At 69.6% G+C, this 56738-nt stretch carries 52 protein-coding genes and 1 pseudogene (2 of these 53 only partly in view); 36 read left to right on the forward strand and 17 right to left on the reverse strand.

The annotated features are described in order from the left end of the window. Positions 1 to 116, reverse strand: the start of a protein-coding gene (locus ACZ7OI_RS29365) for a response regulator (protein WP_470267376.1). Its footprint begins 553 nt before the window's first position; 116 of the gene's 669 nt are visible here — the first part of the coding sequence; the start codon lies at positions 114 to 116; its stop codon lies off the left edge, out of view. Beyond that, positions 86 to 1222 carry a sensor histidine kinase gene (locus ACZ7OI_RS29370; protein ID WP_470267377.1) on the reverse strand — a complete coding sequence of 379 codons (1137 nt, stop codon included), beginning with the start codon at positions 1220 to 1222 and terminating at the stop codon, positions 86 to 88. The genes ACZ7OI_RS29365 and ACZ7OI_RS29370 overlap by 31 nt, the downstream gene beginning before the upstream one ends. Positions 1223 to 1312: 90 nt before the next feature. On the opposite strand from ACZ7OI_RS29370, the gene ACZ7OI_RS29375 reads away from it, so the two are divergent. Together ACZ7OI_RS29375 and ACZ7OI_RS29380 are read left to right on the forward strand one after the other, a co-directional pair. Continuing rightward, positions 1313 to 2164 carry a M23 family metallopeptidase gene (locus ACZ7OI_RS29375; RefSeq protein WP_470267378.1) on the forward strand — a complete coding sequence of 284 codons (852 nt, stop codon included), beginning with the start codon at positions 1313 to 1315 and terminating at the stop codon, positions 2162 to 2164. Between the two features lie 202 nt (positions 2165 to 2366). Then, positions 2367 to 3473, forward strand: a complete 1107-nt coding sequence (locus ACZ7OI_RS29380; RefSeq protein WP_470267379.1) for a DUF4192 domain-containing protein — start codon at positions 2367 to 2369, stop codon at positions 3471 to 3473. Between the two features lie 422 nt (positions 3474 to 3895). Here the strand turns inward: ACZ7OI_RS29380 and galE are convergent, their stop codons facing one another. The 3 genes from galE to ACZ7OI_RS29395 all read right to left on the reverse strand — a co-directional run bounded on the left by galE (position 3896) and on the right by ACZ7OI_RS29395 (position 6870). Further along, positions 3896 to 4876 (reverse strand): UDP-glucose 4-epimerase GalE, encoded by a 981-nt coding sequence (galE, locus tag ACZ7OI_RS29385; protein WP_470267380.1) that lies wholly within the window; start codon positions 4874 to 4876, stop codon positions 3896 to 3898. A 90-nt stretch (positions 4877 to 4966) separates the two neighbouring features. Next, positions 4967 to 6151, reverse strand: coding sequence for a galactokinase (gene galK, locus ACZ7OI_RS29390; protein WP_470267381.1), 1185 nt, complete (start codon positions 6149 to 6151; stop codon positions 4967 to 4969). Beyond that, complete coding sequence (locus ACZ7OI_RS29395; RefSeq protein ID WP_009075181.1) at positions 6148 to 6870, reverse strand: iron-dependent transcriptional repressor DtxR; 723 nt, start codon at positions 6868 to 6870, stop codon at positions 6148 to 6150. Before ACZ7OI_RS29395 ends, galK begins: the two co-directional genes overlap by 4 nt. 109 nt (positions 6871 to 6979) lie before the next feature. Between ACZ7OI_RS29395 and ACZ7OI_RS29400 the strand changes: the two genes are divergently transcribed. From ACZ7OI_RS29400 to ACZ7OI_RS29415, 4 genes and pseudogenes are all read left to right on the forward strand, one after another. Next, positions 6980 to 7819: a sulfurtransferase gene (locus tag ACZ7OI_RS29400; protein ID WP_470267382.1), complete on the forward strand. Its 840-nt coding sequence runs from the start codon at positions 6980 to 6982 to the stop codon at positions 7817 to 7819. Positions 7820 to 7891: 72 nt separating this feature from the next. Then, positions 7892 to 8716 carry a DJ-1/PfpI family protein gene (locus ACZ7OI_RS29405; protein WP_470267383.1) on the forward strand — a complete coding sequence of 275 codons (825 nt, stop codon included), beginning with the start codon at positions 7892 to 7894 and terminating at the stop codon, positions 8714 to 8716. Between the two features lie 237 nt (positions 8717 to 8953). Next, on the forward strand, positions 8954 to 10126 hold the full coding sequence (locus ACZ7OI_RS29410) for an acetoin utilization protein AcuC (RefSeq protein WP_470267384.1): 1173 nt from the start codon (positions 8954 to 8956) through the stop codon (positions 10124 to 10126). Positions 10127 to 10539: 413 nt separating this feature from the next. Continuing rightward, positions 10540 to 13209: pseudogene (locus tag ACZ7OI_RS29415) on the forward strand (bifunctional acetate--CoA ligase family protein/GNAT family N-acetyltransferase); the annotation flags it as partial. Here ACZ7OI_RS29415 and ACZ7OI_RS29420 read toward each other — a convergent pair. Both ACZ7OI_RS29420 and ACZ7OI_RS29425 read right to left on the reverse strand, forming a co-directional pair. Next, positions 13193 to 14221, reverse strand: a complete 1029-nt coding sequence (locus ACZ7OI_RS29420; RefSeq protein WP_470267385.1) for an acyl-CoA dehydrogenase family protein — start codon at positions 14219 to 14221, stop codon at positions 13193 to 13195. The pseudogene ACZ7OI_RS29415 and the gene ACZ7OI_RS29420 overlap by 17 nt on opposite strands. 12 nt (positions 14222 to 14233) lie before the next feature. Continuing rightward, positions 14234 to 15397, reverse strand: coding sequence for an acyl-CoA dehydrogenase family protein (locus tag ACZ7OI_RS29425; RefSeq protein WP_470267386.1), 1164 nt, complete (start codon positions 15395 to 15397; stop codon positions 14234 to 14236). Positions 15398 to 15500: 103 nt separating this feature from the next. Here ACZ7OI_RS29425 and ACZ7OI_RS29430 point away from each other — a divergent pair, with 103 nt between their 5' ends. The 13 genes from ACZ7OI_RS29430 (at position 15501) to ACZ7OI_RS29490 (ending at position 27322) form a co-directional block, all read left to right on the forward strand. After that, positions 15501 to 15686 (forward strand): ferredoxin, encoded by a 186-nt coding sequence (locus ACZ7OI_RS29430; RefSeq protein WP_116202111.1) that lies wholly within the window; start codon positions 15501 to 15503, stop codon positions 15684 to 15686. Positions 15687 to 15810: 124 nt separating this feature from the next. After that, the gene (locus ACZ7OI_RS29435; RefSeq protein WP_470267387.1) at positions 15811 to 16692 is read left to right on the forward strand and encodes a 3-oxoacyl-ACP reductase; all 882 of its coding nucleotides are present in this window, start codon (positions 15811 to 15813) and stop codon (positions 16690 to 16692) included. Between the two features lie 13 nt (positions 16693 to 16705). Continuing rightward, positions 16706 to 17470 (forward strand): glucose 1-dehydrogenase, encoded by a 765-nt coding sequence (locus tag ACZ7OI_RS29440; RefSeq protein ID WP_470267388.1) that lies wholly within the window; start codon positions 16706 to 16708, stop codon positions 17468 to 17470. Positions 17471 to 17594: 124 nt separating this feature from the next. Next, positions 17595 to 18386, forward strand: a complete 792-nt coding sequence (locus ACZ7OI_RS29445; protein ID WP_344267887.1) for an MlaE family ABC transporter permease — start codon at positions 17595 to 17597, stop codon at positions 18384 to 18386. A gap of 1 nt (position 18387) precedes the next feature. Continuing rightward, positions 18388 to 19248 (forward strand): MlaE family ABC transporter permease, encoded by an 861-nt coding sequence (locus tag ACZ7OI_RS29450; protein WP_009075203.1) that lies wholly within the window; start codon positions 18388 to 18390, stop codon positions 19246 to 19248. Further along, complete coding sequence (locus tag ACZ7OI_RS29455) at positions 19245 to 20600, forward strand: MCE family protein (protein WP_470267389.1); 1356 nt, start codon at positions 19245 to 19247, stop codon at positions 20598 to 20600. The genes ACZ7OI_RS29450 and ACZ7OI_RS29455 overlap by 4 nt, the downstream gene beginning before the upstream one ends. Then, the gene (locus ACZ7OI_RS29460; protein WP_470267390.1) at positions 20597 to 21634 is read left to right on the forward strand and encodes an MCE family protein; all 1038 of its coding nucleotides are present in this window, start codon (positions 20597 to 20599) and stop codon (positions 21632 to 21634) included. The genes ACZ7OI_RS29455 and ACZ7OI_RS29460 overlap by 4 nt, the downstream gene beginning before the upstream one ends. Continuing rightward, positions 21631 to 22662 carry an MlaD family protein gene (locus tag ACZ7OI_RS29465; protein WP_344267879.1) on the forward strand — a complete coding sequence of 344 codons (1032 nt, stop codon included), beginning with the start codon at positions 21631 to 21633 and terminating at the stop codon, positions 22660 to 22662. The genes ACZ7OI_RS29460 and ACZ7OI_RS29465 overlap by 4 nt, the downstream gene beginning before the upstream one ends. After that, positions 22659 to 23855, forward strand: coding sequence for an MCE family protein (locus ACZ7OI_RS29470; protein WP_470267391.1), 1197 nt, complete (start codon positions 22659 to 22661; stop codon positions 23853 to 23855). Before ACZ7OI_RS29465 ends, ACZ7OI_RS29470 begins: the two co-directional genes overlap by 4 nt. Next, positions 23852 to 25054, forward strand: a complete 1203-nt coding sequence (locus ACZ7OI_RS29475; RefSeq protein ID WP_470267392.1) for an MCE family protein — start codon at positions 23852 to 23854, stop codon at positions 25052 to 25054. The genes ACZ7OI_RS29470 and ACZ7OI_RS29475 overlap by 4 nt, the downstream gene beginning before the upstream one ends. Further along, on the forward strand, positions 25054 to 26295 hold the full coding sequence (locus tag ACZ7OI_RS29480; RefSeq protein ID WP_470267393.1) for an MCE family protein: 1242 nt from the start codon (positions 25054 to 25056) through the stop codon (positions 26293 to 26295). Before ACZ7OI_RS29475 ends, ACZ7OI_RS29480 begins: the two co-directional genes overlap by 1 nt. A gap of 53 nt (positions 26296 to 26348) precedes the next feature. After that, the gene (locus ACZ7OI_RS29485) at positions 26349 to 26837 is read left to right on the forward strand and encodes a hypothetical protein (protein ID WP_470267628.1); all 489 of its coding nucleotides are present in this window, start codon (positions 26349 to 26351) and stop codon (positions 26835 to 26837) included. Next, the gene (locus ACZ7OI_RS29490) at positions 26834 to 27322 is read left to right on the forward strand and encodes a hypothetical protein (RefSeq protein WP_470267394.1); all 489 of its coding nucleotides are present in this window, start codon (positions 26834 to 26836) and stop codon (positions 27320 to 27322) included. Before ACZ7OI_RS29485 ends, ACZ7OI_RS29490 begins: the two co-directional genes overlap by 4 nt. On the opposite strand, the gene ACZ7OI_RS29495 is transcribed toward ACZ7OI_RS29490, so the two are convergent. The 3 genes from ACZ7OI_RS29495 to ACZ7OI_RS29505 are packed head-to-tail and all read right to left on the reverse strand — an operon-like array spanning position 27300 to position 29937. Then, positions 27300 to 28241 (reverse strand): methylenetetrahydrofolate reductase, encoded by a 942-nt coding sequence (locus ACZ7OI_RS29495; RefSeq protein ID WP_470267395.1) that lies wholly within the window; start codon positions 28239 to 28241, stop codon positions 27300 to 27302. The two genes, ACZ7OI_RS29490 and ACZ7OI_RS29495, sit on opposite strands and share 23 nt — an antisense overlap. A 23-nt stretch (positions 28242 to 28264) precedes the next feature. Beyond that, the gene (locus tag ACZ7OI_RS29500; RefSeq protein ID WP_470267396.1) at positions 28265 to 29410 is read right to left on the reverse strand and encodes an SGNH/GDSL hydrolase family protein; all 1146 of its coding nucleotides are present in this window, start codon (positions 29408 to 29410) and stop codon (positions 28265 to 28267) included. 44 nt (positions 29411 to 29454) lie between these two features. Next, on the reverse strand, positions 29455 to 29937 hold the full coding sequence (locus ACZ7OI_RS29505) for a hypothetical protein (RefSeq protein ID WP_470267397.1): 483 nt from the start codon (positions 29935 to 29937) through the stop codon (positions 29455 to 29457). A gap of 71 nt (positions 29938 to 30008) precedes the next feature. On the opposite strand from ACZ7OI_RS29505, the gene ACZ7OI_RS29510 reads away from it, so the two are divergent. The 4 genes from ACZ7OI_RS29510 (at position 30009) to ACZ7OI_RS29525 (ending at position 38525) form a co-directional block, all read left to right on the forward strand. Then, a complete protein-coding gene (locus tag ACZ7OI_RS29510; RefSeq protein WP_470267398.1) occupies positions 30009 to 31247 on the forward strand; it encodes an aspartate aminotransferase type Ic in 1239 nt (412 codons plus the stop codon). Between the two features lie 276 nt (positions 31248 to 31523). Then, the gene (locus ACZ7OI_RS29515) at positions 31524 to 32618 is read left to right on the forward strand and encodes an FAD-dependent monooxygenase (RefSeq protein ID WP_470267399.1); all 1095 of its coding nucleotides are present in this window, start codon (positions 31524 to 31526) and stop codon (positions 32616 to 32618) included. Between the two features lie 27 nt (positions 32619 to 32645). Continuing rightward, positions 32646 to 33119, forward strand: coding sequence for a YbjQ family protein (locus ACZ7OI_RS29520; RefSeq protein WP_470267400.1), 474 nt, complete (start codon positions 32646 to 32648; stop codon positions 33117 to 33119). A 105-nt stretch (positions 33120 to 33224) separates the two neighbouring features. Beyond that, positions 33225 to 38525 (forward strand): RHS repeat-associated core domain-containing protein, encoded by a 5301-nt coding sequence (locus ACZ7OI_RS29525; protein ID WP_470267401.1) that lies wholly within the window; start codon positions 33225 to 33227, stop codon positions 38523 to 38525. 58 nt (positions 38526 to 38583) lie between these two features. Here ACZ7OI_RS29525 and ACZ7OI_RS29530 read toward each other — a convergent pair whose 3' ends face one another. Further along, positions 38584 to 40380 (reverse strand): AMP-dependent synthetase/ligase, encoded by a 1797-nt coding sequence (locus ACZ7OI_RS29530; protein ID WP_470267402.1) that lies wholly within the window; start codon positions 40378 to 40380, stop codon positions 38584 to 38586. A gap of 112 nt (positions 40381 to 40492) precedes the next feature. Between ACZ7OI_RS29530 and ACZ7OI_RS29535 the strand changes: the two genes are divergently transcribed. The 7 genes from ACZ7OI_RS29535 to ACZ7OI_RS29565 all read left to right on the forward strand — a co-directional run bounded on the left by ACZ7OI_RS29535 (position 40493) and on the right by ACZ7OI_RS29565 (position 46026). Then, positions 40493 to 40903: a polyketide cyclase / dehydrase and lipid transport gene (locus ACZ7OI_RS29535; RefSeq protein ID WP_470267403.1), complete on the forward strand. Its 411-nt coding sequence runs from the start codon at positions 40493 to 40495 to the stop codon at positions 40901 to 40903. A 9-nt stretch (positions 40904 to 40912) separates the two neighbouring features. Then, a complete protein-coding gene (locus ACZ7OI_RS29540; protein ID WP_470267404.1) occupies positions 40913 to 41707 on the forward strand; it encodes a metallophosphoesterase family protein in 795 nt (264 codons plus the stop codon). Between the two features lie 27 nt (positions 41708 to 41734). Next, positions 41735 to 42172: an SRPBCC family protein gene (locus tag ACZ7OI_RS29545; RefSeq protein ID WP_037809841.1), complete on the forward strand. Its 438-nt coding sequence runs from the start codon at positions 41735 to 41737 to the stop codon at positions 42170 to 42172. Beyond that, on the forward strand, positions 42173 to 43330 hold the full coding sequence (locus tag ACZ7OI_RS29550) for an ArsA family ATPase (protein WP_470267405.1): 1158 nt from the start codon (positions 42173 to 42175) through the stop codon (positions 43328 to 43330). It begins immediately after the preceding gene. Between the two features lie 83 nt (positions 43331 to 43413). Continuing rightward, the gene (locus ACZ7OI_RS29555; RefSeq protein ID WP_470267629.1) at positions 43414 to 43809 is read left to right on the forward strand and encodes a hypothetical protein; all 396 of its coding nucleotides are present in this window, start codon (positions 43414 to 43416) and stop codon (positions 43807 to 43809) included. Between the two features lie 15 nt (positions 43810 to 43824). Then, entirely contained in the window at positions 43825 to 44751 is a 927-nt protein-coding gene (locus ACZ7OI_RS29560) for an ROK family protein (RefSeq protein ID WP_470267630.1), read from the forward strand. A 405-nt stretch (positions 44752 to 45156) separates the two neighbouring features. Beyond that, positions 45157 to 46026 carry an NUDIX domain-containing protein gene (locus ACZ7OI_RS29565; protein WP_470267406.1) on the forward strand — a complete coding sequence of 290 codons (870 nt, stop codon included), beginning with the start codon at positions 45157 to 45159 and terminating at the stop codon, positions 46024 to 46026. 432 nt (positions 46027 to 46458) lie between these two features. Here the strand turns inward: ACZ7OI_RS29565 and ACZ7OI_RS29570 are convergent, their stop codons facing one another. Further along, positions 46459 to 47247, reverse strand: a complete 789-nt coding sequence (locus tag ACZ7OI_RS29570; protein WP_470267407.1) for an SDR family NAD(P)-dependent oxidoreductase — start codon at positions 47245 to 47247, stop codon at positions 46459 to 46461. A gap of 108 nt (positions 47248 to 47355) precedes the next feature. Here ACZ7OI_RS29570 and ACZ7OI_RS29575 point away from each other — a divergent pair, with 108 nt between their 5' ends. After that, positions 47356 to 47922: a TetR/AcrR family transcriptional regulator gene (locus tag ACZ7OI_RS29575; protein WP_470267408.1), complete on the forward strand. Its 567-nt coding sequence runs from the start codon at positions 47356 to 47358 to the stop codon at positions 47920 to 47922. Here the strand turns inward: ACZ7OI_RS29575 and ACZ7OI_RS29580 are convergent. The 4 genes from ACZ7OI_RS29580 to ACZ7OI_RS29595 are packed head-to-tail and all read right to left on the reverse strand — an operon-like array spanning position 47919 to position 50849. After that, positions 47919 to 48374 (reverse strand): YdeI/OmpD-associated family protein, encoded by a 456-nt coding sequence (locus tag ACZ7OI_RS29580; protein ID WP_470267409.1) that lies wholly within the window; start codon positions 48372 to 48374, stop codon positions 47919 to 47921. The genes ACZ7OI_RS29575 and ACZ7OI_RS29580 overlap by 4 nt on opposite strands. A gap of 18 nt (positions 48375 to 48392) precedes the next feature. Next, positions 48393 to 49532, reverse strand: coding sequence for a glutamate--cysteine ligase (locus ACZ7OI_RS29585; protein ID WP_470267410.1), 1140 nt, complete (start codon positions 49530 to 49532; stop codon positions 48393 to 48395). Between the two features lie 10 nt (positions 49533 to 49542). Continuing rightward, a complete protein-coding gene (locus ACZ7OI_RS29590) occupies positions 49543 to 50085 on the reverse strand; it encodes a hypothetical protein (protein ID WP_470267411.1) in 543 nt (180 codons plus the stop codon). Beyond that, positions 50082 to 50849, reverse strand: coding sequence for an alpha/beta hydrolase (locus tag ACZ7OI_RS29595; protein ID WP_470267412.1), 768 nt, complete (start codon positions 50847 to 50849; stop codon positions 50082 to 50084). Before ACZ7OI_RS29595 ends, ACZ7OI_RS29590 begins: the two co-directional genes overlap by 4 nt. A gap of 218 nt (positions 50850 to 51067) precedes the next feature. On the opposite strand from ACZ7OI_RS29595, the gene ACZ7OI_RS29600 reads away from it, so the two are divergent. Continuing rightward, a complete protein-coding gene (locus ACZ7OI_RS29600) occupies positions 51068 to 51829 on the forward strand; it encodes a lysophospholipid acyltransferase family protein (protein WP_470267413.1) in 762 nt (253 codons plus the stop codon). Between the two features lie 20 nt (positions 51830 to 51849). Further along, positions 51850 to 52338: a polyadenylate-specific 3'-exoribonuclease AS gene (locus tag ACZ7OI_RS29605; protein ID WP_470267414.1), complete on the forward strand. Its 489-nt coding sequence runs from the start codon at positions 51850 to 51852 to the stop codon at positions 52336 to 52338. Between the two features lie 563 nt (positions 52339 to 52901). Here ACZ7OI_RS29605 and ACZ7OI_RS29610 read toward each other — a convergent pair. Beyond that, a complete protein-coding gene (locus ACZ7OI_RS29610) occupies positions 52902 to 53990 on the reverse strand; it encodes a 3-deoxy-7-phosphoheptulonate synthase (protein ID WP_470267415.1) in 1089 nt (362 codons plus the stop codon). Positions 53991 to 54279: 289 nt separating this feature from the next. Between ACZ7OI_RS29610 and ACZ7OI_RS29615 the strand changes: the two genes are divergently transcribed. The 3 genes from ACZ7OI_RS29615 to ACZ7OI_RS29625 all read left to right on the forward strand — a co-directional run. After that, positions 54280 to 55305 (forward strand): 6-phosphofructokinase, encoded by a 1026-nt coding sequence (locus tag ACZ7OI_RS29615; protein ID WP_344267830.1) that lies wholly within the window; start codon positions 54280 to 54282, stop codon positions 55303 to 55305. Between the two features lie 82 nt (positions 55306 to 55387). Further along, a complete protein-coding gene (locus tag ACZ7OI_RS29620; RefSeq protein ID WP_470267416.1) occupies positions 55388 to 56662 on the forward strand; it encodes a S41 family peptidase in 1275 nt (424 codons plus the stop codon). A 9-nt stretch (positions 56663 to 56671) separates the two neighbouring features. Then, positions 56672 to 56738, forward strand: partial view of a VOC family protein gene (locus tag ACZ7OI_RS29625; RefSeq protein WP_470267417.1) — the 5' portion only. 368 nt of this gene lie beyond the right edge of the window; 67 of the gene's 435 nt are visible here — the first part of the coding sequence; it begins with the start codon at positions 56672 to 56674; the stop codon falls past the right edge of the window.

The following is a 56738-nucleotide window of genomic DNA, read 5'->3' on the forward strand; positions in this document are numbered from 1 at the left end:
ACCTCGACGCCCGGCAGCAGCCCGAGCAGCGTTACGAGCCCTTCGCGCACCACAGCCTGGTCGTCGGCCAGCACCACGCGCAGCGTCACGCCGGCACTGTCAGCTGAATCCGCCATCCGTCCTCCCCAGGGCCGCATTCGAGCTTCCCGTCCAACAGCGCGGCCCGTTCGCCCATGCCTCGCAAACCGTATCCCGGCGAGGGCGACTCCGGCGGACGGCGGCCCTGGTGGTCGATGATCGTTAAGTCGACTTCGTCGTTGTTGAAGGCCACCGTGACGTCTACGGCGGGACCGCCTGCGTGTTTGCGCGAGTTCGCGAGGGCTTCCTGTACGGCGCGTACGAGCGTCGTGCCGACAGCTGCGTCCAGCTCGCGTGGTTCGCCTTCGATCACCAGGTCGGCGCGAGAGCCGGTGTCGAGCCTGTACGCGGCGAGAAGGTCCGACACCGAGCGTTCGACGGGTACGGCGTCTTCGCGCAGCGCGGCGACGGCCTTGCGTGCTTCGGCGAGACCTTCTGTCGCCAGCTTCTGCGCGCGTTCTATCTGCGCGAGAGACTCTTCGCTCGCACCGTCGCGGACCAGCATCAGACGCGCACCCTGAAGGTTGAGCGCGAGACCGGCGAGGGAATGCGCGAGGACGTCGTGCAGCTCTCGGGCGATGCGCGCGCGTTCGGCGAGCGCGGCCGCGCGGGCGTGCTCCTCGCTGGCGGTCTGGGCGCGGGCGAGCGCGAGTTCGGTCTGCTCCAGCCGTTCCGCGCGACCCCGGCGGTTGGCGGCGAGCAGCACCATCACGACGAGGATCGCGAAGAGGGAGACCACGTTCAGCCAGTCGAGCTGATAGGTGATCGACCAGACGAGGATCGCCGCCGACGCCACGGCGAGCGCGATCCCCGTCGCGATCCGGCCGGACACGCGCAGCGTGTAGAAGGCGGCGCCGAACATCGTCGTCGAGGTCCAGCTGCCCGGCTGCAGCACCCAGAGCGCTCCGGCAGCCGTCACGACGGCGATCATGGTCGCGGGCATCAGCCAGCGCGGCTTCGATTCGCGGGTCAGCCAGAGCGCCGGGACGGACAAGACGAGGACCAGCCCGATCAGCGGCCACGTCCACGGCCGCGCGTTCGGGATCGCGAACAGGGTCGGCACCGCGAGCACGCCCCAGCGCACCCAGTCGGCGCCCTCGAACCGCCGCCGCGCTTTCGCGAGCGAGGCCGCCGGTGTGCCCATGGGTCCTCCCCGTCGTCTTGTACGGAAAATGTACTGGCTCCGGCTTGGCTGGAGGGCGTCGGACATTTCCCCCACCAGGAGGTACGCCCCATGTCCAGATTGAGACGGTTCGCGGCGGTCGCGGCCGCGGTGGCCTTGCCCGCGTGCGGCCTGACGCTCGCCGCCCAGTCGACGGCGTCCGCGGCCCCCAACTTCCAGGTGCCGTTCAAATGCGGCGTCACGGTCACCGCGGCGACCTTCAGCGGCCACAACCCGGCCAACTCGGTCGACTTCCAGAAGTCCGGCATCACCGGCATGCCGGTGCTCGCGGCCGCGCCCGGGACGGTCACGCGCGTCGCGAACGAGGGCAGCACCAGCTACGGCCGCTGGATCGAACTGGACCACGGCGGCGGCTGGCGGACCCGGTACGCGCACCTGTCCGAGCAGGAAGTCTCGGTGGGCCAGAGCGTCGGGCAGGGCAAGGAGATCGGCAAGGCGGGCGCGACCGGCGGGGTGACCGGACCGCATCTGCACTTCGAGGAAAACCTGAACGGCGTGACGCAGAAGGCCGTGCTGAACGGCGTCGCGGTGCCGTACTACGGCAAGAAGGACTTCACGAGCAAGAACGGCTGCGGCGGCAACCCGTACTCGGCGACGCAGGTGTGCGGGTCGGGCTTCTCGGTGATCGACCAGCAGGCGCTGGGGACGGCGGGCACCGCGTACCTGCTGTACAACTCGTCCTCCAAAGAGAACTGCGTGACGACGCTGAAGGCGGTTTCGCTGGGGACCGCCAGCGCGGCTTCGGCGTTCCTGGAGGTGCAGGGCTCGACCAGGGCGACCGATTCGGGGAACTTCACCTACTACGCCGGACCGGTGAAGAAGACCGCCGGTTCCACGTGTGTCAAGTGGGGCGGCTCGGTCGGCTCGTCGTCGTACACCAGTCCGTTCGAACACTGCGGCTGAGTGCTTTTGACGCTTGCTGCCGGAGCCTTCGACTGGCTCCGGCAGCAGCTGTCTATTGTGGACAGTGTTGGTCGATGCACACCCCACCGACAATTCCCGCCGGTTGTCCCCGCCGGCGACACGGTTGTCCACAACTGCCTCCCGCCTCCACAGATTTGCCGTGTTCGTCCCGATTCGCGCATTCCCGGCGCACAGTGGAGGCGTGACCACCTCGACGCCGCCCGGCATCTCCCGGGCCACCCTCCGCAATCCGGCCGACCTCATCGCCTCCCTCCCGTACCTGCTCGGCTTCCGCCCGGCTGATTCCCTTGTGCTGCTGGGACATCGCGTCCCCGGAACCACGATCGGCCTGATGCTGCGCGCCGACCTTCCGCGGCGAGAACTCCAAGCAGAGCAAGCCGAGGCGCTGATCCCGCGCTTCGCCGATCGCGAGCACAACGGTGTCACCGTCGTCCTTGTCGGCGGCTCGGCCGACGAAAACGGTCCACCGCACAGGGAATTCTTAGCCGAGATTCAGCGTGTCCTGGCTCGACATAGCCTCCGCCTGTTCCACGCACTGTGGGCCTCCGAGATCGAACCCGGCGCGGAGTGGGAGTGCTATCTGGATCCGGACTGCAGCGGCGTTGTGCCCGATCCGCAGGAAACCGTCATCGCCGCCGCGACGACGGAGGCGGGGTTCGTCGTCTTTCGCAGCCGTGAAGAGTTGGCTGCGGTACTGGAACCGCGTTCCCCGGAAGCGATCACTCGTCGCGCCGAATTGCTGGAATCGTCCCCGGAACCGTTGTACCGCCCCGGAATGTCGCAGATCGACGTCTTGGACGCTGCGGTCACCGAACTCCGCGAAGCGTTCCTCCGCCAGCGTCGAGGTGCAGGCCCGCCTGATGACGACCAAGCCGTCCGGCTGGCTCATGCGCTGATGTTCACTCCCATCCGGGACGCGTGCATGGCCCTCGCGGTCCCGCCGCATACGTCGCTGACCCGGGAGGCAGAGGAGGTGTGGCTGACGCTGGTCCGTGAACTGCCGCCGCCGCATCGAGCCGAGGCTGCGCTCCATCTCGGATACACCGCTTTGATGCGCGGAGAAGGCGCGCTCGCGGGGATGGCTCTGGCGAACGCTGTCGAGGCCGATCCTGGCCATATGGTGGCGCAGTTGCTGCAGACTGCCTGGCACGTCGGCATGGATCCGGCGAAGCTGACCGGCCTCGCCGACTTGAGCACGGCGGTGGATCTCGGGCTTGCTCCGCCGCCGGAACCGGGGAGCGCCGGCGGGCGGGGTCGAAGATCGGGGCCGCCGGGAGGGATGAGATGACCGGGGCCTGAACCACGCGTCGGAAGGGCGGAGAGCGGCCCCCATGGCCGGTTCAACGCAGCGGGGTGGGCGGGTTCTGGCGAAGCCCCGCGCGGTGCCGGAAAGCCTTGCCCGAGCCGGATTCCGCCTTGGTGCCTTGCCGCGGTGTTCGATCGCGTCAGGCAGCTCCGCCGCTGCGTCCGCTGTGCACGGTGCGGGGCGGCGAGCGGAACCTCGCCATCCCGTCGTGGACGCGCCCGAGCCGGATTCCGTCCGTGGTCCCGAGTTGACGTCGGTGGGAACTTAGGTGCTCTGCCTGGGCGCGTCTGAACGACGTTCGCGGGATGCGGGGCGAGGATCCATCCGGACCCCGCCCCGAAACACCACTCCCGAACCCAGGCACCGCCTGCGGCGCGTCGCCGCGGTCCGGCTGGGAATCGCCGTCAGGAACGACGCGACTGGGTGAACTGCCAAGCGTCCGAGACGATCCCGTCCAGGTCGGTCAGCTTGGGCGTCCAGCCGAGTTCGCCGTTGGCCTTGTCGCTCGACGCGACCAGCACCGACGGGTCGCCCGCGCGGCGCGGGGCCACGACGGCGGGGATCGCGTGCCCGGTGACCCGGCGGCAGGCTTCCACGACCTCGAGCACCGAGAACCCGGTGCCGCTGCCGAGGTTGTAGATGCGGTGCTCGCCGGCGGCGGCGTGGCGCAGGGCGAGGAGGTGGGCGTCGGCGAGGTCGACCACGTGGATGTAGTCGCGGACGGCCGTTTTGTCGGGCGTCGGGTAGTCGTCGCCGTAGATGGAGATGTGGTCGCGGTCGCCGGTCGCGACCTGGAGAACGAGAGGAATGAGATGGGTTTCGGTGGCGTGCCGTTCGCCGAACGCGCCGTAGGCGCCGGCCACGTTGAAGTACCGCAGGCTGACCGCGGCGATGCCGTGGGCGCGGGCGAAGCTGGTGATCGCGTGGTCGATGGCGAGCTTCGACGCGCCGTAGGTGTTGGTCGGCTGCGTCGGGGCCGTTTCCGGGATCGGCGACACGTCGGGCTCGCCGTAGGTCGCCGCGGTGGAGGAGAACACCAGGCGCGGCGTGCCGTGCTTCTTCATCGCCTCCAGCAGCCGCAGCGAGGTCACCACGTTGCCTTCCCAGTACTTCGCCGGGTCGGCCATCGACTCGCCCACCAGCGACTTCGCGGCGAAGTGCAGCACGCCGTCGAAACCCTCGCCGAGAATGTCCGCGGCGACCTCGGCGGCGTCGCCCTCGACGAAGCGCGCCTGCGGGTGCACCGCGTCCGCGTGCCCGGTCGACAGGTCGTCCACCACGGTGACCTGGTGACCCGCTTCGATGAGGCGGGCGGCGCACACGCTGCCCACGTACCCCGCGCCGCCCGTCACGATGAGCTTCAGGGGGCTTTGCTGGTCCGTCACGTCAAGGCCTTTCTGCTGAGGGGTGGCGACTGTGCGGCACAGTCTCCCCTCAGTGCGACGCGACGGGCCCTTCGGGGGTTGCTCCGGAAATCAGGCTTCGTCGCGGCCCGCGCCGCGCGACGGCACCGCCGTGAACATCCGCGGACGGCGGAACCCGGCCTGCTCGCAGGCGGTTTCGACCGCGGTGCGAACTCCGTCCAGATCCTCGTCGCGGACCAGCGCGATCGCCGAGCCGCCGAACCCGCCGCCGGTCATCCGCGCGCCCAGCGCGCCTGCCGCCCGGGCCGAATCGACCGCGAGGTCGAGCTCGGGCGTCGAGATGCGGTAGTCGTCGCGCATGCTCACGTGCGAGGCGTCGAGGTGCGGCCCGATCTCGGCGAGCTTCTTCTCGCGCAGCAACGCGACCACGTCGAGCACCCGCTGGTTCTCGGTGACCACGTGGCGCACCAGCGGAACCAGATCCTCGGGCAGACGCGCGAGGGCGTCGTCGAGCCCGTCGAGCGCGACGTCGCGCAGCGCCTTCACACCGAGCAGTTCCGCCGCGCGCTCGGTGCCGCGCCGCCGGGCGCCGTAGCCGCCGTCGGCGTGGGAATGCTTGGTGCGGGTGTCCATGATCAGCACCCGGAGCCCGGCTTCGCCGAGCGGGAACGGCACCTGCTCCATCTCGCCCGAGCGGACGTCGAGGAACAGCACCCGCGAGTCCTCGCAGCACAGCGACGCCGTCTGGTCGAGCAGCCCGGTGGGCGCGCCGACGAAGTCGTTCTCCGACCGCTGCACCCAGCGCGCGATCTCCGGGCGCGTGGGAGTGCCGGCTCCGCCGTCTTCGAGTTCCGTCCCGGCCACGCCCAGCAAAGCCAGCGACACCGCGCATTCCAGCGCGTGAGAGGAGGAAAGCCCGGCGCCGGAGGGCACGTCGCCGGCGATGACCAGGTCGGCTCCGCCCGCGAAACCCTGGTCGCGCAGGACCCACGCCACCCCGGCGGGATACGCGGCCCATCCCGGCACCGAACCCGGTTCGAGCGCCGCGATGTCGTGCGGCCCGGAGTGCTGCAGCTGCCCGTCGTCGCCGAGCGTGGCGACCTGGAGCTTGCCGTCCTGGCGCGGGGAAGCGGCCGCGGCGAGCCGGTGCGGGAGCGCGAACGGCAGCACGAAACCGTCGTTGTAGTCGGTGTGCTCGCCGATCAGGTTCACCCGGCCCGGCGCGGACCACACGCCTGCCGGGGCCCGCCCGTGGACCTCCCGGAACGCGCGCGCCGCGTCGGTCGCCGGGGTCACTTGGCGAGCGCCAGCACGGCGTGCAGCGCCGCGGTGGACACCTGCGCCGTGGTTTCGGTGCCCTTGACCTCGACGGTCGCGCTGCCGCCGGAGGCCTTGCCGACCGTGACGAGCCCGCCGGGCACGATCCCGACCGTCCGCAGCTCGGTGAGCAGCGACTCGTCGAGCTGCACGTGCTCGGCGATGCGGCGGATCTCCACCTCGCCGCCGCCGGTGCGGGCGAACTCGTCGAGGCGCACGAGGCCGTCCTCGGCACGCGGCGCGGGATCGCCGTCGCCGAGCTTGTCGAGGCCGGGGATCGGGTTGCCGTAAGGAGACGTGGTCGGGTGGTCGAGCAGCTTCACCAGCTTGCGCTCGACGGCCTCGCTCATCACGTGTTCCCAGCGGCACGCCTCGTTGTGCACGTGCTCCCACTCGAGGCCGATCACGTCGACGAGGAGGCGTTCGGCGAGCCGGTGCTTGCGCATGACCGCGACGGCGAGGTCGTGGCCGTGGTCGGTGAGCTGCAGATGCCGGTCGTCGGCGACGACGACCAGCCCGTCGCGCTCCATCCTGGCCACGGTCTGGCTCACGGTGGGCCCGCTCTGCTGCAGCCGCTCGGCGATCCGGGCCCGCAGCGGGACGACCCCTTCCTCTTCGAGCTCGTAGATGGTACGCAGGTACATCTCGGTGGTGTCGATGAGATCGTTCACGCTGTCCCCTTCGTCCGCGTAGCTCATCGTAGTCGTTGGCCCCGACAGCGACGGCTCGCCTCGGCGTAACGGCCCGGCCCCGGCGAAAAGTCCTGCCCTGATGCGCGAACCGCGTCCGGACCTGCAGGATGGGGCCATGCGACCGTTGATCTCGCCCGCTGAGCTCGCCGCGTTCCCCGATCGCGAGCGTCCCGTCGTGCTGGACGTCCGCTGGCGGCTCGGCGGACCGCCCGGCGCGGAGTCCTACCAGGAGGGACACGTGCCCGGCGCGGTGTTCGTCGACCTCGACACGGCGCTGGCCGCGCCGCCTGGGGACGGCGGCCGCCACCCGCTGCCCGACCCCGCGGTGCTGCAGCGCGAGCTGCGCAAAGCGGGCGTTCGGGCCGGGCGTCCGGTGGTCGTGTATGACGACGCCGACGGTTCGGTCGCCGCGCGGGCCTGGTGGCTGCTGCGCTGGGCCGGCCATCCGGAGGTCGCGGTGCTCGACGGCGGTTACACAGCGTGGCTGGCCGAGGGGCGGGAAGTGACGGCCGAGGCGCCGTCGCCGGAGCCGGGCGACATCGAGGTCCGGCCGGGCGGCATGCCGGTGCTGTCCGCGGACGACGCGGCGTCGCTCGCGCGCGAAGGCGTGCTGTTCGACGCGCGGGCGCACGTCCGCTACACGGGCGAGACCGAGCCGGTCGACCCGCGGGCCGGGCACATCCCGGGCGCGGTCAGCGCGCCGTCGTCCGAGCACGCCGGCGCGGACGGGCGCTGGAAATCGCCGTCCGAGCTTGCCGAGCGGTTCGCGTCGCTGGGCCTGGCCGACGGGGTTCCGGCCGGCGCTTACTGCGGTTCGGGCGTCACGGCGTCGTCGGTGGTGCTCGCGCTGGAGGTCGCGGGGCGATCGGAGCCCGCCGCGCTGTACGCGGGGTCGTGGTCGCACTGGTCGCGCGATCCGGAACGTCCGGCGGCCACCGGTCCCGAGCGCGGCTGACTTCGCCGGAACTTTCGGCGCCGCGGGCCGACTTCTCGTCCGGAAGGCTTTTCCAGGCGAGAGGCGGCGTTCATGGAGCGAAGGACATTCCTGCGCGGGTCGGCGGCGGCCGGAGCGGCGATGGCGGCGACGGCCTCGGCGGCACCGGCTGAGGCTGCGGCGGCGACCGGGTCTGCGGCGACTGGGGCTGCGGCGACAACCGGGGCTGCCGCCGCGACCGGGTCTGCGGCGACCGGGGCTGTGGCGGAGACCGGAGCTGTCGCGACCGAGGCCGCGGCCGGGCGGCGGCCGTTGCGGGTGCAGGTCGTGTTGTTCGACGGCGTCGAGGAGCAGGACTTCGCCGGGCCGTACGAGGTGTTCTCCGCGGCGGGCATGCATGCGAAGCGCGGCACGGAGGTTTCGTATGTGCGCGCGGACGGGCCAGGCGTCGTGCGCGCGTCGTACGGCACGAAGGTGGAGGTCGAGCGCGGCTGGTCCCCGCAGGACGCCGACATCATCGTCGTCCCGGGCGGCGGTTACGCGAAGCGGAAAGGACCGGGCATCTGGGCGGAGATCGACCGCAAGGTGCTGCCGGACGCGCTTGCCGTGGCGCCGCGCAAAGGGCTGACTCTGGCGTCGCTCTGCACGGGCACCCTTCTGCTCGGCGCGGCCGGACTGGTGCGCGGACGTCCGTGCACGACGCACCACGGTGCCGTCGAGACGCTTGTCCAACAGGGCGGGGCGGTCAAGAAAGCCCGCGTGGTCGACGACGGCGACGTGGTCACCTCGGGCGGCATCACGAGCGGGCTGGACCTGGCCTTGTGGCTGGTGAAACGGGAACTCGGCTCCGACGCGGCGGCCGGGCTGGAGGAGATGCTCGAGTACGAAGCGCGCGGCGTCGTCTGGACGCGCGGCTGAGTGCTTCCCCGTCGCCGGACCGGGCTCGAGTTGCGGCGTGGTCGAGTCGAGTCCTGCTGCGGGACTGGGCTCGAGTTCTGGCGTGGTCGAGTTGAGCCCCGCCGCGGAATCGGGCTCGAGTTGCGGTGTAGGTGAGTTGAGCCCTGCCGTGGGACCGGGCTCGAGTTGCGGTGTGGTCGAGTTGAGCCCCGCCGCGAAACCCGGCTCGGGGCGCGGCGGGGAAGTACAGTGCGGGGCATGTCGTCGCCTGCAGTTGTCTGGGATCCGTCGCTGCTGAAGTACGACCTGGGCGGGCAACATCCGTTCAACCCCGTCCGGCTCGATCTCACCGTGCGGCTCGCGACCGAGCTGGGCGTGCTCGACGGCGTCGAACTGCTCGTACCCACCGCAGCGGGCGACGAGGAACTGCTGCGAGTGCACGCGCCCGAGTACCTGGCCGCCGTGCGGGAGGCTCCGAACGTCGGTTGGGACGTCGGGCACGGGCTCGGGACCGACGACAACCCCGTGTTCCCCGGGATGCACGACGCGACCGCGCTGGTCGTGGGCTCGACGTTGCTCGCCGCACGCAAGATCGCCGACGGCGAGGTGCGGCGGGCGGTCAACATCGCGGGCGGGCTGCACCACGCGATGCGCGATCACGCGTCCGGGTTCTGCATCTACAACGACTGCGCGATCGCCATCTCGTGGCTGCTCGACCACGGCTTCGACCGCATCGCGTACGTCGACACCGACGTGCACCACGGCGATGGCGTCCAGGCCGCGTTTTACGACGACCCGCGCGTCCTGACTGTTTCGATGCACCAGCACCCGTTCACGCTCTGGCCCGGCACCGGCTACTCCGCCGAGGTCGGCAAGGGCAAGGCGGCCGGCACGGCGGTGAACGTCCCGCTGCCGCCGCACACTCGGGATCCCGGTTGGCTGCGGGCGTTCGACGCGGTGGTTCCGGCTGTGCTGCAACAGTTCCAGCCGCAGCTGCTCGTCACACAGTGCGGGGTCGACTCGCACGAGGAAGACCCGATGGCGGACATGTCCCTGTCGGTCGACGGCCACCGCACCATCTATTCCACCCTGCGCGACCTGGCCGAACGCTATGCGAACGGCCGCTGGCTGGCCGTCGGCGGCGGGGGATACCAGCTGATCCGCGTGGTGCCGCGTTCGTGGACGCACCTGATGGCGACTGTGCTGGACCGCGACGTCCCGGCGGAAACGCCGCTCCCGCCCGGCTGGGTCTCGACGGTCCAACGCGCTGCCCCGGCGGCCGATCTCCCCGCCGCGATGACCGACGGCGCGGACACCGCCTTCAAACCGTGGGGCGACGACGCGGACGACCCGGTGGACATCGCGATCCGCGACACCCGCCGCGCGATCTTCCCGCTGCACGGCCTCGACCCGGACGATCCGAGGGACTGACCATGCCCGACCAGCCTCGCCATCCCGGCGAAAACTCCGGCACTCCGGCATCGGACGGCGACACCCGCCGTCCAGCGGGCGAATCCGGCGCGAGCGGCACGCAGCCGACTGGCGGTGCGTCCGCCACGGGTGCCGCCGGACCGGGTGGTTCGGCTGACGAGCTCGGCCGCGAATCTGGCGCGAGCGGCACGCCGCGGTCTGGCGGTGGGTCCGCCGCGGGTGCTGCTGGACCGGGTGGTTCGGCTGACGAACTCAGCCGCGCCGCGAGCGGCGGGAACCCATCCGTCGCGGAGCACCGAAGCGGGTCCTCGGCTGGCAATTCCGCTGCTGCGAGCGACAGCGCAGCTGCGGCAAAGCACTCCGCCCCGACCAGCGACGGCACCGCGGCGGAAGCCCCTGCCCCAAACGGGAAGCGCGATCCCTACGACTACCCCCGTGATTGGGAAGCCGACGTAGTCCTCTCCGACGGCGGCACTGTCCACTTGCGACCCGTCGTGCCCAGTGACGCCGACGGGCTCGTCGCGTTGCACGGCAGGCTTTCCGAGCGGACCCGGTACTTCCGGTACTTCGGCGCCTACCCCCGCATCCCGCCGCGGGATCTCGAGCGGTTTTCCACTGTGGACCACCACGACCGGGTCGCGTTTGTCGCCTTGCTGGGGGACGACGTGGTCGCCGTGGGGCGTTACGAGCGGCTCGATCAGGGGCCTTCGGCGGAGGTCGCGTTCGTCGTCGACGACAAGCATCAGGGGCGCGGGCTCGGGTCGATTCTGCTGGAGCACCTCGCGGCGGCGGCGTCGGAAAGCGGGTTGCGGCGGTTCGTCGCCGAGGTGTTGAGCGAGAACGCGGCGATGGTGCGCGTGTTCCGCGACGCGGGCTACCAGGTCAGCCGCGCGATCGAGGAAGGCGTGCTGCATCTCGAGTTCGACATCGACCCCACAGAGGAATCGCTCGCGGTCGCGCGGTCGAGGGAGCAAGCCGCGGAGGCGCGGAGCGTGCACAATTTGCTCCATCCCGGCACGGTGGCGGTGATCGGGGCGTCGGCGGATCCCACCAAGGTCGGGCATGTCGCGTTCGCCAATATGCTGGCGGCGGATTTCGCGGGGGCCGTCTATCCGGTCAATCCGGAGCATCGGTCGGTTCGGGGGGTGCGGGCGTATCCGTCCGTGCTGGATATTCCGGATCCGGTGGATCTCGCGCTGGTGGCGGTGCCCGCGGAGGCGGTCGAATCCGTGCTGGACGCTTGTCTGGCCAAGGGCGTCAAGACGCTCGTGATCGTGTCCGGCGGGTTCGCCGAGTCCGGGCCGCTCGGGTTGCACGCGGAGTTGCGGCTGGTCGGCGAGGCGCGGGCGCACGGGATGCGCGTGGTCGGGCCGAATGCGCTGGGCGTGCTGAATACCGCGAAGGACGTTCGGCTCAATGCGACGCTCGCGCCGCGGTTGCCGAAGCGCGGGCGGACTGGGTTCTTCTGTCAGTCCGGCGCGCTCGGGACGGCGATTCTCGCGGACGCGGGGTCGCGCGGGCTGGGGTTGTCGACCTTCGTGTCGGCGGGCAACCGGGCGGATGTTTCCGGCAATGACTTGCTGCAGTATTGGGAAACTGACCCGGATACCGACCTGGTGTTGCTGTATCTGGAGTCGTTCGGCAACCCGCGCAAGTTCGCGCGGCTCGCGCGGAGGCTGGCGCGGTCGAAGCCGATCGTGGCGGTGAAATCCGGGCGGCATGCGGTGCGGCCGCAGCTCGCGGCGACGTCGGCGGAGGTCGACGAGGCCAGTGTGCAGGCGTTGTTCGAGCAGGCTGGCGTCGTGCGGGTCGAGTCGTTGGCGCAGTTGTTCGACACGGCGCTCGTGTTCGCGCATCAGCCGTTGCCTGCTGGGCCGCGGATCGGGATTGTCGGGAATTCGAGTGCGATCGGGTTGCTGGCCGCCGATACCGCTCGTGCGGAGGGGTTGCGGCTGGCGTTCGATCCGGTCGACATCGGGCCGCAGGCTGGGCCGGACGAGTTCGCTACGGCGGTGCGGGAGGCGTTGGATTCGCCGGACACTGACGCGTTGATAGCGGTCTTCGCGCCGCCGGTGGCGATTCCTGGGGCTGCGTACGCGCGAGCGTTGCGCGAAGCGGTGTCGGAGATGAAGCAGTCGAAGCCGATCGTCTCGACATTCCTCGCTGCGGAAGGCGTACCGGACGAGTTGGCGGTGCTCTCCGACGACGGAGTGCCGACGCGTGGGTCGATTCCGTCGTATTCGAGCCCGGAGCGCGCGGTGAACGCGTTGGCGCGCGTGGTGCGGTATGCCGCGTGGCGACAGCGGCCGCAGGGGACGTTGGTGCGGCCTGGCGGTCTGCATGTCGAACAGGCGCAAGAGATCGTGCGCGAGTTGTTGCCGGAGGACGGCAGTTCGACGCTGTTGTCTGACGACGACGTGGTGCGGTTGCTCAGCTGCTACGGCGTGGATGTGGTGCCGTTCCGGGTGGCGTCCAGCGAAGAGAAAGCAGTGGCCGCGGCGGCTGAGCTTGGGTATCCCGTCACGCTCAAGGCCGTCGACGAGAGGTTGCGCGGAAGGCCCGATTTCGCTGGCGTACGGCTGGACCTGATGTCCGAAGACTCCGTACGCGGTGCGTACCGGGATCTGTGTGCGGTCTCGGGCGACGAAGACGTGTACGTGCAACGGATGGCACCGAAGGGTTTGTCGTGCGCGATCGGGCTGCAGGACGACCCGTCGTTCGGCACGCTCGTGTCGTTCGGGCTGTCCGGGTTGGTCAGCACGCTGCTCGGGGACCGCGCGTACCGGGCGGTGCCGTTGACAGATGTCGACGCGGCGACGCTGATCCGTGAGCCGCGTACGTCGCCGTTGCTGACGGGGTATCGCGGTGACGAGCCTGCGGACCTCGCGGCGTTGCAGGACATGGTGTTGCGCGTCGCGGCGCTCGCGGAGGACAACCCCGAGGTGCGGTCGCTGGCGTTGGATCCGATCCTCGCGTCGCCGGACGGGGCGTTTGTCGCCAACGCGCGGTTGGTGGTGGGCGCACCGCCGACGCGGCCGGATACCGGACCGCGTCGGCTGCGGCACATCACGCCGTTGGACTGACCACCAGTTCGCCGAGGCCCAACAGCTGTTCGGTCGCACCGCCGCTGGTGAACTCCAGGCGCTTCGCAGCGGCGAAGTAGCGGTGCACGGGGTGCTCGACATCGATGCCGACGCCGCCGTGCAGGTGCACAGCGGTGTGCGCGACGCGGTGTCCGGCTTCGGCGGCCCAGAACTTCGCTGTGGCCACGTCAGCGGTGGCAGGCAGGCCTTCGGAGAGTTTCCAGGCTGCCTGCCACAGCGTCAGCCGTACGGCTTCGACGTCGATGTACGCATCGGCGAGACGGTGTCGGACGGCTTGGAAGCTGCCCAGCACCTTGTCGAACTGCTTGCGTTCACGCGTGTACGCAGCCGTCATCTCAAGCGCGCGTTCCAAGACGCCCAACTGTTGCGCGCAAGCACCGAGAGTGCCGCGAAGACGCAACTGCTCGCCGACATCGCCGAGAGCGACTCCGGGGGTGTCGGAAAGCGTCACCAAACCAGCGTCGGCGTGGTCAGTGGTGGACTGCGCTTCGATAGAGACGCCAACAGCGTCCTTCTCGACGATGTACACGCCGTCGTTGGCTTCGACGAGTAAGGCGTCCGCGAAGGCTGCGAAGGGGACTGCGGTTTGCGTACCGGTGAGGCGTCCGTCTGAAGCGACGAAGGATCCGCCCAGAGCGACAGCGAGTACGGCCTTGCCGCGCGAAACCGGAAGCAGCCATCGCTCGGCCAGCAACGGATCGGTGAGGACCGAGCCAGCCTGGACGACAGACGACAGGTAGGGGACCGGGGCGACCGCGCGGCCGATCTCGATCAGGACAGAACACTGTTCCAGCAACCCGAAACCGCCGCCGCCGACGGTCGAGGGCAGGGCGGCGTCGAGGACTCCGGAACGGGCCAAGACCGTCCATAGTGGAGCGTCGAAGCCGCCGGACCCGTGCGGGCCCAGCGATTCCGCGGTGACCTGGTCGCCGAGGATGCGCCGGGCAAGGGCGGAGAGGTCGTTTTGTGCTTCGGTGAGAGAGAAGTCCACCGGGAGAACTCCTTAACGCGTCACGGGCTGGCCGAGGGCGGTGGCGGCGACGATGTCGCGCTGCACCTCGTTGGTGCCGCCGCCGAAAGTGAGGATCAACGCCGAACGATGCAGCCGTTCCAGCCGTCCCGCGAGCACCGCGCCGGGGGAGCCGTCGCGCACCACGGCGGCCGCGCCGACCACCTCCATCAGCAGCCGGTACGCCTCGATCGCCATCTCGGTGCCGTACACCTTGGTCGCCGACGCCTCGGCCGGGCCGAGTTCGCTGGCCGCGGCGGCCCAGGCGATCTTCCAGTTCCGCAGCTTCAGGTACTCGGCACACGCGTGCACGCGCGCGAGGTGCGTCCGGACCCATTCGCGGTCGGTCAGCGACTCCGCGCGGGCCCATTCCACGACGTCGGCCAGCGCTTTCCGCACTGGCGCGGCGGAGGTCAGCGCGACGCGTTCGTGGTTGAGCTGGTTGGTGATCAGCGGCCAGCCCGCGTTCTCCTCGGCGACGCGCGACGTGACCGGCACGCGGATGTCGTCGTAGTAGGTCGCGCTGGTGCCGGGCCCGGCGACGGTGTGCACCTTCGTCCAGGAAAAGCCCGGCGCGGAGGTCGGCACGATCAGGATCGACAGGCCCTTGTGCTTGCGCGCCTCCGGATCAGTGCGCGCGGCGAGCCACACGTAGTCGGCGTACTCGATCAGGCTGGTCCACATTTTCTGCCCGTTGACCACGTACTCGTCGCCGTCGCGGGTAGCCCGCGTGCGCAGCGAGGCGAGGTCCGTGCCCGCGCCCGGCTCGGAGTAGCCGATCGCGAAATGCAGCTCGCCGGCGGCGATCTTCGGCAGGTAGAACGCCTTCTGGTCCGGCGTGCCGAACCGCATGATCGTCGGGCCGACCGTGTTCACCGTCAGGAACGGCACCGGCACCCCGGCGACCGCCGCCTCGTCGGTGAAGACCAGCTGGTCGAGCATGCTCCGGTCCTGGCCGCCGTACTCGCGCGGCCAGCCGAGCGCGAGCCAGCCGTCCTTGCCGAGCTGCCGGACGATTTCCTTGTACGCCAAGCCGTCGCCGTACTCGCCGCCGGGCGCGGCGAGACTTTCCCGCCGCGCCGGAGTCATCAGTTCGGCGAAGTATTCCCGCAGCTCGGCGGCCAGCGCCTGCTGCTGCTTCGTATAGTCGATCCGCACCCGTCACCTCCACCCCGCCGGTCTCGTTGTGGTGTCGTACCGGGCCCCGGCGGTAAGCTAGAACCTGTTCTAGTTGTACCAGGAGCGGCGAGCGGGAGGAAGCATGGAGGTCAGTGTCGACCGGACGCTGTGCGAGGCCAACGCGGTGTGCGTGGGGTTCGCGCCGGAGGTCTTCGATCTCGACGACGACGAGAACCTGGTGATCGGGCCGGTTCCGGAGGACGAAGTAGAACGTGTTTCGCAAGCGGTGACGAACTGCCCGAAGAACGCCCTGTTCACGACCGGTTGATCGGGGCTTGCTCAATACGAGAACAGATTCTAGTCTGTGCTGCGACAGGCAGGCTTCGACGAGGAGGCTCGCGGGTGGGATCGGCCGTAGGGAACACGAGCGACGACCGGGTTGAGGCGGTCCGATGACGCTCGAAGGCAAAGTCGCAGTCGTCACCGGCGCCGGAGCGGGGCTGGGACGGGCCGAAGCGCTCGCGCTGGCCCGCGAAGGCGCGGCCGTCGTGGTCAACGACATCGGCGAGGCGACCGATGTGGTGGCCGAGATCGAACAGCAAGGCGGCAAAGCGCTCGCCGTGGCTGGAGACGTCTCGGCGGCCGAAACCGCGAAGGAGCTGCTGTCGGCCGCGGTCGACCATTTCGGCAGTCTTGACATCGTCGTGAACAACGCGGGCGTGCTCCGCGACCGGATGCTGTTCTCGATGTCCGACGAGGACTGGGACAAGGTCATCGCGGTGCACCTGCGCGGGCATTTCCTGCTGTCCCGCAACGCCGCCGCGTACTGGCGCGATCGCTCCAAAATGGAGGGACAGCCGGTGTACGGCAGGCTGGTGAACACCGCGTCCGAGGCGTTCCTGGTCGGTTCGCCGGGCCAACCCAACTACTCGGCGGCCAAGGCGGGCATCGCGGCGCTCACCATGTCCGCGGCGCGCGGGCTGGCGAAATACGGCGTGCGCGCCAACACGATCTGCCCGCGCGCTCGCACCGCGATGACCGCGGATGTCTTCGGCGAAGCACCCAAGGACGGGCTCGATCCGTTGTCGGTAGAGCACGTTGCTCCGTTTGTCGCATTCCTCGCCTCGCCGGACGCGGACGCTATCAACGGTCAGGTTTTCGTCGTGCACGGCGGCATGGTCGCGTTGCTGAAGCCGCCGTCGGTGGAGGAGCGGTTCGATACCGCCAACGGCGCCTGGACCACCGGCGAACTCGCTGCGACAGTCGGCGCGCACTTCGCCGACCGCGACCCGGAGCGGATGTTCGCCGCGACCGATCTGCTTTCGCTGCCCTGAACCCGGAGGACGCATGACCGAGGACCGGTTGGCCGGCAAAGTCGCCTTGATCACCGGAGCAGCACGCGGGCAGGGCGCGGCGGCCGCGCGCGCGTTCGTCGCGCAGGGCGCCAAGGTGGTGATCGCCGACGTCCTCGACGAAGAAGGCAAGGCGCTCGCCGCCGAACTCGGCGAATCGGCGGTGTTCTGCCATCTCGACGTCAGCGACGAAGACGGCTGGACGGCCGCGGTCGACCGCACGGTGACTGAATTCGGTGCGCCGACGGTGCTGGTCAACAACGCCGGGGTGCTGTACTTTTCGGAACTCGCGAAGACGCCGCTGGCCGAATACGAACGCGTCGTGCGGATCAACCAGATCGGGGCGTTTCTCGGCATGCGCTCGGTCGTTGAACCGATGGCGGGGGCCGGCGGCGGCTCCATCGTCAACGTGTCCTCTGTGGAGGGTCTGGCCGGGATGCCGTTCCTCGTCGCCTACACCGCGACCAAGTTCGCGATCCGCGGGATGACCAAGGTCGCCGCGCTGGAGCTGGGCGCGCGCGGGATCCGGGTCAACTCGGTGCATCCGGGCATGATCGACACGAAAATGGTGTCCGACGCCGCGGGCGCGGACGTGGACGTGTCCTGGGTGGGCAAGAAGGTCGCGCTCGGCCGGGTGGGCCGCGCCGACGAGATCGCGCCGCTGCTGGTGTTCCTCGGCAGCGACGAGAGTTCGTACTGCACGGGCAGCGAGTTCGTCGCCGACGGCGGGGCCACCGCCACGCATGCGTTGAAATTGTGAGGATCGCCCGCGGCTGGTGAGCCTAGGGTGACGGCTGGGGCGCGAAGGGACGGGAGTGAACACCGCTAACCGAAATCGGCGGGCGGGGATGGGCAAGACTCGGGGGTGACTACTGGGAGGTGCGGTGGGCGGAAGCGGCTCGGTCACTCTCCCGGGCACCGCGGCGCTGACTCAGGTCGGCAGGCTCGCCACGCTGTCCTGGGAGGTCCTGCGGGCGATTTTCAAGCGTCCGTTCCAGTTCCGCGAATGGATCCAGCAGTGCTGGTTCTTCGCGAGCGTGACCATTCTTCCGACGGCCTTGGTCGCGATCCCGTTCGGCGCGGTCATCGCGCTGCAGCTGGGATCGCTGACCACGCAGATCGGCGCGCAGTCCTTCACCGGCGCGGCCAGCGCGCTCGCCATCGTGCAGCAGGCGAGCCCGTTGATCACCGCGCTGCTGGTGGCCGGAGCGGGAGGAAGCGCGGTCTGTGCCGACATCGGCGCGCGCAAGATCCGCGAAGAAATCGACGCGATGGAAGTGCTCGGCGTCAACCCGATCCAGCGCATCGTGGTGCCGAGGGTGCTCGCCGCGATCGTGGTGTCGGTGCTGCTCAACGGCCTGGTCAGCGTGGTCGGCGTGCTCGGCGGCTACTTCTTCAACGTGGTACTGCAAGGCGGCACGCCCGGCGCGTACCTGGCCAGCTTCAACGCGCTAGCGCAGGTGCCGGACCTCTGGATCAGCGAGATCAAGGCGTTCCTGTACGGCTTCGTCGCGGGAGTGGTCGCGGCGTTCCGCGGGCTGAACCCGGCGGGCGGGCCGAAGGGCGTCGGCGACGCGGTGAACCAGGCGGTGGTGATCACCTTCCTGCTGCTGTTCCTGATCAACGTCGTGCTGACCGCCGTGTACCTCAAAGTCGTGCCCCCGAAGGCGTTGTGACATGACGGCCGAACCGATCGAGCAGACGCGCGCGTCCGACCGGACGCTGGAGATCATCGCGCGCCCCGGCGCGAGTCTCGAGGGACTCGGGAAACAGCTGTCGTTCTACGGCCGGGCGCTCGCCTGGTCGCCGCGCACGATCCGCCGCTACGGCCGCGAAACCACGCGGCTGCTCACCGAAGTCTGCTTCGGCACCGGCGGTCTCGCGGTGATCGGCGGGACGCTCGGCGTGATGATCGGGATGACGCTGTTCACCGGTCTCATCGTGGGCCTGCAAGGCTATTCGGCGCTGAACCAGCTCGGCACCGCCGCGCTCACCGGGTTCATTTCGGCCTACTTCAACACTCGGGAGGTCGCGCCGCTGTCGGCCGGGCTCGCGTTGTCGGCGACAGTCGGCTGCGGTTTCACCGCTCAGCTCGGCGCGATGCGGATCTCCGAAGAGATCGACGCGCTCGAAGTGATGGCCGTGCCGAGCATGCCGTACCTCGTCACCACGCGCGTGCTTGCTGGCGTCACCGCGGTGATTCCGCTGTACGCGGTGGGCCTGCTGTCCTCGTATCTCGCGTCGCGGCAGATCACCATCTGGCTCTACGGCCAGTCCGCCGGTACGTACGACCATTACTTCACGCTGTTCCTCCCGCCGGAGGACGTGCTGTGGTCGTTCGCCAAGGTGATCGTGTTCAGCGTGCTGGTGATCCTTTCCCATTGCTATTACGGCTATACCGCGTCCGGCGGGCCGGCCGGGGTGGGCATCGCGGTGGGCCGTGCGGTGCGGACGTCGATCGTGCTGATCTCGGTGCTGGACTTCTTCCTGAGCCTCGCGATCTGGGGCGCGAACACGACAGTGCGGATATCCGGATGAGTACCCGTCGAGAGTTGCGCAAACGGCTCCAGTACCAGCTGCTGGGCCTGGTCTTCCTGGTCGTGGCGGCGTTGTTCTTCACCACCACGATCGCCGCCTACCGCAAGGTGTTCACGCCGGTCACGCTCGTGAAGCTGGAGACCGACCACGTCGGCAGCCAGCTGCGCGTCGGCGGCGACGTGAAGGTGCGCGGCATGCTCGTCGGCGAGATCCGCGACGTGCGGCCGGTCGGCGACCACGCGGAGCTGGAATTGGCGCTGCAGCCGGACAAGACCGACGTGATCCCGTCGAACGTCTCGGCGCGGCTGCTGCCGAAAACCCTGTTCGGCGAACGGTACGTCGCGCTCCAGCTGCCCGAGCAGGCGCAGCGGCCGATCAAAGCGGGCGACGTCATCCCGCAGGACCGCAGCAGCACCGCCATCGAGCTGGAGCAGGTGCTCAACCACGTCATGCCGCTGCTGCAGGCGGTGCAGCCGGAAAAGCTTTCCAGCACGCTCAACGCCGTGTCGACCGCGCTCGACGGACGCGGCAAGAAGCTCGGCGAGACGCTGACCCAGCTCTCGGACTACCTCGGCAAGCTCAACCCGTCGCTGCCCGACCTCAAGGCCGACATCACCGGGCTGGCCAACGTTTCCGGCATCTACGACAAGGCCGCGCCGGACGCGCTGCAGGCGCTCGCGGACCTCACCACGACGACGCAGACCGTCGTGGAGAAACAGCGCGGGCTGACCGATCTGTACTCCTCGGTCACCGGCACCGCCACGGACCTGACGCGCTTCCTGGAAGTCAACAAGGACAACATCATCCGCCTCACCACCGCCGTGCAGCCCACGCTCGACGTGCTCGCGAAGTACGCGCCGGAATACCCGTGCCTGTTCAAGCAGCTGGCCGGGACGGTGCCGAACGCGGAGCTGGCGTTCGGCAAGGGCACCGCGCATCCGGAGGTCAGCCGCGTGACGATCGAGTTCTCGGCGAGCCGCGGCAAGTACCTGCCCGGCGTCGACGAGCCGAAGTACGACGACAAACGCGGCCCGCGCTGCTATCCGCAGGTGCCGAAACCCGGGCACTGGCCGCAGTATCCGCCCGACGGCGCGGTGAAGGACGGGGCGAGCAAACCCGCTCCGCCGCACAATCCGGACGGCACGCTGCCCAGCGACTTCACCAACGGCCCGCTGCCCGGCGGGTCCGGATCGACCGGCGGCGCGTCGAGCATCGTCGGGTCGGCCGACGAGCAGAAGCTGCTCGACCTGCTGGTCTCGCCGACGCTGAACACCACTCCGGACAACGTGCCGGGCTGGTCGGGGCTGCTGGTCGGGCCGCTGTACCGCGGGGCGGAGGTGGAGCTGAAATGAGGTCGTTCGTTCCCGCGCTGATCAAGATCGGCATTTTCGCCGTGGTCACCGTGCTGCTCACCGGGGTCCTCGCCACCACGATCGCGAACACGAACTTCGGCAACACCGCGTCCTACGCCGCGAAGTTCACCGACGCGTCCGGGCTTCAGGCCGGCGACGACGTGCGGATCTCCGGCGTGAAGGTCGGCCAGGTCGAGACGATCGGGGTCGACCAGGGCGAGCAGAACTACGCCGAGGTGCGGTTCCTCGTCGAATCGGCGTACAAGCTGCCCTCGCTCGCCACCGCGACCATCAAGTACCGCAACCTCGTCGGCCAGCGCTACCTCTCGCTCGGCACCGACGTCAGCGGTGGCGACCTGCTGTCTCCCGGCGACACCATCCCGCCGGAGCGGACCAAGCCGGCGCTCAACCTGACCGTGCTGTTCAACGGGTTCAAGCCGCTGTTCAAGGCGCTGGACCCGAAGGAGGTCAACCAGCTTTCCGCCGAGATCGTGCAGGTGTTCCAGGGCGAGGGCGGCACGATCACCAGCCTGCTGTCGCACACCGCGTCGATCACGTCGGCGATCGCGGGCAAGGACAAGGTGATCGGGCAGGTCATCGACAACCTCAACCAGGTGCTCAGCACGGTCAACGCGCGCGGCCCGCAGCTCGGGGACCTCATCGACCAGACACAGCGGCTGGTGAGCGGCCTGGCCGAGCAGCGCAAGCCGATCGGCGACGCGGTGGGCGCGCTGGGCGACCTGACCAACGCGACCGCGGGCCTGCTCGCCGACGCCCGTCCCGTCGTGCAGCAGGACGTGGCCCAGCTCGGGAAGCTGTCGAACAACCTCAACGATTCGCAGCCGCTCATCGAGCACCTGCTGCAGGTGCTGCCGGGGAACCTGGAGAAGTTCACCCGGACCCTGAGCTACGGCAGCTGGTTCAACTACTACCTGTGCGGGATCGAAGGCACCATCGGCATTTCGTCGCTGGACGTGACGCTGCCGATCGTTCCGGTCCCCGGTACCGAACGCGCGCCGAGGTGTGGCCCGTGAAGCGACTCAAGGACCGGAACCAGGCCAGCGTCGGCGCGGTGACGCTCGTGCTCATCGTGCTGATCACCGCGGTGACGTATTTTTCCGATAGCATCCCGATGTTCGGCAACGGCACCACCTACACCGCGGCGTTCGCCGAGTCCGCCGGGCTCGCGCCGGACAATGAGGTGCAGGTGGCCGGCGTCAAGGTCGGGCAGGTGACTTCGGTGGAACTGGGGCACAAACAGGTGCTCGTGAAGTTCCGGGTGAAGGGCGTGCGGGTCGGCGACGCGTCCACGGCGTCGATCGAGATCAAGACGCTGCTGGGGGAGAAGTACCTCGCGCTGGACACGAAGGGCGGCGGCACGCAGACGCCCGGCGACACGATCCCGGTGCAGCGCACGCGGACGCCGTTCCAGTTGCAGGACGCGTTCAACCAGCTGTCCACGACCGTCGGCGACATCGACACCAAACAGCTGGCGCAGAGTTTCACCGCGTTGTCGGATTCCCTCAAGGACAGTCCGCAGTACTTGAAGGACACGCTGTCCGGGCTGTCGGCGTTGTCGAAGACGGTGTCCTCGCGCGATGCCGATCTGCACGCGCTGCTGTCCAACACCAGCAAGATCTCGAAGACTCTGTCCGACCGGAACGCCCAGTTGCAGCAGGTGATCAGCGACGGCAATCTGCTGCTGACCGAATTGCAGCAGCGCCGTGAGCAGATCAGCACGCTGCTCAAGGGGACGCAGGAGATCTCGAAGCAGCTCTCCGGGCTGGTCGCGGACAACCGCACGCAGATCGGGCCGACGCTCGCCGCGCTCGGGAAGGTCACCGACGTGCTGCAGCGCAACCAGGGCAACCTCGACCGGAGCCTGCAGCTGATGGCCCCGTTCGCCCGGGTCGGCGCGAACGCGACCGGCAACGGGCGCTGGTTCGAGGGGTACCTGTGCGGGTTGCTGCCGCCGACGATCACGGCGGGCGGGATATCGATCAATCCGGAGGGCTGTACGCCGCCGATCTCCGCACCTGACCAGGGGGTGGGTGGACGATGACTGTCGAAACTCGAGCAGGGCGGAGCCTCGTTACCTGGCTTGGATTCGCTTGTGTGGCCGCGCTTTTGCTCACCGCGGGGATCTACCTGGTGCTGCGCGACACCGGTGGCACCAAAATCTCGGCGTACTTCGGCAAGACCGTCGGCCTGTACGCCGGTTCGTCCGTGCGCGTGCTGGGCGTTGCGGTCGGCGAGGTCACTGCGGTGACGCCGGAAGGCCAAGCGGTGCGGGTCGACATGAAAGTCAACGACGACGTCCCGATCCCGAAAGACGTTGGCGCGGTGGTCGTGTCGCCGAGCCTGGTGAGCGACCGGTACGTGCAGCTGACGCCGTCGTACGACAGCGGCCCGACGCTCGCGAGCGGAACCGTGCTGGCGCGCGACAAAACCGCGACACCGGTCGAACTGGACGACCTCTACGCGAGCCTCGACAAGCTGTCCACCGCGCTCGGACCCAACGGGGCCAACAAAAACGGCGCGTTCTCCGACCTGCTGGACACCGCCGCGGCCAACCTCAAGGGCAACGGCAAGGACCTGAACTCGACCGTCACCAGGCTGGCCGATCTGGCCGGCACGCTCGACGATTCCAAGGACGACCTGTTCTCCACGGTGAAGAACCTGAACTCCTTCACCTCCGCACTGTCCCAAAGCGACAGTCAGCTGAACGAGTTCTACCAGCGGCTCGCGGACGTCAGCGGGTTCCTCGCCGACGATTCGCACGACGTCGGGGCCGCGCTGGATTCGCTGTCCACGTCGCTGCAGGACGTGAAACAGTTCGTGGCGGACAACAAAAACGGGCTTTCGTCCAATGTGGCCAAACTGGCGTCGCTCACGAAGGTGCTGGTGGACCAACGGGCTTCGCTCGCCGAGGTGCTCGACATCGCGCCGACCGGCGCGACGAACTTCATCAACACCTACGACGCGGCGTCCGGCACGATCGCGGTGCGCGACAACCTGAACGAGATCACCAACCCGCCGATTCTCACCATCTGCCGGTTGATCAGCGCGGGCACGCCGAAGCCGCTTCCGGACACTCTCGGCAGTATCTGCAAGAAGCTCGCGCCGGTGCTCGACGGCACGCTCAAGCTGCCGTCCATTCCGCAGGCGCTGAACTCCTTGCAGAACGGCCAGTTGCCGCCGTTGCCGCTGCCGCTGTCGGACGTGCTGACGCAGAAACCCGGAGGTGGCAAGTGAAACGCCTCCGCAAACGGCTGGCGGGCGTGCTCGCCGGCGTGCTGGTGCTCGCCGGGTGCAGCGACGGCGGGTTCAACGGGCTGTATTCGACGCCGTTGCCCGGCGGCCCGGACGTCGGCGATCATCCGTACCACGTAACCGCTTTGTTCACCGACGTGCTGGACCTGGTGCCGCAGGCGAACGTGAAGGTGAACGACGTCGCGGTCGGCCGGATCGACCGGATCGCGCTCACCCCGGACACGCGGTCCGCGCTCGTGTCGATGACGGTGAACGGCGACGTCCAGCTGCCCGCCAACGCGCGCGCCGAGCTGCGGCAATCCAGTCTGCTCGGCGAGAAGTTCGTGCAGCTGAGTGCGCCGACCGCGGAGAAGCCGTCCGGCAAGCTCGCCGACGGGGCGCAGATCCCGCTCGGGCGCACGAACCGCAATCCGGAGATAGAAGAGGTGCTGGGCGCGCTGTCGTTGCTGCTCAACGGCGGTGGCGTCGACCAGCTGCAGAACATCAGCCGAGAACTCAACGACGCGTTGTCCGGCAACGAACCGCAGATGCGCGCGCTGCTGTCCCGAGTGGACGAACTGGCCACCCAGCTGGACGGGCACAAGGGCGAAATCCTGCGTGCGATCGACGGGCTGGACAAGCTGTCGACCACGCTCGTCGGGCAGAAGCAGAACCTCGCCACCGCGCTGGACAAGCTTGCGCCGGGGCTGAAGATCGTCGCCGATCAGCGCGACCAGCTGGTAGCGATGCTGAACTCGCTGAACAAGCTGTCCGGCGTCGCGGTCGACACGGTGAACCGCAGCCGGGACCAGCTCATCGCGAACCTCAAGGCGCTGGAGCCGACGCTGCGCCAGCTCAGCGCGGCGGGCAAGGACCTGCCGAACGCGCTGCGGATCCTGCTCACGTATCCGTTCCCGGACTACGCGGGCAACGTGATCAAGGGCGACTACGCGAACGTCGACGCGCGGATCAACCTGGATCTCGACAAGCTGGTGCAGAACTTCACGAACTCGTCGCAGCCGCCGTTCCAGCTGCCGACGCCGTCGACGTCGCAGGCGCCCGGGAACGCTCCGCCCGCCGGCGGCCAAGGGATGCCGCAGCTGCCGTTGCCGCTGCCCAACACGCCGGTCACGGGCGGAGCGAAACCGGGTTACGGCGGGGTGCTGGGCGGGTTGCTCGGCGGTCTGGTGGGAGGCGGCTGATGAACACGCGCAAGGTTCGGATCCAGCTGCTGGTGTTCTTCGCGATCGCGATCGTCTCGGTGGCGTACGCGGGCGGGCATTACGCCGGTCTCGACCGGATTTTCGGCAACCGCGGCTATCACGTGACGCTGAAGCTCGCCGACTCCGGCGGGGTTTTCGTCAACTCCGAGGTCGCCTACCGCGGCGTCACGGTCGGCCGGGTCGGGGCCATGACGCTCACCCCGCACGGCATCGACGTCCGGCTCGACATCGACTCCGGCGGCCCGGACATCCCGTCCGCGCTGCACGCGCAGGTCGCGAACCGGTCCGCGGTGGGGGAGCAGTTCGTGGACCTGCTGCCGGACCGCGAATCCGGGCCGTACCTGGAGGACGGCGCGGTGATCACGCAGGACCGCACGTCGCTGCCCGCGACGCCGGATTCGGTGCTGACCCATCTCGACGGCCTGGTCGCGAGCGTCCATCCGGAGTCGTTGAAGACCGTGGTGGACGAGACGTACGACGCCTTCGCCGGTTCCGGGCCGCAGCTGCAGAAACTGTTGGACAGCACCAGTTCTCTCACCGCGACGGCCGCGCAGTACGTGCCGGACACGCAGGGGTTGCTGGCGAATTCGCGCACGGTCTTCGCCACGCAGGAACGGCAGGCGCAGAACATCACGGCGTTCGCGTCCGGGCTGAAGACGATCGCCGGTCAGCTGAAATCGTCGGATCCGGCTATCCGCAAGGTGATCGACGAGGCTCCGCAGCTGAGCCGGCAGATCAGCGACGTGCTCGCGACGTCCGGGACCGACCTCGGGGTGCTGTTCGCGAACTCGCTCACGACCGCGCAGGTCACCTCGATGCGGAAGGACGCCATCGAGGAGCTTTTGGTGGCATACCCGGTGATTTCGGCGTTCTCGCCGACGACCTCGCCGGACGGCACTGGGCATCTGGGCGTGGTGTTCAACTTCTTCGACCCGCATTCGTGCACGAAGGGGTACGAGGGCACGAAACAGCGTCCGGCCAACGACACGAGCGAAGCGCCGGTCAACATGAACGCTTACTGCGCGGAGCCGCCGGGCAGCCCGACTGAGGTGCGGGGTGCGCAGAACGCGCCGTACGCGGGGAAGCCGCCCGCGATTCCGGCCGCGCCCAAGGCTTCCGCGCCTTCGGACCAGGGTTCGCAGCAGCTGTTGCCGGGCTTGCTGGGGCAGTTGACCGCGCCGCTGAAGGGCGGGCTCGCGGCGTTGCTGGGCGGTTCGTGATGGCTGTTGACACTGGCGATGCCGCCGACGAGGTTGTCGCGGGGCAGCCCTTCCTGACCGCGCGGGTGCTGACCGCACTGGCCGTCGTCGCGGTGCTGGCCGCCGCCTGGTTCGGCTGGTCGTGGTGGAGCGCGGCACAGGACGACAGCCTCGCCCGCGGCCGGGCCCGGGACGCCGTGCTGGCCGCAGCGAGCACGGATCTGGTCACGCTCAACACAATCGACTACCGCACCAGCGCCGTCGACGTAGGCCGCTGGATCGACGTGACCACCGGGCAATACGGCAAAGACCTCTCCGGCGACCGGCAGATGCAGATCGACCGCGCCAAACGCACCAAAACCGTGTCGACGGCCTCCTTGGTTCAGGCCGCTGTCACCGACCTGAACCCTTCGGCAGGCACCGCGCGGCTGATCGCGGTCCTGAATGTCCGTGTGAGCACTGGAGACGGCGCGCCCTTGGCGAAACAGGCCCGCCTGGCCGTGGACTTCGCGCGCGACGGCGACGCGTGGAAGATCGGCGGCATCCAGGCGGTGGGCTCGTGAACCGGCGGACGATCGCCGCCGGCGTGGCCGCGGTCGCGCTGGCGTGCGCGGTGTGGTTCGGAGTGCAAGCGTCGTTGCTGCAACCGGAAGACGACGAAGCGATGGTCGACCCCGTCGCGACGTCTCAGGTCACCGACCAGGTCAGCGCCGCGGTCAAGGCGGTTTTCTCCTACGACTACGCGAACCTGGACCGCACCGCTCGTGCCGCGGGCGACGTCCTCGCCGGCTCGGCAGTAGGCCAGTACCAAAGCCAATTCGCCGCGGCCCGCCAACGCGCGACGAACGAAAAACTCGTCCGGACCACGACTGTCCGCGCGATCGGAGTCCGCTCCCTGCACGGCGACGACGCGAGCCTGCTGCTTTTCCTTGACCAGCAAACGATCCTGCCGGGCGGCGGCGCGCCTCAATCGTCGGTCGGGCAGCTGTCCGTGACCGCGCATCGCACCGACGGACAGTGGAAGATCACCGCGCTGGATCCGCTGTAGCCGTCCGGCCGAGCAACGCGCTCACTTCCTTCGCGAGAGACACCGACGCCTCGATCTCGACCTTGCGGATGGACACGCTCTCCACGAGGAAGCCGAACGGCATGCCGAGCTTGCGGCAGAAACCGGCCAGGTCGCGGGCGTTGGCCAGGCACTGCTCGTAGGACTCGGCCAGCGTGTCGTCCGCGTGGCGCAGGGAATTCTCCAGCCAGCGCGGGACACCGACGCCGAGCCACTTCAGGAACGCCAGCGTTTTCGCCGACCCGCAGACCGACAGGGTGAACAGGACCGGCTTGGGTTCGAGCTGCTGGTCGCGGCAGGCGTAGAAGTAGTCGGAGACCATGCTCTTGGCCGCGTCGGCGCTATAGACCACCTGCGAGATGAAGTACGCGCAGCCGGCCTGCTGTTTGGCGATCAGCCGCAGGTGCTCGTCGGGCCGCTCGGTGATGGCGACCCCGCCGAGCAGCAGGTCCGGGCGTACTTCGCGGCGCAGTTCCTGGGCCTCGGACAGACGGGTCCGGACGTCTTTGTTCTTCGAGGACGCCCCGACGAAGACGGACAGCACCCGCTCGGTGTCGGCGGTCCGCAGCCAGTCCCGCAGCTCGTCCCCGGGGTACTTGCCGACGCACCGGTAGATCACCGCCGGACGGTCCCACTCGCTGAGATAGTCGGCGTGGTAGGCGGCCGGGTCGAGGGTCGGCAGGTAGGGGAACGGCCGCTCCTCGGGATTGCGGTCGCTCTCGTCGTCGATGTCGTAGAGGGCGAGGCCGTCGACGTCGAGGTCGCCGAGCCGGGCGAGGGTGGCGGCGGTGATCTCCCGGATCCGCTCGGGGGAAGTGCTGAGGCGGGGCGGGGTGATGCCGAAGAGCAGGACGCCGCTGCCGGAGTCGGTCAGCTTCGCCCGGAGAGTGTGGTCCGCCATGGTTCGAAAACTAGCAGCGCGCCTCAGCCCGCGAAGGGACCGCCCGGTCCGAACACCTGCTTGGCGAACCGTTCCCCCGCGAACCGATGCGTAGCCGCGTCCGGATGCAGCGCGTCCAGCAGCGGATGCGCGGCGAAATCCTCTTCCCCGTAAAGCGAAAGCCCGTCCACGTAAGACAACCGCGGATCCTCCCGGGCCGTCACGATCCGCGCCAGTTCCTCCCGGATGACCTTCAACGTCAGCTTCCCCTCGGCCACCGACGCCGGATCCCCGATCGCCTTGAACCGGAGCGTCCCGTCGCTGAAATCCGGCGCGCCCGGACCTGGCGTGTCCTCGTGGATCGGGCACAGCCAAGGCGAGATCACGACCAGCGGGACCTCCGGATGCCCCTCCCTGATCGTGTCCAAGAACCCGTGCACGGCCGGGCCGAAAGCGCGCCGCCGCATCAGGTCGGCGTTCGCCACGTTGATTCCCAGCTTCACGCTGATCAGATCGGCGGGGGTGTCCCGCATCGCCCGTGCGGTGAACGGATCCAGCAGCGCGCTCCCGCTGAAGCCCAGGTTGACCAGGTCCGCCCCGGCCGTCGCGGCGGCCAGCGCGGCCCACGTCTGGGACGGCCCGGCCGCACCGGTGCCCTGGCTGATCGAGCTGCCGTGGTGGAGCCAGACGCGCCGCGCGGGCGGCAGCGGAGAAACCGGGGCAGTGGTGCGGAGCTCGGCCAAGCGGGTGGTTTCGTTGTACGGCAACCAGATCTCGACATCCTTGACGCCCGAAGGCAGGTCGGAGAACCGGACCGTGCCGGGCGGGCCGGGACGGGTTTCGCCGGATCCGGTCATCATGTCGAGGATCAGTTCGTCGCCGCCCGACACCGTGGCGGAGCCCGCCGGGCGACCGTTCAGCACCAGGTCGTACGCGCCGTCCGGCAGGGACGGCAGGCCCACGTAGCCGACCTTCGTGCGGTGGGTGTCCAGTTCGATGGCCGTCGATTCAGTGCGGAACGCCAGCCGCACGCCGGACGGCTGGCTCTCGGCCAGCGCGAGCCTGCTGTCGGTGTTCTGCGCCCGCGCCCGTGCGGCGAGCCGGTGCGGCAGCAAGCCCTGCGGCGTGCGTTCCAGCTCAAGTGCACCGCGCACGAACTCTTCGCCGATCTCGGTGGTGATCCACTGCATGCCGCCGAGTCTGCCGTCACCGGCCGCGCGCCGCCAACGGGATATCAGCCGTCCCAGACCCCGGCGCCCTGGCGCAGCACCGCGACCGGGGCGGCCTCGGCGGACGGCCACAGGTCCAGCACGTACCGGAAATGCTCGCCGAACTCGTGGTCGTGCCATTCGGCGTCCGGCGGTCCGCTTTCCACATAGGACACTCGGACTCGGTACCGGCCGGGCGGTACCGCGATCCGGTGCTCCTGCCGGGCGTAATCGGCGGGACCGGACAGCGTCGCCTCGCCGCCGGGGACGTCGAGGTCGGCTTCCACGACGTGGGACGCGTCCGGCCGCACCGGCGGTATCGCCGTGCCGACCGCCACGTCGACCTCGACCCAATCGGAGCGCGCGGTCGCCACGGAGAGCGACGACGGCTCTACCGCCACGCGGTGCGCGGACACCGCCTCGTCGGTCCATCCGCCGTCGCCGGGACGCCAGGCGTCCTTGTCCCGCAAGGAGAACTGCCGTTGCTCGGCATGCACCAGGTACCGCACGGGCCCCACGCTAGCCCACGCGAGCCGGGGGTCACCCGAACTGGCTTGCGCGAGCGGTTTAGCGTGGTGGTATGACCACAGCTCCTGTCGACGTCGACACTGCCCGTCGCGACTACGCTGCGCTGGTCGAGCGCGGCCTGTCCCTGGACATCACCCGCGGCAAGCCGTCGCCCCGGCAGCTCGACCTCTCCGCAGATCTCCTGACGCTGCCGAACGGCCAGTACAAGGCCGAGGACGGCACCGACACCCGCAACTACGGCGGGCTCAAGGGGCTGCCGGAGCTGCGCCGCATTTTCGCCGACGCGCTGCAGGTGCCCGTCGAGCAGCTGTTCGCCGCGGGCAACTCCAGCCTGGAGCTGATGCACGACACCATCGCCCAGGCGATGCTCAGCACCCTGCCGGGCGCCGCGCGCCGCTGGGCCGACGAGCCCCGGATCGCGATGCTGTGCCCGGTGCCCGGCTACGACCGGCACTTCGCGCTCGCCGAGCGGTTCGGCATCGAGCTGATCCCGGTGCCGATGACCGAGACCGGTCCGGACATGGACGTCGTCGAGCGGCTCGTCGCCGAGGACGCCGCGGTCAAGGGCATCTGGTGCGTGCCGAAGTACTCCAACCCGACCGGCGTCACCTTCAGCGCCGAGGTCGCCGGACGGCTCGCCGCGATGCCGGCCGCCGCGCCGGACTTCCGGATCATCTGGGACAACGCCTACGCGGTGCACCACCTCACCGACGACGAGCCGGAGCTGGCCGACATCCTCGCGCTGTGCGCCGAGGCCGGGAACCCGGACCGCGCGTTCGTGTTCGGCTCCACCTCGAAGATCACCTTCGCCGGGGCAGGCGTCGGGTTCTTCGGCGCGTCCGAGGCCAACCTCGCCTGGTGGCAGAGCGTGCTCAGCAAGCGCACCATCGGCCCGGACAAGGTCAACCAGCTGCGCCACGCGATGTTCCTCAAGGACGCCGACGGAGTCCGCGCGCTCATGCGCAAGCACGCCGAGGTGATCGCGCCCAAGTTCGCCGCCGTCGAGCGCATCCTCTCCGAGGAACTGAGCGACCTGGCGACCTGGACCAAGCCGACCGGCGGCTACTTCGTCTCGCTGACCGTGCCCGAGGGCACCGCGAAGGAGGTCGTGCGGCTGGCCAAGGAGGCGGGCGTCGCGCTGACCCCGGCCGGGGCCACCCACCCGCACGGCGACGACCCGGCCGACGCGGTCATCCGCATCGCGCCGACCTTCCCCGAGCTGGCCGAGGTGGAGGAGGCCGTCCGCGCCCTCGCCGTCTGCGTCCGGCTCGCGGTCGCGCAGCGCGCCTGATCTCTGGTTCCAGGACTTCGGCCCCGCTGACTGTCCATAAAGGACGTCGGCGGTGGCGAAATGCCCGATTGATGGTCGTGTGACCGTTTCTTAAGGTCTGTGAGGGGAACCCTGAGGGAATCTGATTCCCTCAGGGTTCCCCTCACAGACCGCAAACCCGGCGTCCCGGCTCGGGGCATCGTCGGTCTGGGCAGGCACTTAAGTTCCTGGCAGCAGGTTCCGTGCCGCCGCCACCCGCTACGGTGGCGGCGGCACGGTCGTATCCAGGGGGGCGCGATGCGGGTTTTGATCGCAGGCGGCGGAGTCGCGGGCACGGTCACGGCGATGGCGCTGCAACTGGCCGGGCACGAGCCGGTCGTGTTCGAGGCGCACCCCAGCGGGGGAGCGGACGCGGGCGCGTTCCTCGTGGTGATGCACAACGGCATGAACGCGTTGCGCGCGATCGACGCCGACACCCCGGTGATCGACGCGTCCTTCGCCTCGACCGGCATGGAAGTCTTCGGCCCGGACGGAACCACGCTCGGCGCGCACGACTTCGACCGCGAACTCGACGGCCCGCGCACCCTCACCCGCGCCGCGCTTTACCGTGCGCTGCAACAGGAAGCGGAACGCCGGGGCATCCAGATAGTCCACGGCAAACGTCTGGTCTCCGCCGCCGAGGGCGTCACCGCGACTTTCCAGGACGGCACCACCGAGTCCGGCGATGTGCTCGTCGGCGCGGACGGCCTGCATTCCGTCGTCCGCACGCTCATCGACCCGCGGGCCGAGCCGCCGCGCTTCACCGGCTTGACCGTGGTCTACGGCTACACCCGCGCCGAAGGACTTCCCGCCGCGCCCGGCATCTACCGGATGTTCCGCGGCAGCCGCGCCGCCTTCGGCTGCACCACCGACCCGGACGGCGCGACGTTCTGGTTCGCCCGCGTCCCCGACACGGAACGCACGCGCGCCGAAATCGCCGCGGTCACCCCGGAAGGCTGGCGTGAGTTCGCCCACGCCGCCTTCGCGGACGACCCGCTGCCGTGTGCCGAGATCGTGGCCGCGACCGGCGACGACGTGCACGGCGGCCACTCCTACGACCTGCCCACCACCCGCGTGTGGTCCACGTCGTCGATGGTCCTGGCCGGGGACGCCGCACACGCGGCGTCGCCAGCGGCGGGACAAGGTGCGTCGATGGCGCTGGAAGACGCGGTAGTGCTCGGCCAATGCCTGCGCGACCTGCCGGACGCGCCCGCCGCGTTCGCCGCCTACGAACGGCTGCGCCGTGCCCGGGTCGAGAAACTCGTGGCGGCCAGCGCGGGCAAGGACGTCGGCGGCGAGCGAGGCTGGGCATACCGGCATCATCTGGACTGGAGTGCGCGAATCACAGCGTGAGCGCGTCGCCGACGATACGATCCGCGCATGACTCAAGCCGCGCCACCGCAACAGCAGCAGCCGCAGTTTCCGATCCTGCTGTCCACGATGAACGATCTGCCCGGGTACCGCGTGGTCCGCGTGTTCGGCGAGGTCTTCGGGCTCACTGTCCGCAGCCGCAACATGTTCTCCAACATCGGGTCGGGGTTCAAGGCGATGGGAGGCGGCGAGCTCAAGGGCCTCACGAAGCTGCTGTCCGACTCGCGCCACGAAGCCCTCTTCCGGCTGTGCCAGGAAGCCATGCAGCACGGGGCGAACGCCGTGCTCGCGCTGCGCTTCGACTGCAACGAGATCGCCGGCACCGCCAGCGAAATCGCCGCGTACGGCACCGCGGTGTACGTGGTCCCGGACGGTGCCCAGCAGCAGCCGCAGCAGCAGGCTCCGCAGCAGCAGGCCGCCCCGCAGCAGCAGTACGCGCAGGCACCGCAGCAGCAGTACCAGGCTCAGCCCCCGCAGGCCTGAGCCCCACGACAGGCTTGCCCGTGCGTCCAGCTGTTTCGTGGATGCACGGGCAACTAGCGTGCGAGGCCGGAAAACGCCCTCGCCGTCCCGGATAGCGTTCTCCGTGTGAGCAACCCGTTGATCGCGGAGACGAAGGACTCGACCAAGGCGTATTCGGGCATCACGCTGCTCGAATCGGGCGAGATGGTGAAGTCCGGCATCGAATCCGGCGACTGGGCGTCGATCGCGATGGGGGCGGTCGGGGTCGCGCTGGACGTGCTGTCGACCGCGATGGACCCGTTCGGGTCGATCCTGGCGGCGGGCGTCGGCTGGCTGATCGAGCACGTCGGGCCGCTGAAGCAGGCGCTGGAGGCGCTGACCGGCAAGGCCGACGAGATCAAAGCGCAGGCCGAGACGTGGCAGAACGTCGCCAAAGAGCTCGAGAGCATCGGCAAGGATCTGACCGCCTGCGTCGAGAAGGACCTGCAGAGCTGGACCGGCGAAGCGGCCGACTCCTACCGCGAGCGGACGAAGGACGTCGCGAACCTGCTCGGCGCGGCGCAGAAGGGCACCGAGGGCGCGGCGTCCGGGGTGAAGACCGCGGGCGAGGTCGTCGCGGCTGTCCGGATGCTGGTGCGCGACATCATCGCGCAGCTCGTCGGGCACCTGATCAGCTGGGCGCTGCAGGTGCTGTTCACCGCCGGGATCGGGATGGCGTGGGTGCTGCCGCAGGTGGTCGGCGCCGTCGCCAAGACCGCCGCGCAGCTGGCCAAGATCACCAAGCAGCTGGTCTCCGCGCTCAAGGCGCTGATGCCGTTGCTGAAGAAGGCGGGCGTCCTGTTCGAGGACGCCGCGAAAGCGTTGAAGGGCATCAAGGGCGGCAAGGCCAAGCCGTCGGGCGCGCCGAAGAACCTCGAGACGAAGCCGAAGTCAGAGCCTAAACCGGAGCCCAAGCCGGAGAACGAAAAGGGCGGGGATTCGACCACCGCCTCGGGCGATCACTCCGGGCCGCCGAAGGACGAGACCCAGCCGCGAGGCGACCATTCCCCGCCGCCCAAGGACGAGACCAAACCGCAGGGCGACCACGTTCCGCCGCCCCGGGAGGACGGGCCTCCGCAGGGCGGGGAGCGATCCGGCGACCCCAGGCCCGGCGACGGCGACGTCCCGTCGGCCAAGGAAACCCGCAACGGCACCGACGAGTGCCGGTTCGAGGGCGACCCGGTCGACGTCGTGCGCGGCACCGTGGTGGTCGAGCAGACCGACCTCGAACTGCCGAGCCCGCTGGTGCTCGAACGGCTGCATGTCTCGTCGTACCGGTCCGGCCGCTGGTTCGGCCCGAACTGGACGTCGACGGTGGACCAGCGCCTCGAAGCCGATTCCGAAACCGTCCGGTTCTACGCCGCGGACGGCCGGATCCTGGTGTACCCGCGCGTCGGCGCCGGCGAGCCGGTGCTGCCGCTGGAAGGCCCGCGCCGTCCGCTCACCGCGACCGGCGACGGATATCTGCTCGTGGATCCGGTCAACGGCACGGAATTGCGCTTCGGCCCTGGCCGCGGCGGCGTCTTCCCGCTGCTGAGCGCGACTGACGCGGCAGGCGACCGGATGGACGTCGAGTACGACGACCGAGGCGCTCCCCGGCTGATCCGGCACTCGGCGGGCTACCGCGTGGCACTCGACGCCGAGGCGGGCCGCGTCACCGCGATCCGGGTGCTCGGCGAGGGACAGGAACCCGTGCTGGTCCGCAGCTTCGGCTACGACGACCGGGGCAGGCTGGCGCGGGTCTTCAATTCCTCGGGCCTGGCCACGCAGTACGACTACGACGCCGACGGCCGGATCACCGGCTGGCAGGACCGCAACGGGATCTGGTTCCGCTACATCTACGACGCCGACGGCCGCTGCGTCCGCACGGTCGGCGACCGGGGCGTCTACGACAGCGAGTTCGCTTACGACCCCGAGCAGCGGATCACCCGCTACACCAACGCTCTCGGTCACGTCACGGAATTCCACTTCACCGAAACCTCGCAGCTGACCCGGGAAATCAGCCCGCTCGGCGCGATCACAGTGTCCACATGGGACCGTTACGACCGGCTGCTGTCGCGCACCGACCCGCTCGGCCGCACCACCGGCTTCGAGTACACCGACGAGGGTCTGCTGACCGCGATCGTCCGCCCGGACGGCAGCCGCGCGCAGGTCAGCTCCGCGGCCGACGGCACGCTGACCGTCACTGTCGAGACCGCAGAACGCGTTTGGCGGCGCGTCTACCCGCCGGGCACCGCGCCGGATCTGTTCACCGCGCAGGCCGGGATCGCGCCGACCGGGTTCGCTCAGGACCGCCAGCTGACCGGGGGAGAGCCGCCTCGCGCCGAGCCGGACCCGGTGGAGCGCGACCAGTTCGGCCGCCCGCGCGTGGTGGCCGACGGCACCCGCTTCGGCTGGACGGTCGACGGGAGCCAGGCCAGCCGGACCGGACCGTCCGGGCGACACGAGGAATGGCGTTACGACGCCGAGGGAAACCTCGTGGAACGCACGGACGCCCGTTTCGAATACGGCCCCTTCGACCTGCCGGTCGCGAAGATCGACGCCACCGGGGCCCGCACCTCGTACGAGTACGACACCGAACTGCGGCTAGTCCGGATCACCGATCCGGCAGGCCTGACCTGGAACTACACCTACGACGCCGAAGGCAGGCTGATCGCGGAAAGCGACTTCGACGGTCGCGAGCGGCAGTTCGCCTACGACGCGGCAGGCCAGCTCGTGCAGTCGGTCGACGGGCTGGGCGCGGTCACCGAATACCGCTACGACGCGCTCGGCAACGTGATCGAGCGTCGCACGGACAGCGGCGCCATCCGCTACGAGTACGACCCCGTCGGCTTCCTCGCGCGGGCCACCGAGGGTTCGTGCGTGCTGGAGATCGAGCGCGACGAGGACGGTCGGGTAGTCCGGGAATCGGTCGACGGACGCGCGGTTTCGTACGCCCACGAGCCGTCCGGAATGCGCCGCACCACTCCGTCCGGTTCGGTCAGCGAGTGGAGTTTCGACGACGCCGGGAAGGCAGTCGCGCTGTCGACCGCCGGGCACGAAGTGCTTTTCCGGCACGACGAAGCGGGCCACGAGGTCGAACGCGTGCTGGGCGGAAACACCGTGCTGGCACAGGCTTTCGACGCCGAACACCAGCTGGTCGCGCAGACTTTGGCCGCCGGCAGCCAGATCCGGCAGCGGCGCGAGTACCACTACCGCCCGGACGGCCATCTGGTCGGCGTGGACGACACGCTGTCCGGCTCCACGCGATACCAGCTCGACGCAGTCGGCCGCGTCACCGCGGTGGCCCGGCGAGACGGCCAGGAGAGCTATCAGTACGACCCGTCCGGCAATATCCGGCACGCGCAGCTGCCGTTCGCCGAAGCGGACTCCGGTTCGCGCGGCTACACCGGAAACCGGCTCACCGCAGCCGGTTCGGTGCGGTACGTCCACGATCGACAGGGACGTCTCGTCGCCCGCCACGAGAACTCGCGCACCTGGACCTACCGCTGGGACGCGCAGGATCGTTTGCTGGCAGTGGAAACCCCGGACGGCGCGGAATGGCGCTACCGGTACGACCCGCTGGGCCGCCGCATCGCCAAACAACGCTGGCTTCCCGGCGCGGAGGAACCGGCCGAGGAAACCCGGTTCTCGTGGAGCGGGCAGCTCCTGGTCGAACAGGAACACCGGCTGGCCGGGTCCGCCCCGCTCACGCTGACGTGGGACCACCTGCCCGGCACCGTGCGCCCGGTGACGCAGACTGAGTTGCTGGGCCGCAGCGCCCGGTTCTTCTCGTTCGTCACCGATCCGGTCGGCACTCCGGTGGGGCTGGTGGACGCCTACGGCACGGTCGCCTGGCGCGCGTCCGGTTCGCTGTGGGGCCGCACCCGCCCGGGCAGCACCCCGTTGCGGTTCCCCGGCCAGTACGCGGACGACGAGACTGGCTTGCACTACAACGTTTTCCGCTACTACGACCCCGGCACCGGACGCTACCTGAGCCAGGACCCGCTCGGCCTCGCCCCGGCCCCGAACCCGGCCTCCTACGTGCCCAACCCGCTCGCCGACGCCGACCCGCTGGGTCTGGGCAACTGCCTGGGCAGGCAGAAGTCCGGCCCGGACGACGAAGCGCGCCCGAACGAAACCCCGGGCGGCGGGAACAACGCCGGGCACGTGCAGGAGACCAACCCGTCCTCGGCACCGCCGCGCGAACCCACCCCGCCGCCGCGCGAGCCGACGCCGCCGCCGAGGGAACCGACTCCGGAGACGACCACGGCGTCGTCCGCGCCTCCGCCACCGCCGCCGCCTCCTCCGCCGCCGGGCAAAGCTCCCGGCGGACCCCCGGCGGCTCCTCCGCCTCCCGGCCCGCCGCCTCCTCCCGGCCCGCCCCCGCTGCGGCCCCCGGGCGGCAATCTCCGGCCGGCCGGCAGCCGTCCGCCGGGCGGCGGCGGTCCGTCGAAGCGGAAGGAACTGCCCGACACCAAGAACTGGGAAGACCTGTCCGCCAAGGAAAAGCTGGGCGGAAAGGTCGACCAGGTCAAGGAGAAGATGGGTTTCGACGACGCGCCGGGGATGAAGGATCTGAAGGACCTGAAGCAGAAGTTCGGCGTCGACGATCTCAAGGACGTCAAGGACCCGGCGCACCTGAAAGAGGTCGACGCGCTGAAGGACCGGCTGAAGAAGGACCACGGCATCGAGAACCCGAAGTACCTGGAAAACCTGGAACGGCTGGACAAACCCAAGATCGTCTCCGTGGACAAGAACAGCGACCTCAAGCTGACCGACCAGGCGAGCGCGCTGCGCGAGGACCAGCAGTTGAACCTGTCGCCCGCGGACCGGGAGAAGCCCTTCCACGACCTGATGGGCATTTCCCGGGAGGATCTGGAGAAGGAGGGACTCGCCGACGGCCGGGTCGGGCACATGATCGACATGCAGGGCAGCGGGTCCTACAACCACCAGAGCGAGATCCTCTTCCTCGACCCCAAGATCCACCACGGGGTCGACGCCAGGAATCCGGCCGACGTGCTCGGGCACGAGATGGGCCACCTGAAGCAGGACAAGCTCCACGGCAATCACGGCGGCAACACCCAGAACACGATTCTCGAATACGACAACGTGCTGAAGAACGAGAACCTGCTGAACAAGGATCCCCGGCACGACTACATGCACGACCGCGTGCCGGGCGACCACCTGCGCGAGAACAAGCGCACCTGGAAGGACGTCGAAGCCGACCTGGACCACCTGCCCCCGGAGCAGCGGGCCAATTCCAAGAAGGTGTTCGACGAACTCAAGGAAACGCTGGAGGACCCGCGGTACGCGGACAAAGCCGACCAGATCAAGAAGAACTTCGCCGACGAGTACTTCTCCTCGCGGCGCAAGGACGCCGAGCGGGCAGGGCAAGAAGCGGAGTGACGGACGAAAACGGGCCCGCACCGGAAATCGGTGCGGGCCCGTTTTCGCGGTACTAGGGCTACTTCCGGTACAGCGCCTCGATGTCGGAGGCGTAGTTCTTGTTCACCACGTTGCGCTTCAGCTTCAAGCTCGGCGTGATCTCGCCGCCCGCCTCGGTGAAGTCGTTGGCCAGCACGGTGAACTTCTTGATCGACTCCGCGTGCGACACCTGCTTGTTCGCCTCGTCGACCGCCGCCTGGATCTCCGCGCGCAGGTCCGCGTCCTCGGCGAGTTCGGACACCGTCGCCTCGGCGGGCTTGCCGTGCTGGGACTTCCAGGCCGGGAAGTACTCCTCGTCGACGGTCACCAGCGCGGCGATGAACGGGCGCTGGTCGCCGACCACCATCACCTGGCTCACCAGCGGCGCGGCCTTGATGGTGTCCTCGAGGCCGGACGGGGCGACGTTCTTGCCGCCCGCCGTCACGATGATCTCCTTCTTGCGGCCGGTGATCTTGAGGAAGCCCTCGGAGTCCAGCTCGCCGAGGTCGCCGGTGTGGAACCAGCCGTCGGTGAGGGCTTCCGCGCTCGCCTCCGGGTTGTTGTAGTACCGGCCGAACACGACGTCGCCCTTCAAAAGGACTTCGCCGTCCTCCGCGATGCGCACCGAGGTGCCCGCGACCGGACGCCCGACGGTGCCGACGCGGAACGCCGCGCTGGTGTTCACGTTCGCCGCGGCGGACGTTTCGGTGAGGCCGTAGCCCTCGAACACCGGCACGCCGATGCCGCGGAAGAAGTGCGCCAGCCGCGCGCCCAGCGGGGCCCCTCCGGACACCGCGGCGATGCAACGGCCGCCCAACGCGGCGCGGAGCTTGCCGTACACCAGCTTGTCGAACACCAGGTGCTTCGCGCGCAGGCCGAGCCCGGCACCACCCTTTTCCTGCGCCTCGCTGTACGCGACCGCGGTGGCCTCGGCGGCGTCGAAGATCTTGCCCTTGCCGTCGGCGTGCGCCTTCTGCTTGGCGGTGTTGTAGACCTTCTCGAACACGCGCGGCACGGCGACCACGAACGTCGGCCGGAAGGTGCCGAGGTCCGGGACCAGGTTCTTCACGTCCGGCGTGTGGCCGAGCGTGACCCGGGCGGTGAGCGCGGTGATCGCGATCGCGCGGGCGAGGATGTGCGCCAGCGGCAGGAAGCACAGCAGCGAGTTGCCCTGCTCCATCAGCTCCGGGAAGGCCTCGATGTCCGCCCGGATCTCGGCGAGCAGGTTCCGGTGGGTCAGCTCGACGCCCTTGGGCCGCCCGGTGGTGCCCGAGGTGTAGACGATGGTGGCCGTCTCGTTCGCGGTCACGCCGCGGCGGCGGGTGTGCAGGTCCTCGTCGGAGACCTCGGCGCCCAGCGCGGTCAGCTCGTCGACCGCGGGGGAGCCGCCCTCGATCTGCCAGGTGTGCTCGAGCGTGCTGAGCCGCCCGCTGATCTCGTCGATCGCTTTCCCGTGCTCGCCGGTCTCCACGACGACGGCCTTGGCGGCCGAGTCGGAAAGGATCCAGTACACCTGTTCGGGCGACGAGGTTTCGTAGATCGGGACCGTGACCGCGCCCGCGGCCCAGATCGCGAAGTCGATCAGCGTCCACTCGTAGCGGGTCTTCGACATCAGCGCGACGCGGTCGCCGTGCCCGACGCCCGCCGCGATCAAGCCCTTGGCCACGGCGGCGACCTGGTCGGCGAAGTCCTTCGCGGTGACGTCGAGCCAGGTGCCCTCGACCTGCCTCCGGAAGCTGACCACGTCGGAGAACCGCTCCGCGTTCGCCCAGACGACATCGGCCAGATTCTCGTCGTCGGTCACCGGCTTCCCGGCGGGGGCGCTGTATTCGCGCACTCGGACCTCCGTGTTCGACGCGTGCGGTTACCCGCCAGTCAACTTAGCGTGCCGTAGACCTTAAGACCATGCTGGCACGGGGCGCGCGGCGAGGTCGTGACATCGTGTCCGGGTGCACGAACCGCCAGCACTCGATCTCGTAGACGAGACCTTCCTCGTGGTGCCCCCGTCCACCGTCGCGGCGGCGTTCGCCGACCCGCGTTCGTGGCGGCGGTACTGGCCCGACCTGGAGTTGCAGGTCTACACCGACCGGGGGGACAAGGGCCTGCGCTGGACCGTCACGGGCGCCTTGATCGGTACCATGGAGGTCTGGCTGGAACCTGTTCTCGACGGCACCGTGCTGCACTACTTCCTCCGGGCCACGCCGGCCGGTCCCGGCGGCGTCCCGCGCGAGCTGAGCCCGCGCGAACTGCGCCGCGAGTTCGACCGGCGGGCGCGCGCGGCGAAGGACGTGGCGCTGGGGCTGAAGGAGATCCTCGAGGACGGGCGCGAGCCGGGGATTCCGCCCCGGACCGTCGAGTAGGAGGCTCTTGTGCGGGTTCACGTCGTTTCGGACGTGCACGGCAACGCCGACGCGCTGAAGCGGGCGGGGGACGGGGCGGACGCGCTGGTCGTGCTCGGCGACCTGCTCGATTTCGTCGACTACCACGACCACGACAAAGGCATCATGGGCGTGCTGTTCGGCGCGGAGAAAGTCGGCGAATTCGCCCGCCTGCGCCGCGAAGGCACCAGGGACGAGACGGTCGCCTACTCGCGCACGCTGTGGGCCACCCTGGACGACCCGGCCGCCGCGGTCGACGAAGCGGTCCGGGAGCAGTACTCCACGCTTTTCGCCTCGATGACCGCGCCGACCTACGCGATCCCCGGCAATGTCGACGCGCCGTCGGCCTGGCCGGAGTTCGCGGGGGAAGGCGTCCACCTGGTCGACGGCGAGGTCGTCACGATCGGCGGGCTGCGGTTCGGCTTCGCGGGCGGCGCGGTGCTGCCCGACGGCGTGCTCCCGCGTCCGCGCAAGGGTGCGGCGTGGCGGCCGTACCTGCGGGCGCGCGAGGAGTTCGACGCGGCGGTTTCCCTGCTGGACGAGGTCGACGTCCTGTGCACGCACATCCCGCCCGCGGTGCCCGAACTGACCTACGACGTGGTCGCGCGACGCGCCGAACTCGGTTCGAAGGCGCTGCTGGACTTGATCCTGCGGCAGCGTCCGCGCTGGTCGGTGTTCGGGCACGTGCACCAGCCGCTGGCCGTGCGGCGCCGGGTCGGGCACACCGAGTGCCGTAACGTAGGTCACTTCAAGGAGACCGGGCAGCCGTACGTGCTGCGCTGGTGACTGTGCTGTCCGGCTACGCTTCGTCCCATGGCCGAGCAGTCCACGCAGTCCATCGAGGTCGACGCCGAGCCCGCGCGGGTGATGTCGGTGATCTCCGATTTCCCCGCGTACCCGGAGTGGGCCAAGGCGGTCCGCGAGACCGAGGTGCTCGCGACCGACGACGCGGGCCGCGCGAAGCAGGTGAAGCTCACCCTCGACGCCGGGCCGATCAAGGACGTGTACACGCTCGAGTACGACTGGGACGATTCCGGTCTCGGCGTCAGCTGGCACCTGGTCAAGGGCCAGATGCAGAAGGCGCAGAACGGCCGGTACGCGCTCGAACCGCTCGGCGGCGGGCGCACCCGCGTCACCTACACGCTGTCGGTCGAGCTGGCGTTGCCGATGATCGGGCTGCTGCGGCGCAAGGCGGAGAAGATGGTCATGGACACCGCGCTCAAGGAGCTCAAGCGCAGGGCCGAGGGCTAGATGCGCATCCTGCTGTTCACCGGCAAGGGGGGTGTCGGGAAAACGACGCTCGCCGCGGCTACCGCTGCCGCGCTCGCCGGCCGCGGCAGGAAGACGCTCGTCGTGTCCACCGACCCGGCGCATTCGCTCGGCGACGCGTTCGGCACGCCGCTCGGCGCCGAACCCTCCGAAGTGGACATCCGCCGCGACGGCGCCCCAGCCGGTCTGTGGGCGGCGCAGGTGGACTCCCGGGCGCTGGCCGACCGCACCTGGCACGAGTTGCGCGGCGAGCTGCGGAAGGTGCTGGCCGGAGCCGGTCTGGACATCCTGGACGCGGAAGAGCTGACCGTGCTTCCCGGCGTGGACGAGCTGCTCGCACTGAGCGAAGTACGGCGGCTGGCTTCGCAGGGTCCGTGGGACACCGTGGTGGTCGACTGCGGTCCGACCGCTGAAACGCTGCGCTTGCTTTCGCTGCCGGAAGCCGTGTCGGGCTACCTGGGGCGGGTCTTCGGCAACCGGCGCGTCGCGGCGTCGGTCCGGCAGCTCGGCGCACACCTCGACGCGCTCCGCGAATTGCTCACCGACCCGCGCGTGACGACTGTGCGGCTGGTGCTCACGCCGGAACGAGTGGTGGTCGCCGAGGCCCGCCGGACGCTCACGTCGCTGGCGCTGCGCGGCATCGCGGTCGACGGCCTGATCGCCAACCGGCTGATGCCCGCGCCCGGATTCTGGCGCGGTTCGGCGGCCAAGTGGCTGCGCACCCGGCGGGATCAGCAGGACGCGGTTCTGGCGGAACTGGCCGAGGCCGGTTTCGGCCCCGACGAGCTGGCCCGCGTCGAGCACCGGGCGAGCGAACCGGTGGGCGCCGACGCGCTCGCCGAACTGGCCCGCGAGCTGTACGGCAGCCGGGATCCGTTGTCCGGCAACGGAAAACCGGTCACGCCGCTGTTGTCCGTCGCTGCCGACGGAGACGGCTTCCGGCTGCGGGTCGCGCTCCCGCTGGACCGGGATTCGGCGGTCGACCTCGCCCGCGTGGACGATGACCTGGCGATCACCGTCGACGGGTTCCGCCGGTTGGTCGCACTGCCCGAGACGCTGCGCCCGTGCCGGATCACCGGCGCGGAATCCGACGCCGACGGCCTGGTGGTCAGCCTGGCCGGGAACCGGGGATCCGGGTGAGCGAAGAACACAGCGACGACCACGCGGCGGGGTCTCCCGCCGACGGCCTGAAACTGGCCGAGGAGATCCGGCTGCTGGTCGAGATGGTGATCGAACGCGCCGCGCCGTGGCTGGAAGGCGTCATGGCCGCCGGGCACGGCGCTCCGGAGGAACCGGGCGCCGAGGGTGCGTCCGGTGTGGAGGACAGCACTTCGGGATGCGGTTGGTGCCCGCTGTGTGCGATCGTCGCCGTCGTGCGCGGCGAGCGGCCGGAGTTCGTGGCCAGGGTCCTCGAACAGGCTGCCCAGCTCGTCGCGCTGCTGCGGGCGGTGCTCGCGGACCGCTGGGAGCCGGACGAAGGCGTGCACATGCCCGGGTTCCGGCCCGCCGCGCGTCCGCCCGCCGCCACCGCGTCTGCGTCGTCTTCGGAGTCGTCGTCGCGGGTCCAGCACATCGTCGTCCGCAAGCGCGCGGACTGGCAGCCGGAGCGGGAGAACTGATTGCTGACCGTAGGGGTGGACGTCGGCGGCACCAGCGTGCGAGCCGGCGTCGTGGACGAGCGCGGCTCCCTGCTCGACACGGCGCGCGTCGGGACGCCGAGCGAGGAGAACGCGCTCGAAGACGCCATCGCCGGAGTCGTCGAGAGCCTGCGCAACCGCCACGAGGTCGCCGCGGTCGGCCTGGCCGTGGCCGGTTTCGTGACCCGCGACCGGCGCTCGGTGATGTTCGCGCCGCATCTCGCCTGGCGCAACGCGCCGGTGGCGGACCGGATCGCCAAGCGGGTCGGCCTATCAGTGACGCTGGAGCACGACGTCAACTCGGCGGTTGTCGCCGAACACCGCTTCGGCGCGGCCCGCGGGGCCGGAGTGGCCGCACTGGTGGCCCTCGGCACCGGAATCGGCGCGGGTTTGCTGCTGGACGGCGAGATCTATCGGGGCGCCCACGGAGTGGCGCCGGAACTCGGCCACCTCACGGTGGTGCGCGACGGGCGTGCTTGCCCGTGCGGGAAGTACGGCTGCTGGGAGCGGTATTGCAGCGGTACAGCTTTGGCCGCGACTGCGGTCGAGTTGCTCGCCCGGTATCCAGGCCGTTCCACTGTGCTGTCGCGAGAAATCGCCGGTGACCCCGGGTCGGTCACGGGTCGCCGGGTGGCCCGCGCAGCCCGCGACGGCGACCCGATCGCCTTGCGCGCCATGGCGGAGCTCGCGAAGTGGCTGGGCGAGGGACTCGCTCTGGTGGCGGACGTCTTCGACCCGGAGATCATCGTGATCGGCGGGGGAGTTTCGGAGTCCGCGCCGTTGTTCATGGACGAGGCCCGGGAGCATTACGCCGGGGCGATCACCGGGGCGCGGCACCGCCCGTTGGCGCGGATCCGGACCGCGCACCTGGGGGACGACACGGCGATCGTGGGGGCGGCTGCGTTGGCGATGGACACGTTGTAGGGCTTGCGGGTGTTGGTTCCGGTGGTGGCTGGGATTGCTGTGCGCGAGGTTGGTGATCCCGCCGCTTGCGCTGCGGCAGCCGGTGGGCGATTGGTGCGTTGCCGGGCTGGCAGATGCTGACTCCTGTCCTCGCACAGCAGATTTGCGGCCTCCGCTCGTGGCGGAGCGGCCATGGGCGCGGGGCGTCGGCGGTGGACGCGTCGCAGTGCCGGCGGGCGTTGATTCAGGTTCTTGCGGGTGCCGGCGGGCGCGGGGTCGTGCTTGTTGCTCTTGCCGGGCTGTGCTGATTCAGGCCCTCGCCGGGTTCGCCGCGCGCGAGGTTCGCAGCCCGCCGCCGTGGCCGGAGCGGTCTTCGGGTTCTGACCGGCATAGGCACTCGCGACGTTCTGTGGAAGGCTGGGACGGGTGACGCCGATGACCGCCAACCGCTTTGTGCGGTGTTCTTGCGGCAGGCAGCACTGGGGTGCGTTCGGCGCGGCCGGGTTGTTGTTGTGCGATCCCCGCCGGGGTGTGTTGTTGCAGCGGCGTGCGTGGTGGGTGCACAACGGCGGGACGTGGGCCTTGCCCGGCGGCGCGCTCGAAGTCGGCGAGACGGTGCACGAGGCCGCTGCTCGGGAGGCGTGGGAAGAAGCCGCCATCCCCGCGTCGGCGTTCCGCGCGATGTCGGCGTCGGTGCTGGACCACGGCGAATGGCAGTACACGACCGTGCTCGGGCTGGCCGACAGTGCGTTGCAGGCCCAGGTCGCGAACGAGGAAAGCGCCGAGATGCGCTGGGTCCCGCCGGACGAGGTGGCCGCGCTCGACCTTCACCGCGATTTCGCCACCGCCTGGCCGGTGCTGCGCGAGCAACTGGGCCGGGAACTGGTCCTGGTGGTCGACGCGGCGAACGTGATGGGCTCCCGTCCGGACGGCTGGTGGCGCGACCGCCGCGGCGCCGCGGAACGACTCCGCGACCAGCTGACCGGCCCGGCCGAGGGCGGCCTGCGCGACGACCTGGTCGGCATCGGCGCGGGCCCGGCCTGGTCCTGGTGGCCTCGGGTGGTGCTGGTGGTCGAGGGCAAGGCCAGGGGAGTGGAGCCGATCCCGGGCGTCGAGGTCGTCTCGGCGGAGACCGACGGCGATACGAAGATCGTCGAGGTGACTGCCGCCGCTCGGCAACGTCTGGACGATCACGTCGTGGTGGTGACGGCCGATCGCGAGCTGCGTGGCCGGGTCGGTGATCTCGGTGCGCGGGTGCTGGGGCCGGGGACGCTGTTGCGGGAGCTGGACGGTTAGACGCTCGTCACGGTCTTGGCGCGCCGTTGCGGTGTAGGTGGCAGGGAATCTCCTTACTGGGGTTGGCCAGTCGCGGTTTCGCTGTTGCTGGGTGAGGGTTTCGTGGTCGTCGATGATCGCGAGTTACGAGGTCGGATCGGTGATCTCGGCAGCCGGGACCCTATTGTGGGACTCGAGAGCTGAGCGAGTTGCGCGCGGGCTTGGTTGCTCCGCCGTCGCGTGGCAGCGTCCGGGACGATCACGCCGTGGTGGCGACGGGTTGATCGCGAGTTGCGCGGCGGGGTAGGTGGTCTCGGTGCGCGGGTGCGCGGGTGCGCGGGTGCGCGGGAAGAAACCTCGCTGCCGGGAGCTAGAGCAACCAAACCGCGCGGCCCTGCCACTCCACCGCCCCACCGAGCCCCCGTCGGAGCAACCAGCCTCGACGATCAGCCGTCACACGGTCTTCACCGCCCCGGCATCGACCAGGTGGTCCGTCCCGGTGGTGCTAGCGGCCAGCGGCGACGCGAGATACGTGATCAGCGTGGCCACCTCCGCCGGTTCGACAAACCGGCCCGTCAGCATCCCGGCACCCGCCGGAACCGCGGCCAGCAAGTCCCCATGCGACATCCCCATCGACGAAGCCAGCTCGGCACCGTAGCTCTCCGGCCCCTCCCACAGCGCAGTGCGAACCGGCCCGGGCGAGACAGTGTTGACCCGTACGCCCTGCGGACCGAACTCCTCCGACAGTGCCTTCCCGAACGCGGTCAGCGCTGCTTTCGCAGTGGTGTAAGCGATTGGGCCCGAATGCGGGATCCGCGCGCCGTTCGACGAGACCGTGACGATCGCGCCCCGGCGTTCGATCAGGTGCGGCAGCGCCGCACGAGAAGCCCGTACCGCGGCGAAGAAATTCAGCTCCACCATGTCTGTCCACTGTTGATCAGTGAGCGACAAGAAACCGCCGGCCTGACCTTCGCTGCTGTCGCCGCCGCCGACGTTGTTCACCAGGACGTCCAAGCCGCCTAGCTCGGCGACGGCCTGTTCGATCAACCGCCCGGGGCCGTCCGGGGTGGAGAGGTCCATCGTCACCGGCACTGCGCCGGTTTCCTTCAGCTCCGGCGTGATCGTCCGGGCCGCGGCCACCACTCGCATCCCTTCGCCGATCAGCGCGGAGACCGTGGCCAGTCCGATTCCCCGGCTCGCTCCGGTGACCACTGCGGTCTTGCCGGTCAACTGCATGTCCATCCGAAAAACCCCCAAAGTCGTGTCATGTCCGATGCATTTAAGCTAGCAGTTGCAACACTGATGTCGCAACTATGAACTGAGTGGCAACCATGGCGTAAACTGAGCGGCATGGAGAAACGGGCCCTGCGCGCGGACTCGGAACGGACGGCTCAGGCGATCCTCGAGGCCGCCGAACGGGTGCTCAGCGACAACCCGGCGGCGACGATGGAGCAGATCGCGGAGGCGGCGGGCGTCTCGCGGACGACCGTGCACCGCCGGTTCGCCAGTCGCGAAGCGTTGGTCGACGCCATGACCCTCTGGGCGACGCAGCAGTTCCACGACGCGCTCGCCAGCGTCCGGCCCGACGTCACGCCGCCGCTGGTCGCGCTTTACCAGGTGACCGCGAAGGTGCTGGGCGTCAAGCTCCGCTGGGGGTTCGCGATGAACGCGCACCCGCAGGAAGACGGCGTCATGACCCCGGACGTGGTCGCCCAGTGCGACGTCTTCTTCCAGCGGCTGGAGGAAACCGGCACGCTGCGGCCGGGCGTTGACCTGGTCTGGGCGCGCCGCGTCTACTGCGCGCTCATCCACGAAGCAGCGCAGGACCAGGACTCCGCCGACCCGGACGTGCTCGCGACCCGAGTCGTCGACACCGTGCTGGGCGGCTTCGGCAAACCAGGGGTGACGGTGGGCTAGGGGAGCCCGTCCCCGGCCAGCTCGGCGACGATCTTCGCGATCCGGCGCTCCCGGGTCTCCGCGCGCTTGGCGGAAGTGACAGCTTCGGCGCGTTCCCGTTGCGCGGTAAAGGAAAGCTTGTCGAACGCGGCCCGCGCACCCGTCCGGTCAGCCAGCGCGGCAGCGAGATCGCCGGGCAGCTCGACCGTCCGCTCGGCGAGATCGGCTTCGAGCGTGACCTCCACCGTCTCCCCGGCCGCGACCCCCGCCGCCTCCCGGTTCGCCGCGCTGAGCGGCAGCATGAACTCGCCGGAGTAGACCGCGACCGTGCTCCGGTAGGCGTGCGGGCCGATCCTCACCCGGACCTTCGGCCGCCGTCCCTGGCCGAGCGCCTCGACGACCTCGGCCGGGACCCGGAATCCGGTGGCGGTTTTGCCGTTGAGCTCGACGAGCGTGCTGAACGTATGCGACATCGCTGCCTCCCAGACCAGCTAAGCGTGCGGGACTCCGTCGCGCATCTCGGTGACCAGCGCGGCGACCACGGCCTTCAACGATCCGTTGTACTGCTTCGCGACCGCCCGCTGCCGCTGATAGCTCGCGCCGACCCGGAGAATGTTCTCGACATCCCGCAGTTCGCGGACGCAGTCCAGCCGCCGGGCGACCGGTTCCAGCCGGTCCAGCAGCTCGGCGAGGTCTTCGGTGACGAGGCGTTCGCGGCCGGCGGCGTCGAGGATGACGATCGCGTCGAGGCCGTACCGCGCGGCGCGCCACTTGTTCTCCTGGACGTGCCACGGCGGCAGCACCGGCAGCGTTTCGCCCTTGTCGAGGCGCGCGCTGAAGTCGTCCACCAGACACTGCGTGAGCGCCGAAATCGCGCCGACCTCCTGCAGCGTCGGCAGCCCGTCGCACACGCGCATTTCGATGGTGCCGAAATGCGGAGCCGGGCGGATGTCCCAGCGGATCTCGGAAAAGTGGTCGATCACGCCGGTGGTGAACATGTCCTCGACGTAACCCTCCAGCTCCGCCCACTCGCGGAACTGGAACGGCAGCCCGGCGGTCGGCAGCTGCTGGAACATCAGCGCCCGGTTCGAGGCGTACCCGGTGTCCTCGCCGGACCAGTACGGCGACGACGCGGACAGCGCCTGCAGGTGCGGCGCGTAGCGCAAGAGCCCGTCGAGGACCGGCAGCACCTTGTCCCGGTGATCGAGCCCGACGTGGACGTGCACGCCGTAGATCAGCATCTGCCTGCCCCACCACTGGGTGCGGTCGATGAGCTTGGCGTAGCGCTCCTTGTCGGTCACCTTCTGCCGGTACCACGAGGAAAACGGGTGCGATCCGGCGGAGAACAGCTCGACGCCCAGCGGGTCGGCGACCCGGTGCACCTCGTCCAGCGCCTCGTCGAGGTCGTGTTTCACCTCGCCGACCGTGCGGCAGACGCCGCTGACCACCTCGATCGTGTTGAGCAGCAGCTCCTGTTTGATCCGGGGATGCTCGGCCTTGCCCTCCGGGCAGACCGCGGCGAGCAGTTCCTCCGCGACCGACCGCAATTCGCCGCTGCGCCGGTCCACCAGCGCGAGTTCCCATTCCGCGCCGACGGTGGACCGCCGGGACGCCTGGAAGTCGATCCGCATGCCCGCCCGGTCAGACCTGGGCGCCGTTGCTGGGGTCCGCGCCGGGCGGCGGGCCCTGGCGCACGCGCAGCAGGAGCAGCGCGATGCCGGTGGCGAGCGAGAGGATGCCGAGCGGCGTGGCGAGCGCGGGCCCGACCCCGATCAGGTTCGGCACGATCAGCAGCAGGAGCCCGACGACGAAGAACAGCAGCACGATGAACGCGCCCTTGCGCCAGCGCGGCAGCGGCGGCGGCTCCGGCGGCACGTAGTGCTCGTCGTCCTCGGCCGGGTCGGCGGAGAACATCGTGGCGTCCCAGTCCGTGCCGCCGGTGCGCCAGCCCTCCGACGGCGGCGCGGGCGGAGCGGGCGGGTCCGCGGTGGGCTTCGGCTTGGCCTTGCCCGCTTCGGGTTCGGCTCCGGCGGACGCCTCGGGCTCGGCGGACGCGGGGCCCGCGGTGGAGAACGGGTCCTCGTCCAGGAACACGCCCACGCCCTCGGCCCGCAGGTCGGCGACGATCTCGGCGAACGTGGCGTCGACGTCCTCGGGTCCGTCCGCGCCTTTCCCCCGGTTCATCCGGCACCCACCTGTCCCGCCCGCAGCTGCCGGGCGAAGTCGACACTGCGGCTGAAGATCAGCTCCGCGTCGTGGTCCTGCGTCGCGACGTGGAAGCTGTTCTCCAGCACCACCTCGGTCACGTCCGTGCTCGAGATGCCGTCCAGAACGATCCGCGAGTTCTCGGGTTCCACGACGTGGTCGACCCGCGAGTGCAGCAGCAGCACCGGCTGCGTCACCTTCGCCAGGTCGGCGCGCACGATCTTCCACAGCTTCGCGAGGCTCGCCGCGGCCCGCACCGGCGTGCGCGGGTAGGCCAGTTCGACCTCGCCGGGCTTCGCGATGTCGTTGCCGATCGCGCGGATGGACGGGACGACCCGCGACAGCAGCGGCAGCACCTTGGCGTCCAGGCTCAGCCGCGTGACCGACGGGTTGACCAGCACGAGGCCGGAGATGTCCGAGCCGAATTCTTCGGCGAGGCGAAGGGTGAGCGTCCCGCCCATCGACATCCCGCCGACGAACACCTGGTCGCACTCCGCGCGCAGCGCCAGCAGCGCCTCGCGGACCGTGCCGTACCAGTCCTCCCAAGTCGTCCGGTTCGCGTCGCGCCAGTGCGTGCCGTGGCCGGGCAGCAGCGGGCAGCGCACCGCGAAGCCTTCCGCGGCCAGGTGATCGCCCCAAGCGCGCATGCCGTCGGGCGTCGCGGTGAATCCGTGGCAGAGCAGGAAGCCGGCCCCGGAGGAACCCGGGTGGGAGAACGGTTCCGCGCCGGCGAGCACGCCCATCACGAACGCCCTTCCGAATCGAAGCGGTGGAGTCCTCCCATGCTCTCACGACGGAGCCGGGTTGTGGGCCCCACTCCGCAAGCGAGGATCCTTCCGGTCCCGCTGTGAGATCGGTCGCTGCCGCCGGGTGACCGCCCGCTCTCGCGTTGTGCGGGCCGGTGCTTGTTCCGTACCCTGACCTGCCGGGGCCCGCGCGGGCAGGAAAGGACTGGAACCCGGTGCTGTACTTGCTGATGAAGTGGGTTTTCATCGGGCCGCTGCTGAAGACGCTGTGGCCCACCAAGGTCGTCGGCGCCGAAAACATCCCCGAGACGGGTGGCGCCATCCTCGCCGGGAACCACCTCGCGGTCGCGGACTCGTTCTTCATGCCGCTGCGGGTCAAGCGCAAGGTCACCTTCCCGGCGAAGTCGGAGTACTTCACCGAGCCCGGGTTCAAGGGCCTGCTCAAGAAATGGTTCTTCACCGGCGTCGGCCAGTTCCCCATCGACCGCTCCGGCGGCAACGCCGCGCAGGCCGCGCTCGACACCGCGATCCGGCTGGTCAAGGACGGGCACCTGCTCGGCATCTACCCCGAGGGCACCCGCTCCCCGGACGGGCGGCTGTACAAGGGCAAGACCGGCGTCGCCCGGATCGCGCTCGAATCGCGCGGCGTGGTGGTCCCGGTGGCGATGGTCGGCACGGACAAGGTCAATCCGATCGGCTCCAAGATGTGGTGGCCGCGGCGGCTCGAGATCCGCTTCGGCAAGCCGCTCGACTTCTCCCGCTACGAGGGCTTGGCAGGCGACCGGTTCATCGAACGGTCGATCACCGACGAGATCATGTACGCGCTGATGGAGCTGTCCGGCCAGGAGTACGTGGACATTTACGCGGCGAAGGCCAAGGAACTGCTAGCCGCGGAGGCGGCCGGGGTCAAGCCCGCGGTGCCCGCCCAGCCGAGTGGTCTTGACGCCGATCGGGTGCCGGAGAGCAAGGCCGGATAGCGCCCCACTAGAGTTCCCCGGTGCGTTTTTTCTACGACACCGAGTTTATCGAGGACGGCGTGACGATTGACCTGGTGTCGATCGGTGTCGTTGACGAGCGCGGACGCGAGTTCTATGCCGTGTCCACTGATTTCGACCCTGGGAGGGCCGGGGCTTGGGTGCGGGAGAACGTGCTGCCCAAGCTGCCTTCGCCCGCGGATCCGGCTTGGCGGAGTCGGGAGCGGATCCGGGCGGATCTGCTGGAGTTCTTCGGGAAGCCGCCTGGGGGGATCGAGCTGTGGGCTTGGTTCGCGGCGTATGACCATGTGGCGTTGGCGCAGTTGTGGGGGCCGATGCCTGCGTTGCCTCGGCAGTTGCCTCGGTTTACCCGGGATCTCCGTCAGAGGTGGGAAGACGCGGGGAAGCCGAAGTTGCCGGCTGCGCCGGGGGATCAGCATGACGCGTTGGCTGATGCTCGGCATAACTTGCAGCGGTGGGAGGTTATTGAGGAGGCGTTTCGGCGGAGGTGAGGGGGGCGGCGGCTCGTCGCCTGGGGGCGACATTGCGCCTCGTTTAGTGGGGGCACCCCGAAGCTGATTGTGATGACGGGCGGCGGGTGCTTGTCAAGGCGGGAAAGATGCCTTGACAAGCACCCGCCGTCCGCATTTTTGGCTTCGTATCGGGGTGCGGGGGAGTGTGGCTGCGCTGGTGAGTTGGGTGCGCGGGTGCGGTTTGGCGGGTGGGCGCGCGGCTTGGGTGCGTCGGTGGGTTGTGTGCGCGGGCTGGGGTTGGGCAGGTGGGGCGCGGGGCTTGGGTGCGTTGGCGGGTTGTGTGCGCGGGCTGGGGTTGGGCAGGTGGGCGCGGGGCTTGGGTGCGTTGGCGGGTTGGGTGCGCGGGTCGCCTTGAGGAGGTGGGCGCGTGGCTTGGGGGTGTGGTCAGTTGGGTTCGCGGGTGGGGGCGCGGCTTGGGTGCCTTGGTGAGTTGGGTTCGCCGGGTGCCGGTTGGGCGGGACTTCGGCTGGTCGTGAGGGGAACCCTGAAGGACTCTGATTCCTTCAGGGTTCCCCTCACAGACGGGCGGTGAGGTATGGGGGTCAGCGGCGGGTGCGGACGGCGGAGGCCAGGGTGTCCAGCAGGTCTTCCGTCGTGTCCCAGTCCATGCAGGCGTCGGTGATCGACTGGCCGTAGGTCAGGTCCGCTGAGCGGCCCAGCACCAGGTCCTGGCGTCCGGCGACGAGGTTGCTTTCCAGCATCAGGCCGGCGATTCCGCGTTCGCCCGCGGAGATTCGGCCGGCCAGGTCGCGGACGACTTCCGACTGGCGGACGTGGTCCTTGTTGCTGTTGCCGTGGCTCGCGTCGATCACCAGGCGTTCCGGCAGGTCCGATTTCGCCAGGCGGGCGAGGGTTTCCTCGACCGTCGCCGGGTCGTAGTTCGGGCCGGCGGAGCTGCCTCGCAGGATTACGTGGCAGTCCGGGTTTCCGGAGGTCGTCACCAGGGCGGCCAGGCCGTCGACGTTGATGCCGGGGAAGACGTGCGAAGCCGCTGCGGCGCGGGTCGCGTCTACGGCTACCTGGATGTCGCCTTCCGTCGAGTTCTTGATGCCGACTGGCATGGACAGGGCGCTGCACAGTTGGCGGTGGACCTGGCTGGCGGCGGTGCGCGCGCCGATCGAGCCCCAGGTGACGATGTCGGCGATGAACTGCGGGGTGATCGGGTCGAGGAATTCGCAGCCGACCGGCAGGCCCAGTTCGGAGACGTCCAGGAGGAGTTTCCGGGCCAGGCGCAGGCCCTTGTTGACGGCGAAGGTGCCGTCCAGGTCCGGGTCGTTGATCAGGCCCTTCCAGCCCAGCGTGGTGCGCGGCTTTTCGAAGTACACCCGCATCACGATGTGCAGGTCTTCGCGCAGAGCCTCGGCCTTGGCTGCCAGTCGGCGGGCGTAGTCGAGGGCGGCTTCGGGGTCGTGGACCGAGCACGGGCCGACGATCACCGCGAGACGGTCGTCGCGGCCGTCGAGGATGTCGACGGTTTCCGTGCGGCCGTTTTGCACGACTTTCGCGACCGCGGCGTCGACGGGATGGTCTTCGCGCAGCAACGCGGGCGAGATGAGGGGACTGACCGAGGTGGTGCGGCGGTTGTCCAGCGTGCTCGCGTCGGCGGGGGCGGCGACGAGGCGGGTGTTCATGAGCGGGTGGTTCCTTCCTGGTGGACACCGACCCGCGGGGGATTGCCGAGCCGGTTCGAGATCCGGCTCGGGGTGGAGGTCAGCGCAGGTTCACGCCGCCGTGCCCACCCGGGGCCGGCTTCGTAAACCAGAAATAGCGCTGCACGGCCCCAAGGTAACACACCGCGGAACAACTCCTGCCAGGACCGATTCGGCAGGTGGTCCGCCCTGCACCGATCCAGATGAAAGCCGCTACGCTGTCCGCGGACTGTGACTGCACTCTCCCTGCGAGGAAAGACGGAGGCAACAGATGCGTGTCGGTGTGCTGACGGGGGGCGGCGACTGCCCCGGCCTGAACGCGGTCATCCGCGCGGTGGTCCGCAAGGGCGTCGAAGTGCACGGCTGGGAGTTCGTCGGCTTCCGCAACGGCTGGCAGGGCCCGCTGACCGGCGACAGCCGGCCGCTCGGCCTCGCCGACGTCGAGGACATCCTCACCCGCGGGGGCACCATCCTGCGGTCGTCGCGGACGAACCCGTACAAGGTCGACGGCGGCGTCGACAAGATCCGCAAGGTGCTCGCCGACCAGGGCGTGGACGCGCTGGTCGCGATCGGCGGCGAGGACACCCTCGGCGTCGCCAAGCGGCTGACCGACGACGGCATCGGCGTCGTCGGCGTGCCCAAGACGATCGACAACGACCTCGGCGCCACCGACTACACGTTCGGTTTCGACACCGCGGTCTCCATCGCCACCGAGGCGATCGACCGGCTGCACACCACGGCCGAATCGCACCACCGCGCGCTCGTCATCGAGGTCATGGGGCGGCACGCGGGCTGGATCGCGCTGCACTCCGGCCTCGCCGGCGGCGCGAGCGTGATCCTGGTGCCGGAGCGGCAGTTCTCCGTCGACCAGGTCGTGCAGTGGGTCGAGCAGCGCTTCGAGAAGGAGTACGCGCCGATCATCGTCGTGGCCGAGGGCGCGCTGCCCGAGGGCGGCGAGGAGAAGCTGCTGACCGGCGAAAAGGACGCCTTCGGGCACGTCCGGCTCGGCGGCATCGGCAACTGGCTCGCCGACGAGATCACCGAGCGCACCGGCAAGGAATCGCGCGCGGTCGTGCTCGGCCACGTCCAGCGCGGCGGCACCCCGACCGCGTACGACCGGGTCCTCGCGACGCGCTTCGGCCTGCACGCGGTGGACGCGGTCGCCGACGGCGACTTCGGCGTGATGGTGGCGCTCAAGGGCACCGACATCGTTCGCGTGAAGCTGTCCGAGGCGACGGCCGAGCTGAAGACCGTTCCGCTGGAGCGGTACCAGGAGGCCGAAGTCTTCTTCGGCTGAGCCGCGGGTAGGGGCAACCCCACTACGGTGCCGGGGGCGTGCGGTATTCCGCGCGCCCCCGGCTTTTTTCTACCCTCGGCTCGTGCGAATCTTCCTGGCGGGCTTGACGATGCTCTCGGTGGCCGTGGTGCCGAACTCCACTGTGGACGGTGTATGGCGGACGGACGGGTACGGGCAGTTGGTCCAAGTGTCCGGCGGCAAGCTGACGACCTACGACGTCACCGAGGTCAGTTGCTTGCCCGGCACGCTTTCCGGAACCGGCGACGGCACAAGGTTTTCCACCAACGAAGGTTCCGTCGTCACCATCCGGCCGGGCCGGATGAGTTTCGACAACAACCTGGGCGCGCGGTCGCTGCGTCGCGTCCACAGTGGATTGCCGACCGAGTGCCGGGCTCCGTCCGCAGAGCTGTTCGACGTTTTCTGGCGCACCTTTGCCGAGAATTACCCGTTTTTCCGGGCGAAAGGCGTCGACTGGAAGTCCGAAGGGGACGCTGCCCGCCGCGAGGTGGCTGCCCATCCGGAACGACTCTTCGACGTCCTTTGCGGACTGATCCGCCCGCTGCACGACGCTCATGTCGGCCTGCTCGCGTCAGGCCAGCATTGCTCTTCGCCCCGCCCAGGCACCCCGGATCTGAAAACGACTGTCCCGCGCGCGATCGCCGTAGCCGACGCGAATCTCGGCGCGCCGATCCAGCGATGGGCCGACGGGGCCATCGCATACGCGGATCTGCCGGAGGGGCGTGGATACCTGCGCATCAGCGGATTCCACGACTACGCCGACACTTTCGGCGCCAGCAGCAAGGTCCTGGCGAAAGCGTTGGACGAGATCTTCACCGCCGACCGGGTGCACAGCCTGCGCGGCTTGATCCTCGACCTGCGCGTCAACGGCGGCGGCGACGATCCGCTCGGCTTGCAGGTCGCCGCGCGGCTGACCGACGTCCCGCACTTCGCCTACGCCAAACGCGCGCGTAACGACCCGGACGATCCGGCGCGATTCACCGTGCCGCAACCGTTCTTCGTGCAGCCTGCAGCGGCGCCGCGCTACACCGGTCCGCTGACGGTCCTCACCGGCAGCCTGGACGTCTCGGCGGGGGAGACTTTCCTGCAGGCGCTGCTGAATCGACATCCTCGTCCGGTCCTGATTGGACAGTCCACTCAGGGCGCGTTCTCGGACATGATGGAGCGGACGCTGCCGAAACAGGGCTGGAAGGTGGCGCTGCCGAACGAGGAGTACCTCGACCCGCACGGCCGCACCTACGACGGCACTGGCATCAGCCCGGACCTCGAGATCCCGGTTTTCGCCCCGGAAGATCTCGCCGCCGGGCGGGACCCGGCGCTGGCCGCCGCCCGCCGGTAGGGTGAGCGCATGGGGTCGGTCAAGCAGTTCCAGGTCACTTTCGATTGCGCGGAACCCGCGCGCGTCGCCCGCTTCT

Source organism: Amycolatopsis sp. NPDC114503 (genome assembly GCF_055633655.1).

Bases quoted from the DNA above. Each gene is read 5' to 3' on its own strand.
- ACZ7OI_RS29370 (WP_470267377.1), bottom strand. From the start codon at position 1,222: ATGGGCACACCGGCGGCCTCGCTCGCGAAAGCGCGGCGGCGGTTCGAG.
- ACZ7OI_RS29375 (WP_470267378.1), top strand. From the start codon at position 1,313: ATGTCCAGATTGAGACGGTTCGCGGCGGTCGCGGCCGCGGTGGCCTTG.
- ACZ7OI_RS29395 (WP_009075181.1), bottom strand. From the start codon at position 6,870: ATGAGCTACGCGGACGAAGGGGACAGCGTGAACGATCTCATCGACACC.
- ACZ7OI_RS29400 (WP_470267382.1), top strand. From the start codon at position 6,980: ATGCGACCGTTGATCTCGCCCGCTGAGCTCGCCGCGTTCCCCGATCGC.
- ACZ7OI_RS29405 (WP_470267383.1), top strand. From the start codon at position 7,892: ATGGAGCGAAGGACATTCCTGCGCGGGTCGGCGGCGGCCGGAGCGGCG.
- ACZ7OI_RS29410 (WP_470267384.1), top strand. From the start codon at position 8,954: ATGTCGTCGCCTGCAGTTGTCTGGGATCCGTCGCTGCTGAAGTACGAC.
- ACZ7OI_RS29430 (WP_116202111.1), top strand. From the start codon at position 15,501: ATGGAGGTCAGTGTCGACCGGACGCTGTGCGAGGCCAACGCGGTGTGC.
- ACZ7OI_RS29435 (WP_470267387.1), top strand. From the start codon at position 15,811: ATGACGCTCGAAGGCAAAGTCGCAGTCGTCACCGGCGCCGGAGCGGGG.
- ACZ7OI_RS29440 (WP_470267388.1), top strand. From the start codon at position 16,706: ATGACCGAGGACCGGTTGGCCGGCAAAGTCGCCTTGATCACCGGAGCA.
- ACZ7OI_RS29450 (WP_009075203.1), top strand. From the start codon at position 18,388: ATGACGGCCGAACCGATCGAGCAGACGCGCGCGTCCGACCGGACGCTG.
- ACZ7OI_RS29455 (WP_470267389.1), top strand. From the start codon at position 19,245: ATGAGTACCCGTCGAGAGTTGCGCAAACGGCTCCAGTACCAGCTGCTG.
- ACZ7OI_RS29460 (WP_470267390.1), top strand. From the start codon at position 20,597: ATGAGGTCGTTCGTTCCCGCGCTGATCAAGATCGGCATTTTCGCCGTG.
- ACZ7OI_RS29470 (WP_470267391.1), top strand. From the start codon at position 22,659: ATGACTGTCGAAACTCGAGCAGGGCGGAGCCTCGTTACCTGGCTTGGA.
- ACZ7OI_RS29480 (WP_470267393.1), top strand. From the start codon at position 25,054: ATGAACACGCGCAAGGTTCGGATCCAGCTGCTGGTGTTCTTCGCGATC.
- ACZ7OI_RS29495 (WP_470267395.1), bottom strand. From the start codon at position 28,241: ATGGCGGACCACACTCTCCGGGCGAAGCTGACCGACTCCGGCAGCGGC.
- ACZ7OI_RS29500 (WP_470267396.1), bottom strand. From the start codon at position 29,410: ATGCAGTGGATCACCACCGAGATCGGCGAAGAGTTCGTGCGCGGTGCA.
- ACZ7OI_RS29510 (WP_470267398.1), top strand. From the start codon at position 30,009: ATGACCACAGCTCCTGTCGACGTCGACACTGCCCGTCGCGACTACGCT.
- ACZ7OI_RS29515 (WP_470267399.1), top strand. From the start codon at position 31,524: ATGCGGGTTTTGATCGCAGGCGGCGGAGTCGCGGGCACGGTCACGGCG.
- ACZ7OI_RS29520 (WP_470267400.1), top strand. From the start codon at position 32,646: ATGACTCAAGCCGCGCCACCGCAACAGCAGCAGCCGCAGTTTCCGATC.
- ACZ7OI_RS29545 (WP_037809841.1), top strand. From the start codon at position 41,735: ATGGCCGAGCAGTCCACGCAGTCCATCGAGGTCGACGCCGAGCCCGCG.
- ACZ7OI_RS29550 (WP_470267405.1), top strand. From the start codon at position 42,173: ATGCGCATCCTGCTGTTCACCGGCAAGGGGGGTGTCGGGAAAACGACG.
- ACZ7OI_RS29555 (WP_470267629.1), top strand. From the start codon at position 43,414: ATGGTGATCGAACGCGCCGCGCCGTGGCTGGAAGGCGTCATGGCCGCC.
- ACZ7OI_RS29570 (WP_470267407.1), bottom strand. From the start codon at position 47,247: ATGGACATGCAGTTGACCGGCAAGACCGCAGTGGTCACCGGAGCGAGC.
- ACZ7OI_RS29575 (WP_470267408.1), top strand. From the start codon at position 47,356: ATGGAGAAACGGGCCCTGCGCGCGGACTCGGAACGGACGGCTCAGGCG.
- ACZ7OI_RS29580 (WP_470267409.1), bottom strand. From the start codon at position 48,374: ATGTCGCATACGTTCAGCACGCTCGTCGAGCTCAACGGCAAAACCGCC.
- ACZ7OI_RS29585 (WP_470267410.1), bottom strand. From the start codon at position 49,532: ATGCGGATCGACTTCCAGGCGTCCCGGCGGTCCACCGTCGGCGCGGAA.
- ACZ7OI_RS29590 (WP_470267411.1), bottom strand. From the start codon at position 50,085: ATGAACCGGGGGAAAGGCGCGGACGGACCCGAGGACGTCGACGCCACG.
- ACZ7OI_RS29595 (WP_470267412.1), bottom strand. From the start codon at position 50,849: ATGGGCGTGCTCGCCGGCGCGGAACCGTTCTCCCACCCGGGTTCCTCC.
- ACZ7OI_RS29610 (WP_470267415.1), bottom strand. From the start codon at position 53,990: ATGAACACCCGCCTCGTCGCCGCCCCCGCCGACGCGAGCACGCTGGAC.
- ACZ7OI_RS29615 (WP_344267830.1), top strand. From the start codon at position 54,280: ATGCGTGTCGGTGTGCTGACGGGGGGCGGCGACTGCCCCGGCCTGAAC.